This is a genomic window from Enterobacter sp. E14S (assembly GCF_055666685.1).
Map to the genome: position 1 here is coordinate 55,370 of NZ_JBVODQ010000014.1, position 43,831 is coordinate 99,200.

The following is a 43,831-nucleotide window of genomic DNA, read 5'->3' on the forward strand; positions in this document are numbered from 1 at the left end:
TTCGCAACGCAATCTTCTTATCATCGCTTTGTTGTTCGTGTCTTTCATGATCTGGCAGGCATGGGAGCAGGATAAAAATCCTCAACCCCAGCAGCAGACCACGCAGACTACGACCACCGCAGCGGGTAGCGCCGCCGACCAGGGCGTACCGGCCAGTGGCCAGGGGAAACAGATTACGGTTAAGACCGATGTGCTTGAGCTGACAATCAACACCCGTGGTGGTGATGTTGAGCAGGCGCTGCTGTTGACCTACCCGAAAGAGCTGAAGTCTAACGAACCGTTCCAGTTACTGGAAACCACGCCTGAGTTTATCTACCAGGCGCAGAGCGGCCTGACCGGTCGTGATGGCCCGGATAACCCGGCTAACGGTGCGCGTCCACTGTATACCGTCGATAGCGACACCTTTGTGCTGGCTGATGGCCAGAACGAACTCGCGATCCCGATGACGTACACCGACGCCGCAGGCAACACCTTCACTAAAACCTTCACCCTGAAGCGCGGTGAATATGCGGTGAACGTGGGCTACAGCGTACAGAACGCCAGTGCGAAACCGCTGGAGCTGTCGACCTTTGGCCAGCTGAAGCAGTCCATCAATCTGCCGTCTCACCGTGACACCGGAAGCAGCAACTTTGCGCTGCATACCTTCCGTGGCGCGGCATACTCCACGCCAGACGCGAAGTATGAGAAATACAAATTCGACACCATTGCGGATAACGAAAACCTGAACGTTAGTTCCAAAGGCGGTTGGGTTGCGATGCTGCAACAGTATTTCGCAACGGCCTGGATCCCAAACAACGACGGTACGAATAACTTCTATACCGCGAACCTGGGCAACGGTCTTGCAGCCATCGGCTACAAATCTCAGCCGGTTCTGGTTCAGCCGGGTCAAACCGGTAAGATGGCAAGCACCCTGTGGGTCGGCCCGGAAATTCAGGACAAAATGGCCGCTGTTGCGCCGCACCTGGATCTGACCGTCGATTACGGTTGGTTGTGGTTCATCTCTCAGCCGCTGTTTAAGCTGCTGAAGTTCATCCACAGCTTCCTGGGTAACTGGGGCTTCTCCATCATCGTTATCACCTTCATCGTTCGTGGCATCATGTACCCGCTGACTAAAGCGCAGTACACCTCCATGGCGAAGATGCGTATGCTGCAGCCGAAGATTGCGGCGATGCGTGAGCGTCTGGGCGATGACAAACAGCGTCAGAGCCAGGAAATGATGGCCCTGTATAAAGCAGAGAAAGTAAACCCACTGGGTGGCTGCTTCCCGCTGCTGATTCAGATGCCAATCTTCCTTGCGCTGTACTACATGCTGATGGGTTCCGTTGAGCTGCGCCACGCGCCGTTCGCCCTGTGGATCCATGACCTGTCCGCACAGGACCCGTACTACATCCTGCCGATCCTGATGGGCGTGACGATGTTCTTCATCCAGAAGATGTCGCCGACCACCGTGACCGACCCGATGCAGCAGAAGATCATGACCTTTATGCCGGTCATCTTCACCGTGTTCTTCCTGTGGTTCCCGTCAGGTCTGGTGCTGTACTATATCGTCAGCAACCTGGTGACCATCATCCAGCAGCAGCTGATTTACCGTGGTCTGGAAAAACGTGGCCTGCATAGCCGCGAAAAGAAAAAGTCCTGATTCGGTAAGTTAACGCTAAAATAAGGGCGGTCGATTGACCGCCTTTTTTATTTGTATTGAACGAGACCAACCATGAGCCATAACGACACTATCGTCGCCCAGGCAACCCCACCGGGACGCGGTGGTGTAGGCATTCTGCGCATCTCCGGCCTGAAGGCGCGCGAGGTGGCCGAAGCAGTGCTGGGTAAACTGCCAAAGCCGCGCTACGCTGATTACCTGCCGTTTAAAGATACCGACGGCACGCCGCTGGACCAGGGCATTGCGCTGTGGTTCCCCGGCCCGAACTCCTTTACCGGCGAAGATGTGCTGGAGCTGCAGGGCCACGGCGGCCCGGTTATCCTCGACCTGCTGTTAAAACGTATTCTGACCCTGCCTGGCCTGCGCATTGCGAAGCCGGGCGAGTTCTCCGAGCGTGCCTTCCTCAACGACAAGCTCGACCTGGCGCAGGCAGAAGCGATTGCAGACCTGATCGACGCCAGCTCGGAACAGGCGGCCCGCTCCGCCCTGAACTCGCTGCAGGGCGCATTCTCCGCGCGCGTAAATCACCTTGTGGAAGCACTCACTCACCTGCGAATCTACGTGGAAGCGGCTATCGACTTCCCGGACGAGGAGATTGACTTCCTCTCTGACGGTAAAATCGAAGCGCAGCTCAACCAGGTGATGGCCGATCTCGACGCCGTTCGCGCCGAAGCGCGTCAGGGCAGCCTGCTGCGCGAAGGGATGAAGGTTGTCATTGCTGGTCGCCCTAACGCCGGGAAATCGAGCCTGCTGAACGCCCTGGCGGGCCGTGAAGCGGCGATCGTCACCGATATTGCCGGCACCACCCGCGACGTGCTGCGCGAGCATATCCACATCGACGGCATGCCGCTGCATATCATTGATACCGCCGGCCTGCGCGATGCCAGCGACGAGGTTGAACGCATCGGTATCGAACGCGCCTGGCAGGAGATCGAGCAGGCTGACCGCGTGCTGTTTATGGTGGACGGCACCACCACCGACGCTGTTGACCCGGCTGAGATCTGGCCAGACTTTATCGCCCGTCTACCGGCGAAACTGCCCATCACCGTGGTGCGTAATAAAGCGGACGTCACCGGCGAAACGCTGGGAATCAGCGATGTGAACGGTCACTCACTGATTCGCCTGTCGGCGCGTACCGGTGAAGGCGTTGACGACCTGCGCAACCATCTCAAGCAGAGCATGGGCTTTGATACCAGCATGGAAGGCGGTTTCCTCGCGCGTCGTCGTCACCTGCAGGCGCTGGAAGAGGCGGCAAACCACCTTGTTCAGGGTAAAGCGCAGCTGATCGGCGCGTGGGCGGGCGAACTGCTGGCGGAAGAGCTGCGTCTGGCGCAGCAGAATCTGAGCGAGATCACCGGGGAGTTTACGTCGGACGATCTGCTGGGACGAATTTTCTCGAGCTTCTGTATCGGTAAGTAAGGCCCGCTCATTGATGGTGATTTCCTCCTGGGAAATCACCATTGTCCAAATGGCAACTCGCCTAATCCCTTTTCACCCCCTATCCTGCATGCCTGCATCTATGGGGGGTTTATGGCGCGTTATCTGTTTTGTAGTTTCGCATTAGTTCTGCTTTATCCGTCCGGCATTGATATGTATCTGGTGGGATTGCCGCACATCGCCCGCGATCTGGGCGCCAGCGAGGCGCAGCTGCACATCGCGTTTTCGGCCTACCTCGCGGGGATGGCGTCGTCGATGGTGTTTGCCGGGAAGATCGCGGATAAGGCAGGCCGTCAGCCCGTCGCGATAACCGGCGCCATCATTTTTGCCCTTGCCTCTCTGCTCTGCTCACAGGCGCAAAGCAGCACCGTGTTCCTGGCCGGACGATTTATCCAGGGCATTGGCGCCGGTGGCTGCTACGTCGTCGCTTTTGCCATTTTGCGCGACACCTTAAGCGCCCAGCGTCGCGCTAAGGTGCTTTCGATGCTGAACGGTATTACCTGCATCATCCCGGTGCTGGCCCCGGTCGTGGGATATCTGATTATGCTGAAATTCCCGTGGCAGAGCCTGTTCTGGACCATGGCGGCGATGGGCGCGCTGGTGTTTATCCTGTCCATCGCCGTGCTGAAAGAGACCCACCCGGGCTCGCAGAATACCGGTCATACCGCAACCATTCACCCAGCCGAGAAGCTGCTTAACCGCTTTTTCCTCAGTCGTCTGGCCGTGACCACGTTAAGCGTGGCGGTAATCCTGACCTATGTAAACGTTTCCCCGGTTTTACTGATGGAAACCATGGGCTTCGATCGGGGTGAGTATTCAACGGTGATGGCATTAACCGCCATGGTCAGTATGGCGGTCTCGTTCTCCACCCCGTTTGCGCTAAATGTTTTTAGCCAGCGCACGCTGATGCTGACCTCACAGGTTTTATTCCTCACTGCTGGCGCGATCCTGGCAACCACCAGCTCGCATGCGGTGATGCTGGCGGGTATTACCCTTATTTGTGCCGGGTTCTCGGTTGGCTTTGGCGTGGCGATGAGTCAGGCGCTTGGCCCCTTCTCGCTGCGGGCAGGCGTGGCAAGCTCGGTGCTGGGAATTGCGCAGGTCTGCGGATCGTCGCTGTGGATTTGGCTGGCGGCGGTCATCGGGCTTAACGCGCTGAATATGCTGATCGGGGTTCTGATTGGCTGTAGCATACTGTGCATCACCTTACTTATGGTCATCCAGCCCGCGGCGCATTATGAAGAAGCCCATCAGCAGTCTCGATCTTAATCTCCTGCTTTGCCTGCAGCTTTTGCTGCAGGAGCGCAGCGTCACCAAAGCGGCGAAGCGGATGAACGTGACGCCGTCTGCGGTGAGTAAATCGCTGGCCAAGCTGCGTGACTGGTTTGACGACCCGCTGTTTGTCAAAACGCCGTTGGGGCTGCTGCCGACCCCGCTGACGGTAAGCCTCGAGCAGGATTTGGCTGACTGGATGCAAATCGGCAACCAGATCCTCGATAAATTCCATCATGATTCCCCGGGCGGGCTAACGTTCGTGCTGGCCGCCGAAACGCCGTTGATGCTGATCCGCTTTAATGCCCTGCTGGAGCAGGTGAACCAGCGCTATCCGCAGGCTACGGTGAAGATGCGTCACTGGGATTATGACTCGCTGGACGCCATTACGCGTGGAGAGGTGGATCTGGGATTCACCGGACGCGAAACGCACCCGCGCTCGCGTGAATTGCTGAAGCTAATGCCGTGGTTCATCGACTATGAGATCCTGTTCAGCGACCGTCCGTGCGTGTATCTACGTGAGGATCACCCCGCGCTACAGGACGAATGGAACCTCGAAACCTTCCTGCGCTACCCGCACATCAGCATCTTCTGGGAACGCAGCGACACCTGGGCACTGGACGAAGTGCTAAAGGAGATGGGTCGGGAGAGAAACATTGCCATGAGCGTGCCGGGCTTTGAGCAGTCGATGTTTATGGCAGCGCAGCCCGGTCACAACTATATCGCCACGGCTCCGCACTACTGCCATCACTACAATCAACTCCACCAGCGGAAGCTGATCGCGCTTCCTATTCCCATTGACGAAGCGCAGGCTGAAAAGCTAACCGTTCCCTTCACGCTGATCTGGCATAAACGGAACAGCCATAATCCGAAAATCCTCTGGCTGCGGGAAACCATCAAGGCGCTGTACGGTGCCAGCGATCCAATTTTTGCCTAAGAAAATGTAAAGTTCGGTTCTGAGGCTTCTCTTACTCCCATTTACTGATTAAAACAGGAGTCAAGTTAAGCGATAATCATGTAACCGTTTAACCGATTACGACCATTATCAAGGAGCGAAAAATGGCTACGCACTTTGCAAGAGGGATACTTACGGAAGGACGTCTCGTATCGGCAAGAATTTCTTCAGCCTGTCACAGTGAAGCACTCACTCTCCCGGAACACCGCAGAACGCGGTTTTTAGCGTCCAGAGCGCTTCTCGCAGAACTGCTGTTTATGCTGTACGGCACCAGCGAGCTGCCGGACATCATTACCCAACCCGAAGGCCGCCCGGTCTTTGCCGACCCGGATCTCCCTCGTTTTTCGATTGCCTACGCGGGCAATATCATTGGCGTCGCGCTGACCACCGAAGGGGATTGTGGGCTGGATATGGAACTTCAGCGCGCGACGCGCAGCTTCCATGGCGGTAATGCGCATGAAGACTATCCGCTCTCCAGCAATGAGAAGCTGTGGGTACGCAACCAGAACGATCCTGTCGAAGCCAGAGCCCAGCTCATTACCTTGCGCCAGAGCATTCGCAAGCTCTGTGGATGCGCCTCAGACGACGCCAGCCTGCTGCAGCTGCTTCCAGGCTCCGGACGTCTGCGTGCCACTCAGGCCACGCTGGTAGAGGCGCTCAGCGACGCAGAGGATGTGCTCATTTGGTCCATTGCGGTTACCCCCGCCATCGAACGCATGAAAATCTGGGAATTTGACAGCCAACAGGGATGGCGTAGCCTTCCTGATGTGCCCGAGCGCGCCAACGAGCCCGCCGCACGCCTGATGCGTTTAACCAGTTTACCGGCAGAAAAAGCATTCACCCTTAGCTGATCCAATCAGGGTCATCATGATGAAACAGGAGTAATCATGTCTGATACGTTGAAAGTAGTTACGTTACTGGGAAGCCTGCGCAAAGGTTCATTTAACGGGATGGTTGCCCGCACGCTGCCACAGCTGGCACCGACAGGAATGGAAATTAACGCCCTGCCGTCTATTGGAGATATTCCGCTGTATGACGCTGACGTACAGCAGGAAGAGGGTTTCCCGCAAAGCGTTGAGGCGCTGGCAGAGCAGATCCGCCAGGCTGACGGCGTGGTCATCGTCACGCCGGAGTATAACTATTCGGTTCCGGGTGGCCTGAAGAATGCCATCGACTGGCTGTCCCGCTTACCTGAGCAGCCGCTGTCAGGCAAACCGGTGCTGATCCAGACCAGCTCAATGGGCGCGATTGGCGGCGCGCGCTGCCAGTATCATCTGCGCCAGATCCTGGTATTCCTGGATGCGATGGTCATGAACAAGCCGGAATTTATGGGTGGTGTGATTCAGAACAAGGTCGACCCGCAAACGGGTGAAGTGGTGGATCAGAGCACGCGCGATCATCTGTCTGGCCAGCTGACGGCGTTTGGGGATTATATTAAGCGGGTGAAGGCGTAAGCTTATTGCGGCCTGATGCCCTCACCCTAACCCTCTCCCACAGGGAGAGGGAACTTTGCCCGTAGGTCAGGTAAGCGAAGCGCCACCTGACACCACCAGCATCTTAGTGTGCATCAATAAACACAATCTTCAGCACAAACAGCAGCGCCACAACGATGACGCACGGGCTGAGGTCGCGGAAGCGGCCGGTACCGATCTTCATTACGCAGTAAGAGATAAAGCCCAGCGCGATACCTTCGGTAATCGAGAAGCTGAACGGCATCATCACGGCGGTAATAAACGCCGGCACCGCTTCGGTTAAATCATCCCACTTCACGCGTGACAGGCTGGAGGTCATCAGCACACCCACATAGATCAGCGCGCCGGCTGCCGCATACGGTGGAACCATACCCGCCAGCGGAGAGAGGAAGATCACCAGCAGGAACAGAATACCCACGACCACCGCCGTCAGGCCGGTACGGCCGCCCACGGACACGCCGGAAGACGATTCAATGTACGCGGTAACGGACGAGGTTCCGATAAAAGCACCGGTCACAGAGGATACACTGTCCACAAACAGCGCCTGCTTCATGCGCGGGAATTTGCCTTTTTCATCCGCCAGACCCGCTTTGTCGGTCACGCCAATCAGCGTGCCGGAGGAGTCAAACAGGTTGACCAGCATGAAGGAGAAAATCACGCCCGCCAGGCCCAGGTTCAGGGAACCCGCCAGATCGACGTGACCAATCACGGTAGAAACGCTCGGTGGCGCGGAGACGATACCGTTATAGTGAACGTCGCCCAGCATCCAGCCCAGCAGGGTGGTGACCACGATGGACACCAGCACCGCCGCGTGAATATTACGGGAAGCCAGGATAGCGATGATAAAGAAGCCCAGCACGCCCAGCAGCACGTTATGAGAGGTCAGGTGACCGATGCTCACCAGCGTATCCGGGTTCGCCACGATAACGCCGGCGTTTTTCAGCCCCATCATACCGATGAACAGACCGATACCGCTGGTGATGCCCACGCGCAGGCTCACGGGAATGTTCGCAATCATCCAGTAACGTACGCGGAAAATGGTCAGCAGCAGCAGGCCAACCGCGCCCCAGAAGATGGCGCCCATGCCAACCTGCCACGGCAGCCCCATCGCCTGAACAACCACGAACGCGAAGAACGCATTCAGGCCCATTGCCGGTGCCAGCGCAACCGGCAGGTTAGCGAATATACCCATCAGGATGCTGCCAAGGGCCGCAATCAGGCAGGTGGTCACGAAGACGGCGCTGGTATCCATGCCAGCGACGCCCAGAATTTGAGGGTTCACAAAAACGATATAGACCATCGTCAGGAAGGTGGTGAAACCAGCGATCACTTCGGTGCGTGCCGTTGTGCCGTGCTCGCGCAGTTTAAAAACGCGCTCAAGCAGACCCTGACCAGATGTCTGGGTAGTGTGTTGTTGACTCATCATCAATTCCGAACAAGGAGGGAAAATTCGTCGCTATCCTATACCAAAATGCGACAATAGTGGCGGTTACGTGATACTTTTTTCATTGATTTTGCTTATACGGCAACGATTGCGTGCCGGCGAACTGCCGTACGTAAACGTTAAACTTGTTAAAAGGGAAAGGCATGTCCGGAATTGAAGCGGTATTTTTCGACTGCGACGGTACGCTGGTCGACAGTGAGGTCATTTGTTCCCGCGCGTATGTCACCATGTTCCAGGAATTTGGCATTACGCTGGAACTCGAAGAGGTGTTTAAACGCTTTAAGGGCGTAAAGCTCTACGAGATCATCGACATCATTAACGAAGAACACGGTGTGGATCTGGCGAAAGCGGATCTGGAACCGGTGTACCGCGCCGAGGTCGCACGCCTGTTCGACTCCGAGCTGGAAGTTATCTCCGGGGCTAACGCGTTGCTGGATGCGATGACGGTGCCAGTCTGCGTCGTCTCTAATGGCCCGGTCAGCAAAATGCAGCACTCGCTGGGCAAGCTTGAGATGTTGCACCATTTCCCGGAAAAACTGTTCAGCGGCTACGATATCCAGCGCTGGAAGCCAGACCCGGCGCTGATGTTCCATGCGGCAAAAGCGATGAACGTCAACGTAGAGAACTGTATTCTGGTGGATGACTCGTCTGCGGGCGCGCAGTCGGGGATTGATGCGGGGATGGAGGTGTTTTACTTCTGCGCCGACCCGCACAACAAGCCGATCGATCATCCCAACGTGACGACCTTTACCGATCTGGCGCAGCTGCCAGCGCTGTGGAAGGCGCGCGGGTGGGATATTACTCGCTGAGTTTTCCCCTCACCCCGACCCTCTCCCCAGGGGAGAGGGAGAAAACCGAATTGTCCCCTCTCCCTGTGGGAGAGGGTTAGGGTGAGGGTAAATCACTCTTTCGGATCTTTACCCGCCAGCAGCTTGTCCAGCTCGTCGCCGCCCACGTGACGGAAGTCCTGACCTTTCACGAAGTAGAAAATGTATTCGCAAATGTTCTGGCAGCGGTCGCCAATACGCTCGATGGAGCGGGCGCAGAACAGGGCGGTCAGTACGCTTGGGATCGTACGTGAATCTTCCATCATGTAGGTCATCAGCTGACGCACGATGCCTTCATACTCCTGGTCGACCTTCTTGTCTTCACGGTAGATACGCACCGCTTCGTCCAGGTCCATACGCGCAAAGGCATCCAGCACGTCGTGCAGCATCTGCACGGTGTGGCGGCCCAGCGACTCCAGGCTCACCAGAAGGGGCTGGTGCTGCTGAGAAAACTTCTCCAGCGCGGTACGGCAGATTTTATCCGCAACGTCACCAATACGCTCCAGCTCGGCGATAGTTTTGATGATCGCCATCACCAGACGCAGGTCGCTCGCCGTCGGCTGACGTTTCGCGATAATGCGCACGCAGGCCTCGTCGATAGCGACTTCCATCATGTTGACGTTTTTGTCGCCTTCAATGACGCGCTTCGCCAGCTCGCTGTCCTGGTTGTGCATTGCCGTAATCGCATCAGAAAGCTGCTGCTCGACCATCCCGCCCATGGTCATTACCTGGGTGCGAATGCTTTCCAGCTCTGCGTTGAACTGGCCGGAAATGTGTTTATTAAGATTGAGGTTGTCCATGGTTTCTCCACATGCACTAAGGCAAATCAACCGTAGCGGCCAGTAATATAATCTTCGGTTTGTTTCTTCGCGGGCCTGGTGAACAGCGCGTCCGTATCGCTGAACTCAATCAACTCGCCCAGGTACATAAACGCCGTGTGATCGGAACAACGTGCAGCCTGCTGCATGTTATGGGTCACGATAACCACGGTGTAATCCTGCTTCAGCTCGGTGATCAGCTCTTCAATACGGCCGGTTGAGATCGGGTCCAGCGCTGAACACGGCTCATCCAGCAGCAACACTTCCGGGCGAATAGCAATACCGCGCGCAATGCACAGACGCTGCTGCTGACCACCGGAGAGAGAGTAACCGCTCTGGTGCAACTTATCTTTGGTTTCGTTCCATAATGCGGCCTTGGTCAAAGCCCACTGCACGCGCTCGTCCATATCGGCACGGGAGAGTTTTTCAAACAGACGCACGCCAAACGCGATGTTGTCATAAATCGACATCGGGAACGGCGTTGGTTTCTGGAACACCATCCCCACTTTGGCGCGCAGCAGGGCGATATCCTGCGCCTGGGTCAGAATGTTTTCACCGTCCAGGATGATTTCACCCTCAGCGCGCTGCTCCGGATAGAGCGAATACATTTTGTTAAAGGTACGCAGCAGCGTGGATTTCCCACAGCCGGACGGACCGATAAATGCCGTGACCTGGTTCTTCGCGATATCCAGGTTGATGTTCTTCAGGGCATGGAATTTGCCGTAGTAGAAGTTCAAATCACGAACCTGAATCTTACCCGGGGCAGTATCAACCATACTCATTGACTCATTTCCTCATTCGGCGCCGCGAGCTGCCGCGCCGTAAAAAATTAACCGTGTTTCTTCTTCGCGAAAATGACGCGCGCCAGAATGTTCAGCAACAGTACGCAAAGGGTAATGATCAGCACTCCGGCCCAGGCCAGCTGCTGCCATTCCGCGAATGGGCTCATCGCAAATTTAAAGATCGTCACCGGCAGGTTGGCTATCGGCTGCATCATGTCCGTGCTCCAGAACTGGTTGGAGAGAGACGTAAACAGCAGCGGCGCCGTTTCACCCGCGATACGCGCAACCGCCAGCAGGATACCGGTCATGATCCCGGAAACAGACGCCTTCAGCGTAATCGCAGAGATCATCTTCCATTTCGGCGTACCCAGCGCATAAGCCGCTTCACGCAGGCTGTCCGGCACCAGTTTCAGCATGTTCTCGGTGGTACGAATAACAATCGGCACCTGCAGCAGCGCCAGGGCAATCACACCCGCCCAGCCGGAGAAGTGTTCCATCTGCGCCACCACCACGGTGTAAACAAACAGACCCACAACGATAGAAGGTGCAGACAGCAGAATATCGTTGATGAAGCGAATGACTTCGGCCAGCCAGGATTTACGACCGTATTCAGCCAGGTAGATGCCCGCCATGATGCCCAGCGGCGTACCGAAGACCGTTGCCCAGAGGATCAGCAAGCCGCTGCCCGCCAGGGCATTGGCCAGGCCACCACCCGCAGTGTTCGGCGGTGGCGTCATTTCGGTGAAAAGCGACAGTGACATCCCGTCAATCCCGCGAACGACCGTCGAGAAGAGGATCCAAACCAGCCAGAACAGGCCGAACGCCATTGTCGCCATAGAGAGCGACAGGGCAATACGGTTTTTCATGCGGCGTCTGGCCTGCATTTTGCGGCGGGATTCCGCCAGTTCAGCGGTAGCTTGCATTTCGAGAGTTGCCATTAGCGTGCCCCCTCATTTTTAGCGAGGCGCATAATCATCAGCTTGGAAATCGCCAGAACAATAAAGGTGATAACGAACAGAATCAGACCCAGCTCCATCAGCGCCGCCACGTGCAGCCCGGATTCCGCTTCCGCAAATTCATTCGCCAACGCCGAGGTAATACTGTTACCCGGCATATAGAGCGACGCGCTGTCGAGCTGGTAGGTGTTACCGATGATAAAGGTGACCGCCATGGTTTCACCCAGCGCACGACCTAAGCCCAGCATCACGCCCCCAATCACCCCATTTTTGGTGAACGGAAGGACAATGCGCCAGATAACTTCCCAGGTGGTGCAGCCGATACCGTAGGCCGACTCTTTCATCATCACCGGCGTTTGTTCGAAGACATCGCGCATAACCGCCGCAATGTAAGGAATAATCATGATGGCGAGGATCACACCTGCCGCCAGAATGCCGATACCGAAAGCCGGGCCAGAGAACAGGGCACCCACAAACGGAATGGCGGAAAGCACGTTACCGACCGGTTCCTGGAAATACGTGGCGAACAGCGGAGCAAAGATGAACAAGCCCCACATGCCGTAAACGATACTTGGAATGGCAGCCAGCAGTTCGATGGCAATACCCAGCGGGCGTCGCAGCCAGCCCGGCGCCAGCTCCGTCAGGAACAGGGCAATACCAAAGCTCACCGGAACCGCAATCAGCAGGGCGATGAACGAGGTCACCAGCGTGCCGTAAATCGGCACCAGGGCACCGTAGATATCGTTCGGCGCGTCCCACTCTTTGGTCCACAGGAAGGAAAAACCGAATTTCTGGATGCTCGGCCATGAGGAGAAAATCAGAGACACGATAATGCCGCCCAGCAGCAATAGCACAATCAGCGCAGCCAGTTTCACCAGCGCGCTGAAAATCATGTCACCTTTTTTACCCGGAGGGTTAAATGCAGGCTTGGTTGCAGCCATAAATTACTCTTCTGTTTGAGACGTTTTTACGAATATGCCCGGTGGCGCTGACGCTTACCGGGCCTACAGCTTAAACCGTAGGGCGGGTAAGCATAGCGCCACCCGCCATCTTCGTTAAATATATCCTGTTAGTACAGCGCTTTACCGCTGCTGTCTTTCACGTTGGTTTTCCATGCAGCGCGAATCTGCTCAACCACGTTTTCCGGCAGGGTGGCGTAATCCAGGGCGTTAGCCTGTTTGCCGCCGTTTTTGTACGCCCAGTCGAAGAACTTCAGCACTTCGGCGCCCTGCTCAGGTTTCTTCTGCTCTTTGTGAACCAGGATGAAAGTGGTAGAGGTGATTGGCCATGCACCTTCGCCTTTCTGGTTAGTCAGATCCTGCGCGAAGGATTTGCTCCAGTCAGCGCCTTTCGCCGCGTTAGCAAAGTTCTCTTCGGTTGGGCTAACCGGTTTGCCGTCGGCTGAAACCAGTTTGGTGTAGGACAGGTTGTTCTGCTTAGCGTACGCATACTCTACGTAACCAATTGAGCCAGGCAGACGCTGTACGAACGCGGCGATACCGTCGTTACCCTTACCGCCCAGACCGGTTGGCCAGTTAACGGTAGAGCCGGAGCCGACTTTAGATTTCCACTCTTCGTTCACTTTTGCCAGGTAGCTGGTGAACACGAAAGAGGTACCGGAACCATCCGCACGGCGAACCACGGCGATGTTCTGAGAAGGCAGCTTCAGGCCTGGGTTGAGTTTAGCGATCGCTTCGTCATCCCATTTTTTGATTTTGCCCAGGTAGATGTCACCCAGCGTTTTGCCGTCCAGCACCAGCTCACCCGACTTCACGCCCGGCAGGTTGATGGCCAGAACCACACCGCCGATCACGGTAGGGAACTGGAACAGGCCTTCCTGAGCCAGTTTGTCATCAGACAGCGGAGCGTCTGATGCGCCGAAATCAACAGTGTTCGCGGTAATTTGTTTAACGCCACCGGAGGAGCCGATACCCTGATAGTTAACCTTGTTACCGGTTTCTTTCTGGTAGGTATCCGCCCATTTGGCATACACCGGCGCAGGGAAGGTTGCACCAGCGCCAGTCAGGCTTGCTTCTGCAAATACAGAGAACGCGCTCAGAGATAAGGTCGCGGCGACAACAGTTGCGACAGTGGTACGCATAACTTTCATAATGTCTCCTGCAAGATTTTCGTAAATCGTTGTTTAGTGGCTACGATGAGCAAAATAGGACAAACAGGTGACAGATAAATGTACGAATTATGACAGTTTTATGACAACGAAAATTTCACTTAAAAACAAGCAAAAGAAAGCTTATTTTTCATCGCGTTAGCCACTTTTATGACAAGACGTTTTCAGAAATATTTTCTTTATGTGACACTGAAAAAAGTAGCTGAAGATGACAAATTGTCATTATTAAAAACGAGAAAGGATTGATTAAAAACAAGCCGGGTGGGATAAAAAAGCTCCACCCGAAGGTGGAGCCTGAAGGGATTATTCTACGGTAACCGATTTCGCCAGGTTACGCGGCTGGTCAACGTCGGTGCCTTTGATCAGGGCAACGTGATAAGCCAGCAGCTGCAGCGGAACGGTGTAGAAGATGGGTGCAATCACCTCTTCCACATGCGGCATCTCGATGATGTGCATGTTGTCGTTGCTGACAAAACCGGCATCTTTGTCGGCGAAGACGTACAGAACACCGCCGCGGGCGCGCACTTCTTCGATGTTAGACTTCAGTTTTTCCAGCAGTTCGTTGTTTGGTGCCACAACGATGACCGGCATATCCGCGTCAATCAGCGCCAGCGGGCCGTGCTTCAACTCGCCAGCCGCATAGGCTTCAGCGTGAATGTAGGAGATCTCTTTCAGCTTCAGCGCGCCTTCCAGCGCAATCGGATACTGATCGCCACGACCCAGGAACAGGGCGTGATGTTTGTCGGAGAAATCTTCCGCCAGCGCTTCAATGCGTTTGTCCTGAGACAGCATCTGCTCAATACGGCTCGGCAGCGCCTGCAGGCCGTGAACGATGTCGTGCTCAACGGACGCATCTTCACCTTTCAGACGCGCAAGCTTCGCCACCAGCATCAGCAGAACGGTTAGCTGAGTGGTAAACGCTTTGGTGGAGGCCACACCGATTTCTGTGCCCGCTTTGGTCATCAGCGCCAGATCGGACTCACGCACCAGCGATGAGCCAGGAACGTTACAGATAGCCAGCGAGCCCAGGTAACCCAGCTCTTTAGACAGACGCAGCGCTGCCAGCGTATCCGCCGTTTCGCCGGACTGGGAAAGGGTGATCATCAGGCTGTTACGACGCACCGCGGATTTGCGATAGCGGAATTCAGACGCGATTTCCACATCGCACGGCACGCCCGCCAGGGATTCAAACCAGTAGCGAGAAACCATACCGGAGTTGTAAGAGGTGCCGCAGGCGACGATCTGAATATGCTCGACCTTGCCGAGCAGTTCGTTCGCGTTTGCGCCCAGCTCGCTCAGATCCACTTCACCGTGGCTGATGCGCCCGGTCAGGGTGTTTTTGATGGCGTTTGGCTGCTCGTAAATCTCTTTCTGCATGTAGTGACGGTAAGCGCCTTTATCACCCGCGTCGTACTGCAGATTCGATTCGATCTCCTGACGTTTCACCTGCTCGCCTTTGGTATCGAAGACGGTCACGCTGCGACGGGTCACTTCCGCGATATCACCCTCTTCGAGGAAGATAAAGCGACGGGTAACCGGCAGGAGCGCCAGCTGGTCAGAAGCGATGAAGTTTTCGCCCATGCCCAGACCGATAACCATCGGGCTACCGGAACGCGCGGCCAGCAATGTGGACGGATCGCGGGAATCCATGATCACCGTACCGTACGCACCGCGCAGCTGAGGGATAGCACGCAGCACCGCATCACGCAGCGTGCCGCCCTGCTCCAGCTCCCAGTGCACCAGGTGAGCAATCACTTCGGTGTCAGTTTCTGAGACGAAGGTGTAGCCGCGCGCTTTCAGTTCTTCGCGCAGCGGTTCGTGGTTTTCGATAATGCCGTTGTGCACGACCACGATGTGTTCAGACACATGCGGGTGCGCGTTACCTTCAGACGGTTCGCCGTGCGTCGCCCAGCGGGTGTGCGCAATACCGGTACCACCATGCAGCGGATGTTCTTCCGCGGCCTGGGCCAGCATCTGCACTTTACCGAGACGACGCAGACGGGTCATATGACCTTCTGCATCGACGACAGCCAGACCGGCTGAGTCGTAACCACGGTATTCCAGACGACGTAAACCTTCGAGAAGGATTTCAGCAATATCACGCTGCGCAACTGCGCCAACAATTCCACACATAATTTTAGATTCCGAATTTAGGCATTATGCCTGCGTTGTCGCTGACCTGTATTTTCCCTGCGTCTTTCACGCTGCGGCTGCGTTGGCTTCTCGTACTCGCCACGGTCACTTACTTAAGTAAGCTCCCATGGACTCATACGCTTGCCGCCTTGCCACAACGCGAAATCCTTTGGGTAACGCCCTTTCCGGGCACCCCGAGCCTTGTAGAGAGTGGGGTTATTTTTATGGGTACTGCTTGTGGGGGGAGATATATATTTATCCCCTCTCCCGGGTTTGCCTGATGACGGCTACGCCTTATCAGGCCTACTCAATCGTAGGGCGGGTAAGCGTAGCGCCACCCGCCTTGTTGTTACTTTTTCTTCACCGGGCGTTTCCAGCCCTGCTTGCTGACCTGCGGCACGCGGCTTAACACCAGCTCGTTCTCGGCCACATCGCGCGTAACGGTTGTTCCGGCGGCGATAGTCACTCCGTTACCCACGGTAACGGGCGCCACCAGCTGCGTATCGGAGCCAACGAACACGTCGTCACCGATGATGGTTTTAAACTTATTCGCGCCGTCATAGTTACAGGTAATAGTCCCTGCACCAATATTCACGTTATTGCCAATTTCCGCGTCGCCCAGATAGGTCAGATGACCGGCTTTCGAGCCTTTACCCAGACGCGCTTTTTTCATCTCCACGAAGTTACCCACGTGAGCGCCTTCCAGCAGCTCAGCGCCCGGGCGCAGACGCGCAAACGGGCCGATGGTACAGGCCGCATCCAGACGGGCATCTTCCACCACGCTGTACGGGCTGATTTCGCAGTCGTCGCCGATGACGCTGTTTTTAATCACGCAGCCGGCGCCAATTTTGACGCGATTGCCCAGCGTGACGTAACCTTCGAGGATAACGTTCGTATCAATTTCAACGTCACGCCCGTGAGATAACGAACCACGCAGATCGAAACGCGCCGGATCGCGCAGCATCACGCCCGCCAGCAGCAGTTTTTCGGCCTGCTCGGACTGATAAATACGCTCAAGACGGGAAAGCTGAAGGCGGTTGTTCACGCCGTCCGTTTCGCTGATGCGCGCCGGATGAACGGCGGCAATTTCACGCCCTTCGTGGTACGCCATCGCAATGATGTCGGTGATGTAGTATTCACCCTGCGCGTTGTTATTGTCGAGTCTGGACAGCCAGCGCTTCATATCCGCGCCGTTGGCAATCAGGATACCGGTGTTGATCTCCTGAATCTGGCGCTGTTCGTCGCTGGCATCTTTATGCTCAACAATACCCGTGACGTTGCCGTTTTCACGGGTGATGCGGCCATAACCGCTTGGATCGTCCAGCACGACGGTCAACAAACCGATACCGCCCTGCGGTTTGGCTTCACGCAGGCGAGTCAGGGTTTCAACGGAGATCAGCGGGACATCGCCGTAGAGCATCAAAATGTCTTCGTCATCCGCAAAGAAGGGCGCAGCCTGCTGCATCGCATGGCCTGTGCCCAGCTGTTCGGCCTGAAGCACCCAGTTAAGCTTGTCATCGCTCAGCGTCTTTTTAAGCAGATCGCCGCCGTGGCCGTAGACCAGGTGGACCTGACTGGCACCCAGCTCGTTCGCTGCATCAATGACATGCTGCACCATTGGCTTTCCTGCAAGCGTGTGGAGCACCTTAGGCAGATCGGAATACATGCGGGTCCCTTTGCCAGCGGCAAGGATCACCACGCTCATCGCACTGTTTGACATACGCATCCTGACGGTAGTTTGAGTGTGAAGTAAAAACGTTTGATGCTTAAAATTCTACATCTTTTTCATCATGAATTAAGGCCGAAAAAAAAAGCCAGCCTGGTATCCAGACTGGCTTTTGTGCTTTTCAAGCCGGTGTTACATCGCTTTTTTGGTCAACTCGATAACGCGCAGTTTCGCGATCGCTTTGGCCAGCTCCGCAGACGCCTGAGCGTAATCCACGTCACCATGAGAGCTGCTAATGTGCTCTTCAGCCTTACGCTTCGATTCCAGGGCTCGCGCTTCGTCGAGATCCTGGCCACGGATAGCGGTATCGGCCAGAACGGTCACACTGCCAGGCTGCACTTCAAGAATGCCGCCGGACAGATAGATAAACTCTTCGTGACCGAACTGTTTAACGATGCGGATCATACCAGGCTTAATGGCGGTGAGCAGCGGTGCGTGACCCGGGAAAATACCCAGTTCACCTTCACTACCCGTTACCTGGATTTTCTCGACCAGACCAGAGAACATTTGTTGCTCTGCGCTGACGACGTCCAGGTGGTAAGTCATTGCCATATCACCCTCCGATTAAGGCGTTAAAGTTTTTTGGCTTTTTCCACGGCTTCGTCGATGGAACCAACCATGTAGAACGCCTGCTCCGGCAGGTGATCGTATTCGCCTTCCATGATGCCTTTAAAGCCACGGATGGTGTCTTTCAGGGAAACGTATTTACCCGGAGAACCGGTGAATACTTCCGCAACGAAGAACGGCTGGGACAGGAAGCGCTGGATCTTACGCGCACGTGCTACCACCAGTTTGTCTTCTTCAGACAGTTCATCCATACCCAGGATGGCGATGATGTCTTTCAGTTCCTGGTAACGCTGCAGCAGGGACTGTACGCCACGCGCGGTGTCGTAGTGTTCCTGACCAACAACCAGTGGATCCAGCTGACGGCTGGTGGAGTCCAGCGGGTCAACGGCCGGGTAGATACCCAGAGACGCGATCTGACGGCTCAGTACCACGGTTGCATCTAAGTGCGCAAAGGTGGTTGCTGGAGATGGGTCAGTCAAGTCATCCGCAGGTACGTATACCGCCTGAACGGAGGTAATAGAACCGGTTTTGGTAGAGGTGATACGTTCCTGAAGAACACCCATCTCTTCCGCCAGCGTAGGCTGATAACCTACCGCTGAAGGCATACGACCCAGCAGTGCAGATACTTCAGTACCGGCCAGGGTGTAACGATAGATGTTATCAACGAACAGCAGAACGTCACGGCCTTCGTCACGGAACTTCTCAGCCATCGTCAGACCAGTCAGCGCAACGCGCAGACGGTTTCCTGGTGGCTCGTTCATCTGGCCGTAAACCAGGGATACTTTGTCCAGAACGTTGGAGTCGGTCATTTCGTGGTAGAAGTCGTTACCCTCACGAGTACGTTCACCTACGCCCGCAAACACGGAATAACCGGAGTGCTCGATCGCGATGTTACGGATCAGCTCCATCATGTTTACGGTTTTACCTACACCCGCACCACCGAACAGACCGACTTTACCGCCCTTCGCGAACGGACACATCAGGTCGATAACTTTGATACCGGTTTCCAGCAGTTCCTGAGAGCTGGACAGCTCTTCGTAGGAAGGTGCCGCGCGGTGGATAGCCCAACGCTCTTCTTCACCGATGTCGCCTTTCATGTCGATTGGCTGACCCAATACGTTCATGATACGACCCAGTGTTGCTTTACCTACCGGGACTTCGATCGGGTGCTCAAGGTCTTTTACTTCCAGACCACGACGCAGACCGTCAGAAGAACCCATCGCGATGGTACGCACGATACCGCCGCCGAGCTGCTGCTGAACTTCCAGCACCAGGCTCTCGTTACCATTCTGTACCTCAAGCGCGTCGTACACGCGTGGTACGGCGTCCTGAGGGAACTCGACGTCCACCACGGCGCCGATTACCTGGACAATCTTTCCAGTAGCCATCTTGAATCCTCTACGTAATTCGTAAACCTGGTTAAACCGCGGCGGCCCCCGAGACGATCTCGGTGAGTTCCTGAGTAATGCTGGCCTGACGAGCTTTGTTGTAAACCAACTGCAGCTCTTTAATCAGGCTGCCGCCATTATCGGTCGCGGCTTTCATCGCCACCATTCGTGCGGCCTGCTCGCTGGCCAGGTTTTCTACAACGCCCTGATAAACCTGAGATTCAACGTAACGACGCAGCAGGGTATCCAGCAGCGGTTTCGGATCGGGTTCATACAGGTAATCCCAGGCTTTTTGCTTCAGCTCGTCATCTTCTGATGCCGGTAACGGCAGCATCTGAGTGAGCGTTGGAACCTGAGACATGGTGTTAATGAATTTGTTGCTGACAACGTACAGTCTGTCCAGACGGCCTTCATCATAGGCCTGCAACATCACTTTAACCGGGCCGATCAGTTCGGACAGGGACGGGTTATCACCCATACCGGTCACCTGAGCGACAATGTTGCCACCAACGGAGTTAAAGAAAGAGACGCCTTTAGAGCCGATCATTGCGATATCGCACTGAACGCCTTTTTCAGACCATGCTTTCATATCCGCCAGCAGTTTTTTGAACAGGTTAATGTTCAAGCCGCCACACAGACCACGGTCGGTCGACACCACCAGGTAGCCCACGCGCTTAACGTCGCGTTCTTCCAGGTAAGGGTGCTTATATTCCAGATTACCGTTTGCAAGGTGACCAATCACTTTGCGCATGGTTTCTGCATAAGGACGGCTGGCCGCCATGCGATCCTGCGATTTACGCATTTTGGAAGCGGCGACCATCTCCATCGCTTTAGTGATCTTTTGCGTGTTCTGGACGCTTGCGATCTTACTACGTATCTCTTTTGCGCCGGCCATGAGCTTCTCCTCAATGCCAGGCGGCTTGTCCTGAGACAAGCCGCCGGACGATTACCAGGATTGGGTTGCTTTGAAGGAATCGAGGATAGCTTTCAGCTTGCCTTCGATTTCGTCGTTATAGCCACCGGTCTGGTTGATCTCTTGCATCAGCGGAGCGTGATCACGGTCGACGTAAGCCAGCAGAGCGGCTTCGAAGCTACCGATTTTCGCCAGTTCCACATCTTCGAGGTAACCGCGTTCAGCCGCGAACAGTACCAGGCCCTGCTGAGCAACAGACATTGGTGCGTACTGTTTCTGCTTCAGCAGCTCGGTCACTTTCTGACCGTGGCTCAGCTGTTTACGGGTTGCTTCGTCCAGATCGGATGCGAACTGAGAGAACGCAGCCAGTTCACGATACTGTGCCAGCGCGGTACGGATACCACCGGACAGTTTCTTGATGATCTTGGTCTGAGCAGCACCACCAACACGGGATACGGAGATACCCGGGTTAACTGCCGGACGAATACCGGAGTTAAACAGATTGGTTTCCAGGAAGATCTGACCATCGGTAATGGAGATTACGTTGGTCGGAACGAACGCAGAAACGTCACCCGCCTGGGTTTCAATGATCGGCAGAGCGGTCAGAGAGCCCGTTTTACCCTTCACTTCACCTTTGGTGAAGTTCTCGACGTATTCCGCGTTAACGCGAGAAGCACGCTCCAGCAGACGAGAGTGGAGGTAGAATACGTCGCCAGGGAACGCTTCACGTCCAGGTGGACGACGGAGCAGCAGGGAAACCTGACGATAAGCAACAGCCTGTTTAGACAGGTCATCGTATACGATCAGTGCATCTTCACCGCGGTCACGGAAGTATTCGCCCATTGCGCAACCGGCGTATGGCGCCAGGTATTGCAGTGCAGCGGATTCAGACGCGGTTGCTACCACAACGATGGTGTTAGACAGTGCGCCGTGCTCTTCCAGTTTACGAACCACGTTAGAGATGGTGGACGCTTTCTGGCCGATGGCCACGTACACACATTTGATGCCGGAGTCACGCTGGTTGATGATGGCGTCGATAGCCATCGCGGTTTTACCGGTCTGACGGTCACCGATGATCAGTTCACGCTGACCACGACCGATTGGGATCATGGCATCAACGGACTTATAACCTGTCTGAACAGGCTGATCTACGGACTGACGGTCGATAACGCCTGGTGCGATAACTTCGATTGGGGAGAAGCCATCGTGCTCAACCGGACCTTTACCGTCGATTGGCGCACCCAGGGTGTTAACAACGCGACCCAGCAGGCCACGGCCAACCGGCACTTCCAGAATACGGCCAGTACACTTAACCTTCATGCCTTCGGCGAGGTCAGCGTATGGACCCATCACAACTGCACCTACGGAGTCGCGCTCCAGGTTCAGTGCGATAGCGTAACGGTTACCCGGCAGGGAAATCATCTCACCCTGCATACAATCGGCCAGGCCGTGGATGCGGATAACACCGTCACTTACAGAAACAATAGTACCTTCGTTGTGAGCTTCACTCACAACACTGAACTGAGCAATGCGCTGCTTGATCAGTTCGCTGATTTCGGTGGAATTCAGTTGCATGCTCCAGTCCCCTTAAGACTGCAAGACGTCTGCAAGGCGTTCAAGACGGCCGCGTACGCTGCCATCAATGACCATATCACCCGAACGGATGATTACGCCTGCCATTACAGACTTATCGATTTTGCAATTCAGCTTAACTTTGCGTGACAGACGTTTTTCCATCGCGGCGGTGATTTTCGCAAGCTGTTCATTACTCAGTTCAGTCGCAGAAGTCACTTCGACTTCAGCGGTTGCTTCACTAAGGGCACGTAAGTGCTCAAACTGCTCGAGAACATCCGGGAGCACACGGAGACGACCATTTTCTGCCATCACCTTAATCAGGTTCTGGCCGTTGGCATCCAGTTGCTCTCCGCACACGGCGATAAACGACGCGGCGAGAGTTTCAGGTGCTAACGCACCGGAAAGCAACTCAGCCATTTGTTCGTTTTTCGTCACCTCAGCGGCAAACGCCAGCATATCCTGCCAGCGATCGACATTTTGGTGTTCGACAGCAAAGTCAAAAGCTGCTTTGGCGTAGGGGCGAGCTACCGTAACAAATTCAGACATCAGCCCCTCCCTCCTTACAGTTCAGCGACAAGTTTGTCCACGATGTCGCTGTTAGCAGCTTCATCCACGGAACGTTCGATGATCTTCTCGGCGCCAGCAACAGCCAGAATCGCAACCTGCTTACGCAGTTCTTCACGAGCACGTTTACGCTCAGCATCAATTTCTGCCTGAGCCTGTGTCACGATCTTAGTACGTTCCTGTTCTGCTTCAGCTTTGGCTTCGTCCAGGATCTGAGAACGGCGTTTGTTAGCCTGTTCAATGATTACCTGAGCTTCAGCTTTCGCTTTTTTCAGCTGGTCTGTCGCGTTGGCCTGTGCAAGGTCCAAATCTTTCTTAGCGCGTTCTGCGGAAGCCAGACCGTCAGCAATTTCTTTCTGACGTTTTTCGATGGCAGCCATTAAAGGCGGCCATACATACTTCATGCAGAACCAGACAAAGAGAATAAACGCGATGGCCTGGCCGAGGATTGTTGCGTTCATGTTCACAGCACAATACCTCTTTAATTTCTGTGGCTTAGGGTTTTAAAACTACTACTACGCGACAGCAAACATCACGTACAGACCCAGACCTACAGCGATCATTGGGATAGCATCCACCAGACCCATAACGATAAAGAACTGAGTACGCAGCAGAGGAATCAGATCAGGTTGACGCGCTGCGCCTTCCAGGAATTTGCCCCCGAGGATGCCGATACCGATCGCAGCACCGATAGCCGCCAGACCCATCATCACAGCGGCAGCCATGTACAGCAGATCCATATTCAGGTTTTCCATGACAGTCTCCAGTTTGTTTCAATTAAAACGTAGTAGTGTTGGTAAAAAATCAGTGCTCTTCAGACGCCATCGACAGATAGACGATCGTCAGAACCATGAAGATAAAGGCTTGCAGCGTAATGATCAGGATGTGGAAAATGGCCCATGGCACATTAAGAATCCACTGTGACCACCACGGCAGAAGACCCGCGATCAGAATGAAAATCAGCTCACCCGCATACATGTTGCCGAACAGTCGCAGACCCAGTGAAACAGGTTTGGACAGCAGGCTAACGCCTTCCAGGATCAGGTTGACCGGAATAAACGCCCAGTGGTTGAACGGCTGCAAGGTAAGCTCTTTCACAAAGCCGCTTACGCCTTTCATTTTGATGCTGTAGAAAAGAATCAGGATAAATACGCCCAGCGCCATCGACAGGGTGATGTTCACGTCCGCAGACGGTACAACACGCAGCGCTGGCAGGCCGAAGATGTGCTCACCGATGAACGGCAGCAGATCGATTGGCAGCAGGTCCATCAGGTTCATCAGGAAGACCCAAACGAACACGGTCAGGGCCAGCGGAGCAATCAGCTTGCTCTTACCATGGTACATGTCTTTGACGCTGCCATGGACGAAGCCGATGATCATTTCGATGAAGGTCTGGAATTTCCCTGGTACACCGCTGGTCGCTCGTTTAGCAACACCGCGGAACATGGCCAGGAACAGAAGACCCAAAACCACCGAGAAGAACATGGAGTCGATGTTGATCGTCCAGAAGGTGGCCGGGGGGTTATGTGGATCCACCAGCGAGAATGTACGCAGGTCCAGCTGAAGGTTATTCAGATGGTGACCTATGTAATCCTGCGGCGTCATATTTTCTGAAGCCATGATGCCTTTTACCCTTTGTTATTGATTACAGCTGGAGCCAGAACTTGTACCACCAGCACCAAAACCCACGTTGCTATCAGCGGCATGAAGACCACTTTCAAAACCGCCAGCGCCATCACCAGTAGAGCAAAGGTCAGCAACACCTTACACACTTCGCCGAGGGCGAAGGACCAGGCCACGCGGCCTTTGGCAGGTGTATGCGCCTGATGACGCCAGGCAAAAATCATAAACAACACGTTTGGCAGCACAACCGCCAAACCCCCGCACACGGCGGAGATGCCCCAGAAGGGGTCTTTGAGGCTAAACAGCAGTCCACTTGCTATCACAGCCAGAAACTGAATGAACAGAAGCTTACGAGCAACGTTTCTACTCAAGAGCGACACAGACATCACGTTTTTACTCCTGCTCCCTTCGAGGTATGCCGCGTGTCGTATAAAACGTCCTTTAAGGCTCAGAGTCAAGCATCAAAAAGCGGTCAAATTATACGGTGCGCACCCGTGATTTCAAACATTAAGTAGCGAAAAGGTGAATAAATGTTTAAATATTTTTCCCCACCGCTATTTTTTAACTTTCGCTGAAAGCGTCAACCTTCGACCAAAACTGCAAACAGCGCGAAAACGTTGGCGATAAAGCGTGCACGAGATCACAAAACACACATTTGCGATAAGGTTGTATTAATCAAAGGCGCAAATCGCGCAAATTTATCTTTATGAAATTAAACGCAAAATGTCATAACTATTTTCAAAACAGCCCAGTACACAATAAAAACGTTTTATTGACATTCTTAATAAATAATTAACATTGCGTTCTGGTTACTGCCTTCCACTTTTAGCAGACTTATATTTTCACAGATGACTATCTTCTCGGTGAATAAAAGTCGCCAGGTTAACCATAAGAAAAACCTTAGTGAAAAAGAGGTTAAAAGCCCGCCGGTAAATCCTCTGCATTTGTGCTGTTTTTTAACATGCGAAGAACAGCACAAATTCCACATTTTTTATTAATTTTTTAAAAATTGTTTGGCTTAATTATCACCAGATGACGCTCCCCATCGAGCTGAGGAATATGTAATTTCTCGATGGATTCAACAGCAAAACCGCCCGGAAGCTGTTCAATCTCATCGCCTGGCAACTGCCCTTTCAGCGCATAAAAGCGGCCGTTCTCCGCAGGTAAGTGTTTGCACCAGCTCACCATGTCATTGAGTGAAGCAAACGCGCGGCTGATAACCCCGTCAAACGGCGGCTCTGCCGGGAACTCCTCTACCCTGCTCTGCACGGGCGTGATGTTCTCAAGCTTCAGCTCATGCTGTACCTGACGTAAAAAGCGCACGCGCTTGCCAAGGCTGTCCAGCAGCGTGAAGTGGCTATCAGGGCGAACAATCGACAGCGGAACGCCCGGTAAACCCGGCCCCGTACCCACGTCGATAAAACGCTCACCTTTCAGCCACGGGGCAACCACGATGCTATCGAGAATATGGCGTACCAGCATCTCGTTGGGGTCACGTACTGAGGTCAGGTTGTACGCTTTGTTCCATTTGTTCAGCATATCGACATAGGCCACCAGCTGATTTTTCTGGTGATCGGTGAGCGAAATACCTGCCTGATCCAGCAGACGAGAGAGTTTGTTGAGCACGGTGAATACCTGTTGGAAAACTTAGGTGGCGGGTGGCGCTTCGCTTACCCGCCCTACGGGTTCATCAGGCCCGGTAAGCGCAGCGCCACCGGGCAATGTTCTGGGCATTACGCGCTGCGGCGCAGCATGCCCTGCTTTTTCAGCCAGACCAGCAGGATCGAAATCGCTGCAGGCGTAACGCCGGAGATACGGGATGCCTGGCCGATCGATACCGGTTTGTGATCGTTCAGCTTGGCGATCACTTCGTTGGAAAGGCCCGTCACCTGGCGGTAGTCCAGCATTTCCGGCAGCAGCGTGTTTTCGTTACGCTGCTGTTTTTCGATCTCATCCTGCTGACGCGCGATGTAACCTTCGTACTTCACCTGGATCTCAACCTGCTCTGCCGCTTCAGCGTCTTCCAGCCCCGGCGCGAACGCGGTCAGTTTGACCAGGTTCTCGTAGGTGACTTCAGGACGGCGCAGCAGATCTTCCCCGCTGGCTTCACGCGACAGCGGCGCGGTTAAGTGAGCGTTTACTTCGGCAGCGGTTTCCGCCTGCGGATTCACCCAGGTAGTTTTCAGGCGCTGACGTTCCTGTTCAATGCGTTCCAGCTTCTCGTTAAACCGCGCCCAGCGCTCGTCATCGACAAGACCCAGTTCGCGGCCCATTTCGGTCAGACGCAGGTCGGCGTTATCTTCGCGCAGCATCAGGCGATATTCCGCGCGAGAGGTAAACATACGGTACGGCTCTTTGGTACCCAGCGTGCAGAGATCGTCAACCAGCACGCCCAGATACGCCTGAGAACGGCCTGGTGCCCAGCCCTCTTTCTCAGCGGAGAAGCGCGCGGCGTTCAAACCGGCAAGCAGGCCCTGCGCAGCCGCTTCTTCGTAGCCGGTGGTGCCGTTAATCTGCCCCGCGAAGAACAGACCGTGGATGAATTTGCTTTCCAGGGTTGGCTTCAGGTCGCGCGGATCGAAGAAATCGTACTCAATAGCGTAGCCGGGACGAACGATTTTCGCATTCTCCATCCCCTGCATTGAGCGAACAATTTGCATCTGTACATCGAACGGCAGGCTGGTGGAGATGCCGTTCGGATAAATTTCATTTGAGGTCAGCCCTTCCGGCTCCAGGAAGATCTGGTGCTGGTTACGATCGGCGAAGCGCATCACTTTGTCTTCGATCGACGGGCAGTAGCGTGGGCCGATCCCCTCGATCACGCCGGCATACATGGGGCTGCGATCGAGGTTATTGCGGATCACGTCATGGGTTTTCTCGTTGGTATGCGTGATGTAGCACGGTACCTGCTGCGGATGCTGAGCCGCATTGCCCATGAACGAGAACACCGGCAACGGATTATCACCGTGCTGTTGCGCCAGCACGCTGAAATCAATGGTGCGCGCATCAATACGCGGCGGCGTACCGGTTTTCAGGCGGCTAACGCGCAGCGGCAGTTCACGCAGACGGCGAGACAGGGGAATAGACGGCGGATCGCCAGCACGGCCACCGCTGTAGTTATCCAGACCGATATGAATTTTACCGTCAAGGAATGTGCCCACGGTCAGCACCACGGCTTTCGCACGGAATTTGAGACCCATCTGGGTCACGGCACCTACGACGCGATCGTTCTCAACGATAAGATCTTCAACCGCCTGCTGGAAGATCATCAGGTTAGGCTGGTTCTCCAGGGCGGTACGCACCGCCTGGCGGTAAAGCACGCGGTCTGCCTGAGCTCGGGTCGCACGCACGGCGGGACCTTTACTCGCGTTTAGTATCCTAAACTGGATGCCTGCATGATCGATCGCTTTCGCCATCAAGCCGCCAAGTGCATCCACTTCTTTTACCAGGTGTCCTTTCCCAATGCCGCCAATCGCCGGATTACAGGACATTTGTCCCAGCGTGTCGATATTGTGTGTCAAAAGCAGGGTCTGCTGACCCATACGCGCTGCGGCCATTGCGGCCTCAGTGCCTGCATGACCCCCGCCAATGATGATGACGTCAAAAGGATCCTGATAAAACATGGTGGTCTGCCTCGCGTAAAGCGGTATGAAAATGGATTGAAGCCCGGGCCGTGGATTCTACTCAACTTTAGTCTTTCGAGAAAGCATTGGGATCCTGGGCTATTAAAAAGAAGATCTTTTTATTAAGAGATCTGTTCTATTGTGATCTCTTATTAGGATCGCGAACCTGTGTGGATAAGTCCGATCTCACAAAGAAGATCATGCAGTTAGAAAGGATCGTTTGCTGTGAATGATCGGTGATCCTGGACAGTATAAGCTGGGATCAGATCGCGACTTTATGCACAGGTCAAAAACGATACAACAGTTGTTCTTTGGATAACTACGGGTTAATACGAGCTTTTAACCAGACTTATCCACATCTGTTCGCGCGATCTTTAATCGTTTTTGAGTAAATTTTTCCATTCCGCGAGCCAGATCTCGGCTGGATCCTCCGGAATGTCATGATCGAGGATGTTGATCTTGAGCGTTTCACCCACCTGTTTTGCTCCACAAGAGGTAACAGCGGCTTCAACTTTCTCTATTGCCCCGCAAAAGGTGTCATATTCACGACTGCCGATCCCCACCGCGCCAAAACGGACGTTTGACAGGTCGGGCTGCTGTTCCAGCAGTTCGTCATATAAAGGTTGCAGGTTATCCGGCAGATCGCCCGCGCCGTGCGTGGAGGTGATCAGCAGCCAGACCCCGTCAGTCGGGAGATCTTCAAGCAACGGACCGTGCAGGGTTTCTGTAGAAAAGCCCGCATCTTCCAGCTTTTCAGCCAGGTGTTCCGCTACGTATTCCGCACCACCAAGGGTGCTGCCGCTGATAAGGGTAATGTCCGCCATTGATCGCTCGCCCAGATAAAGAGACGGCCATTGTACGCTGTGAACGAGCTGGGATCTACCTGTGGAAAATGTGGGAATGAATTTGCCCGATCACGGGCGGATGGTACGCATGATCGGGTTTTGCAGGGAGATCAGCGTCTCGGTGGACTGAATTTCATCGATTGTTTGGATCTTGTTGATAAGTACCTGCTGGAGGGCGTCGATGGATCGGCACATGACTTTAATAAAGATGCTGTAATGCCCGGTGGTGTAATACGCCTCGGTGACTTCATCCAGCGCGTTCAGCTTCGCCAGAGCGGAAGGGTAGTCTTTGGCGCTTTTAAGAATGATGCCAATGAAGCAGCAGACGTCGTAACCCAGATGTTTAGGACTGACGTCAATGCGTGCGCCGGTAATGATCCCCGCCTGCTTCATCTTCTCTACGCGGACGTGAATGGTTCCCGGGCTGACGCCAAACTGTTTTGCCAGTTCGGCGTAGGCGGTACGGGCATTGGCCATTAACGCCTCCAGGATGCCGCGGTCGAGATTGTCGATCTGATAATTTTCCATAGCTTTTTCTTATGAAGATTAATGAATCACTCTATTCTAGCGTTTAATTTTATCGAATCAAAAGTGAAGGTGGCTTTTTGTTGATGAGTTATTGAATCTGATGCCATTTCTGTTGCTTAATCAATATCAACAGGACGCAGGAGTATAAATAATGAAAACCGCTTACATCGCAAAACAACGCCAGATCAGTTTCGTAAAATCCCATTTTTCCCGCCAGCTGGAAGAGAAGCTTGGCCTTATTGAAGTTCAGGCGCCGATTCTGAGCCGCGTGGGTGACGGGACGCAGGATAACCTCTCTGGATGCGAAAAAGCGGTACAGGTGAAAGTGAAAACACTGCCAGACGCTCAGTTCGAAGTGGTTCATTCACTGGCGAAGTGGAAGCGTCAAACCCTGGGACAACACGACTTCAGCGCGGGCGAAGGGCTTTACACGCACATGAAAGCCCTTCGTCCCGACGAAGACCGCCTTTCTCCGATTCATTCCGTTTACGTTGACCAGTGGGACTGGGAGCGCGTAATGGGTGACGGCGAGCGCCACGTCGGTACGCTGAAATCCACCGTTGAGGCGATCTACGCCGGGATCAAAGCGACCGAAGCGGCCGTGAGCAAAGAGTTTGGTCTGGTACCGTTCCTGCCGGATACGATCCACTTTGTCCACAGCCAGGCGCTGCTGAGCCGCTTCCCGGATCTCGATGCTAAAGGCCGCGAGCGTGCGATCGCTAAAGAATTAGGTGCAGTATTCCTGATCGGTATCGGCGGCAAGCTGTCTGATGGCAAACGCCACGACGTTCGCGCGCCGGATTATGATGACTGGAGCACTGCGGGTGAGGGCGAATTTGCCGGGCTGAACGGCGATATTCTGGTGTGGAACCCGGTACTGGAAGACGCCTTCGAGCTCTCTTCTATGGGGATCCGCGTGGATGCTGACGCGCTGAAGCGCCAGCTGGCGGTCACCGGCGATGAAGATCGTCTCAAACTCGAGTGGCACCAGGCGCTACTGCGCGGTGAAATGCCTCAAACGATCGGCGGCGGTATCGGCCAGTCCCGTCTGACCATGCTGCTGCTGCAATTACCCCATATCGGTCAGGTTCAGTGTGGCGTCTGGCCGCAGCAGGTACGTGAAAGCATCGGTTCTCTTCTGTAATTAACGCTGCCAGCGTCTGAGCAGGCGGCTACGCAACCCGGTATCAAAGCGCCAGATATGATCGAAGATGCGCATGATGCCGGGTTTTCCATGGGCTGACATCGCCACCGCATGAAATCGGTGCTGGTGCACCCGCTGTAACTCCTTCACCTTATTCACCACGTCATCCGGCAGCCGCTGGGCAATAAAATCGGAAATCACCACCGCGTCAGCGTCGTACCAGTCGCCGCCCTGCATACGCTCCACAATGCTGCGGAAGCAGCTGGCCAGATCCGTGCCGCCGCGAAAGCGCTGGCTCAGGAAGCGGATTGCCTGCTCGATCCCCTGCTGGTTCGTCAGCTCATAGCCCACCACCTCGCTGGAGAAGAGCATGATGAAGCAGCGACGGCGATCGGCGAGCGCCACGCGCATCAGTGCCAGACAGAAGGCCTTCGCGCACTGCTCGTTAAACCCGCCCATCGAACCGGACGTATCCACGCAAACAATGAATGGCCCGCGCGGCTGTTCATCAAAATCCTGATGGACGACCGGCCGTTGGCTGACTTTCTCGCGCCAGGCTTCGCCGTGCAGTCGGTAGGTGAGAAGCTGTTTTTCCACCAGCCGACGATAGAACTCATACTCCAGCTCGGTCATCCCCAGCGTGCTTAGCTCGGTCGGCAGCAGGCGTAAGATGTCGTCGCTCTGCTGGAGCCCGTCGACCTGCTCCGGCACGGTCGACGGTTCGCGCACCAGGGTGCGGAAGGTTTCCATCGGGGCATCTTTCTTTGGGACCGATTTTGCCTCCCTTGAGCGACCCAGCTGTTCTGCAAGCTTCATCAGCTCGGGCTGCTGCGCCAGAAAATCGCCGTATTTGACGATCAGCTGATAATCCCCGCGCCGGAGCTGGCCGGCGCTCATATCCCACAGACGCCCTGCTGCGTTTTCATTCTCCACCAGCACCTGTTCTAGCTGGCCGCTCAGCGTCATCCGTTCCTGAACTTCACTGAGCAGCTGTTCACGCTCTTCGTCCAGCAGCTGCTGGTTCAGCGTTGTGGCCTGAACCACCAGGCTGAGGCGCCAGCGCTGTAGGAACAGGGTATGCAGCGCCGGGGTAAAAGTGGCGTTATCCGTAACCAGCGCCCGCGCCTGGCTGGCAAACGGAGAGTGGACTTTATCAAGCAGCGTAAGGGTTTGCGGCAGCTGGACGATAAACTGCGGTGTCGACAGCCGTTGGCACTGCTGATAGCTGGCGACCTCCTCCGTCAATTCAGGCGGGACTTCCGTCTCCTTAAACCGCTGGCGAAGGTTATCGCGCCAGCGCGGAAGATCGTCCGTCATCGCCTTTTTAAGCTTTGGAAATTTTTCAAAAAACGCCGCCAGCTGCGGCGACGCCAGAAGGGTAATGACCACTTCTTCGATCAACCCCTCCTCGCTGACGGCCAGCATGACGTTAAGCGTATCCAGCGTTAGCATTGACGCGCCTGTTTGATCTGCGCGCTGACGTCCTGCAGGCTGGCTTCGATGCGGCCTAACCAGTCGCTATGAATAAAGAGGCATTTTTGCTGCTCGCTAAAGCGGGTGTGCTGCTGATGCCATTCGGTATCCAGCGCTTCCAGCTGCTGCTTAATCTCTTCGGGGACGCTGTCAGAGGCGGTTCCCGGCAGCGCAAGACGCGATCCCTGGAGGCTGACGTCGCGGATCACCAGGTGCTGGCTGCTGTCCACTTCCATATTCAGCGGCTGCGCGAAACCAATGCCGTTGAGTTTTCCTCGGATCTCTCCGCCCTTATCCAGCCACTGCGCCAGCGCCTCGCGCTCAATCGTAATGTGTACCACCTGCATGTCATGCAGTTTGAGCGGCTGCTGGAGCAGCAGCGTTAGCGTCGTACCAGTCAGATCGGCAGGAAGCTCGTAGTGCGGTTTGCGGGCGAACATGCCGCCAAGGCGATTCACTTTCAGCGCGGTTTTATCACTTTGCTGCTGCTGAAGCTGGATGCGCCGCTGGGCAATCGCCCCCAGCTGGTTGAGCATTGCCTGCTGCCCCCAGGCGTGCCCGGTCATCAAAACGTCAAGCTGCTGCTGCATCAGGTTCATGCCTTCTGCATCGTGCCAGAGGCAGTCTTTGAGCAGGATCAGGTCAATTGGCGCAACGGCGTCACGCCCGCTGAACAGGGCGCTGGCCTGCAGCAGGCGGATCGCTTTTTTCCAGCGGCGATCGGAGACATAGGGCGCTGAAGGGATGAGATCAAGCTGCTGGCGCAGGAGATAGATCAGCTCGAAGACGGCGTCTGGCAGTTTGATTTTGCCGATATCCTGCTGCCACTGGTGATACTCCTCATCCGTTACCTGCAGCGAAGCGGATACCGGGTTTTCACTTTCATCCTGCTGGCTGACCAGCATGGAGCGGAAGTTGGATTTATCCTGCACTTTGTCCAGCCACAGGCGGATAAGCATACGGTCATATAGCGCTTCCAGACTGCTGTCGGCTTCAGGCAGTTCGTTAGAGGCGGCCACCAGCAGGCGCATCGGGATTTTCTCTTCACTGGCGCCGTTACGGAACCGACGTTCGTTTATCGCCGTGAGCAGCGTGTTCAGAATAGCCGGCCCCGCTTTCCAGATCTCATCGAGAAAACAATCTCAGCCTCCGGAAGATACCCTTCTGTCAGACGCTGATAGCGCCCCTCATCTTTCAATGCCTGAATGGAGAGCGGACCAAAAACTTCTTCTGGGGTGGAAAACCGGGTCATGAGATATTCGAAGGCGCGGGCGTTCTGAAAAGCAAATTTCAGCCTGCGGGCAATCAGGCTTTTGGCAATGCCCGGCGGTCCCAGCAAAAACACGCTCTCACCGCTCAACGCCGCCAGTAAGCAGAGGCGGATGGCGTGGCTACGCTCGAAAAGGCCTTTTTCCAGCGCGCTGCTGAGGCGGGAAATTCTTTCTGCTAATAAATGTGAGTGAGCCATAATAGTTTTGCATCCTTTCGCCGTCGTGGCGGCCAATTGAAGCGAGTATAGACGTTTCAGTCAGGGCTGGTAATAGACTGAAGTGCGGCGCAATTTTCTTTGCGCTACATTAATGCGGTTGCATTTAGGGGTACGATTTTGCAATGAATCGTGCATACTGTGCGCTTTTTGTGGGCCAAGGGACCGGGAACACATTTGTTATTTAAACGAAAAGACTAGTCTATGAGCACTGATAATAAGCAATCATTACCCGCAATAACGCTTGCGGCGATCGGGGTTGTCTACGGTGATATCGGCACCAGCCCGCTTTATACGCTTCGTGAATGTCTGTCCGGCCAGTTTGGTTTTGGTGTTGAACGCGATGCCGTGTTTGGCTTCTTGTCCCTCATTTTCTGGCTGCTGATCCTGGTGGTTTCCGTTAAATATCTCTCCTTCGTTATGCGTGCTGATAACGCCGGTGAAGGTGGGATCCTGACCCTGATGTCTCTTGCCGGGCGTAATACCTCGGCCAGGATGACCTCTGTGCTGGTCATTATCGGCCTGATTGGCGGCAGTTTCTTCTACGGGGAAGTGGTGATAACGCCGGCTATCTCGGTGCTGTCGGCGATTGAGGGGCTGGAGATTATCGCTCCGCAGCTCGATTCATGGGTGGTTCCGCTGGCCATTATTGTCCTGACGCTGCTGTTCATGATCCAGAAGCACGGTACAGGGCTGGTGGGCAAACTGTTTGCGCCGATTATGCTGGCCTGGTTCCTGATCCTGGCGGCGCTTGGCTTGCGCAGCATTATCGCGAACCCTGAAGTGCTGCATGCGCTGAACCCTTACTGGGCGGTGCATTTCTTCCTCGAATACAAAGTGGTTTCCTTCGTGGCGCTGGGGGCCGTCGTGCTCTCCATCACCGGTGTGGAAGCGCTGTATGCTGACATGGGCCACTTCGGGAAACTGCCTATCCGCGTGGCATGGTTTATTGTGGTGCTGCCGTCGCTGGTGCTGAACTACTTTGGTCAGGGCGCGCTGTTGCTTAAAAACCCGGAAGCGATCAAGAACCCGTTCTTCCTGCTGGCGCCCGACTGGGCGCTGGTGCCGATGCTGATCCTGGCGACGCTGGCGACAGTCATTGCCTCCCAGGCGGTGATTTCCGGCGTGTTTTCTCTGACGCGCCAGGCCGTGCGTCTGGGGTATCTGTCACCGATGCGCATCATCCATACCTCGGAGATGGAGTCGGGCCAGATCTACATCCCGTTCGTTAACTGGCTCCTCTATTTCGCTGTTGTTATTGTTATCGTCAGCTTCGAGCACTCCAGTAACCTGGCTGCGGCGTACGGTATTGCCGTAACCGGTACGATGGTGCTGACATCGCTGCTCTCCACCACGGTGGCGTACCGAAACTGGCACTGGAATAAATTCCTCGTGGCGATGATTCTGGTGGGCTTCCTGTGTATCGACGTGCCGCTGTTCTCTGCGAACCTCGATAAAATTGTCTCCGGTGGCTGGCTGCCGCTGACGCTGGGTCTGGTGATGTTCATCGTCATGACCACCTGGAAAAGCGAGCGTTTCCGCCTGCTGCGCCGCATGCACGAGCACGGGAACTCTCTTGAGGCGATGATCGCTTCTCTGGAGAAATCCCCGCCGGTCCGCGTGCCGGGTACTGCGGTATATATGTCTCGCGCGCTGAACGTCATTCCGTTCGCGCTGATGCATAACCTCAAGCACAACAAAGTGCTGCACGAGCGGGTGATCCTGCTGACGCTGCGCACCGAGGATGCGCCGTATGTTCATAACGTGCGTCGCGTGCAGATCGAGCAGCTGTCGCCGACCTTCTGGCGCGTGGTGGCAAGCTACGGCTGGCGCGAAACGCCAAACGTGGAAGAGGTGTTCCACCGCTGTGGCCTGGAAGGGCTGAGCTGCCGGATGATGGAGACGTCGTTCTTTATGTCGCACGAGTCGCTGATCATCGGCAAGCGCCCGTGGTATCTGCGCCTGCGCGGCAAGCTATACCTCATCCTGCAGCGTAACGCCCTGCGCGCGCCTGACCAGTTTGAGATCCCGCCTAACCGCGTGATTGAGCTGGGAACACAAGTCGAGATCTAATCCCTTCTGAAAATGCCGGGTGGCGCTTCGCTTACCCGGCCTACCAACCCCCTCGCCAACCCACAATAATTGTCTCTACATTTCACTTAGCGAAACGTTTCGACGTCGATCACAAATCTGTTACGTCATGATGGTTTTCTGAACATTCTTGAGATTAAACTGATGTCAGCGAAACGTTTCGCTAGTGGAGCAAGAAAATGAAGAAAGGCACGGTACTCAACTCAGAAATCTCATCGGTTATTTCCCGTCTTGGGCATACCGATACGCTGGTGGTTTGCGATGCAGGCTTACCGGTTCCGCGCAGCACAACCCGTATCGATATGGCGTTAACGCAGGGTGTACCCTCGTTTATGCAGGTACTGGATGTGGTGACCGCGGAGATGCAGGTTGAGGCAGCCATTCTCGCGGCGGAAATCAAACAACATAATCCGCAACTCCATGAAACGTTGCTCAGCCATATTGAGCAACTGCAACAACACCAGGGAAACACCATAGAAATTCGTTACACGACGCACGAACAGTTCAAACAACAAACCGCAGACAGTCAGGCGGTGATTCGCAGCGGGGAGTGTTCCCCGTATGCGAATATCATTCTCTGTGCTGGCGTCACCTTCTGAGGCCATCATGGACGCATTACTGCAACTCAAAGGGATCGATAAGTCGTTCCCGGGCGTAAAAGCCCTCTCCGGCGCGGCGCTGAACGTCTACCCCGGGCGCGTGATGGCGCTGGTTGGCGAAAACGGTGCCGGCAAATCCACCATGATGAAAGTGCTGACCGGTATCTATCAACGCGATGCCGGTTCACTCGTCTGGCTGGGGAAAGAGACCACCTTCACCGGCCCGAAATCCTCTCAGGAAGCGGGTATCGGCATTATTCACCAGGAGCTGAACCTGATCCCGCAGCTCACCATTGCGGAAAACATCTTCCTCGGCCGCGAGTTTGTTAACCGGTTCGGCAAAATCGACTGGAAAACTATGTATGCCGAAGCGGACAAGCTGCTGGCGAAGCTGAACCTGCGCTTTAAGAGCGATCGCCTGGTAGGCGATCTGTCCATTGGCGATCAGCAGATGGTGGAAATCGCGAAGGTGCTGAGCTTTGAGTCGAAGGTCATCATTATGGATGAACCGACCGACGCCCTGACCGATACCGAAACCGAATCCCTGTTCCGCGTGATCCGCGAGCTGAAGTCGCAGGGGCGCGGGATTGTCTATATCTCTCACCGCATGAAAGAGATCTTCGAAATCTGCGATGACGTGACCGTCTTCCGCGACGGGCAGTTTATTGCCGAGCGCGAAGTCGCCACGCTGACCGAAGATACGCTCATCGAAATGATGGTGGGACGCAAGCTTGAAGATCAGTATCCGCATCTGGATAAAGCGCCGGGTGAGATCCGCCTGAAGGTGGACAACCTCTGCGGTCCTGGCGTGAACGACGTGACCTTTACCCTGCGCCAGGGCGAGATCCTGGGCGTGGCGGGCCTGATGGGTGCCGGACGTACCGAGCTGATGAAAGTGTTGTACGGCGCACTGCCGCGCACCAGCGGTTATGTCACCCTCGACGGTCATGAAGTGGTCACCCGTTCTCCGCAGGATGGTCTGGCGAACGGCATCGTTTATATCTCCGAAGACCGCAAACGCGACGGCCTGGTGCTGGGGATGTCGGTTAAAGAGAACATGTCCCTGACCGCGCTGCGCTATTTCAGCCATAGCGGCGGTAGCCTGAAGCATAAAGATGAGCAGCAGGCGGTCAGCGATTTTATCCGCCTCTTTAACGTCAAAACCCCGTCGATGGAGCAGGCGATTGGCCTGTTGTCCGGCGGTAATCAGCAGAAAGTGGCGATTGCGCGCGGGCTGATGACGCGTCCGAAAGTGCTGATCCTCGACGAGCCAACCCGCGGCGTAGACGTGGGCGCGAAGAAAGAGATCTATCAGCTGATTAACCAGTTCAAGGCCGACGGTCTGAGCATCATTCTGGTCTCTTCCGAGATGCCAGAAGTATTAGGCATGAGCGATCGCATTATCGTCATGCATGAAGGGCATCTCGGCGGTGAATTCACTCGCGAGCAGGCCACCCAGGAAGTTCTGATGGCTGCCGCTGTGGGCAAGCTTAATCGCGTGAATCAGGAGTAAGAAGATGACTACCCAGGCTGTTTCTGGTCGCCGCTATTTCACAAAGGCATGGCTGATGGAACAAAAATCGCTGATTGCCCTGCTGGTGCTGATCGCGATTGTATCGACCATGAGCCCGAACTTTTTCACCGTTAATAACCTGTTCAACATTCTGCAGCAAACATCGGTGAACGCCATTATGGCGGTCGGCATGACGCTGGTGATTTTGACCTCAGGTATCGATCTGTCCGTCGGTTCCCTGCTGGCGCTCACCGGCGCGATCGCCGCTTCGATTGTCGGCATTGAAGTCAACGCGCTGGTGGCCGTGGCCGCTGCCCTGGCGGCAGGCGCGGCGATTGGCGCCGTAACCGGCGTGATTGTGGCAAAAGGCCGCGTTCAGGCGTTCATCGCCACGCTGGTGATGATGCTGCTGCTGCGCGGTGTGACCATGGTATACACCAACGGTAGCCCGGTTAATACCGGCTTTACCGACAATGCCGATCTGTTTGGCTGGTTCGGTATCGGTCGCCCGCTGGGTGTTCCGACTCCGGTCTGGATCATGGCTATCGTCTTCCTGGCGGCGTGGTACATGCTGCACCACACCCGTCTGGGCCGTTATATTTACGCGCTGGGCGGTAACGAAGCGGCAACGCGCCTGTCCGGGATCAGCGTTAATAAAGTCAAAATTATCGTTTACTCCCTGTGCGGTCTGCTGGCATCGCTGGCAGGTATCATCGAAGTGGCGCGCCTCTCCTCCGCGCAGCCGACGGCGGGTACGGGGTATGAGCTGGATGCTATCGCAGCAGTGGTTCTGGGCGGTACGAGTCTTGCGGGCGGTAAAGGTCGCATTGTTGGGACATTGATCGGCGCACTGATTCTCGGTTTCCTGAATAATGGTTTGAATTTGTTAGGTGTTTCCTCCTATTACCAGATGATCGTTAAGGCAGTGGTGATTTTGCTGGCGGTACTGGTAGACAACAAAAAACAGTAACTGACGACACTACAGGACATCTTAGATATGAACATGAAAAAACTGGCTACCCTGGTTTCTGCTGTCGCGCTGAGCGCAACCGTAAGTGCTAACGCCATGGCGAAAGATACCATCGCGCTGGTTGTCTCTACTCTGAACAACCCGTTCTTCGTCTCCCTGAAGGACGGTGCGCAGAAAGAAGCGGACAAACTGGGCTACAACCTGGTGGTGCTGGATTCACAGAACAACCCGGCGAAAGAGCTGGCTAACGTTCAGGACTTAACCGTTCGTGGCACCAAAATTCTGCTGATCAACCCAACCGATTCTGACGCCGTCGGTAACGCCGTTAAAATGGCAAACCAGGCGAAAATTCCGGTGATCACTCTGGACCGCCAGGCAACGAAAGGCGAAGTTGTTAGCCACATTGCGTCTGATAACGTGCTGGGCGGCAAAATCGCGGGTGATTACATCGCGAAGAAAGCCGGCGAAGGCGCGAAAGTTATCGAACTGCAGGGGATTGCCGGTACGTCTGCAGCTCGCGAGCGTGGTGAAGGCTTCCAGCAGGCTGTGGCTGCGCACAAATTCAACGTGCTGGCCAGCCAGCCGGCAGACTTCGACCGTACTAAAGGTCTGAACGTTATGCAGAACCTGCTGACCGCACACCCTGACGTGCAGGCGGTATTCGCGCAGAACGACGAAATGGCGCTCGGCGCGCTGCGTGCCCTGCAGACCGCAGGTAAATCTGATGTGATGGTTGTCGGATTTGACGGCACGCCGGATGGTGAAAAAGCAGTAAACGATGGCAAACTGGCTGCGACCATCGCTCAGCTGCCTGAGCAGATTGGCGCCACTGGCGTTGAAACTGCCGACAAAGTGCTGAAGGGCGAAAAAGTTCAGGCTAAATACCCAGTTGACCTGAAGCTGGTCATCAAGCAGTAAAAGGCGAATCAGGCAGTCGCTGGCTGCCTGAGGGACACCAATAAAGAAAAGTGTGGCATACGCCACCGGGTAACACCGGTGGCGCTCTCAGATGGACAACCCAACCATGAAAACCGCAGGCAACCTCGTCGTCCTTGGCAGTATCAATGCCGATCACATTCTTAACCTTGAATCGTTCCCTGCACCGGGCGAAACCGTCACGGGTAACCAGTATCAGGTGGCATTTGGCGGTAAAGGCGCCAACCAGGCCGTCGCTGCCGGTCGCAGCGGGGCGAATATTGCGTTTATCGCCTGCACGGGTGATGACGATACCGGTGAGCGCGTACGCAAACAGCTGGCGAGCGACAACATTGATATCGCACCGGTCAGCGTGGTTGCAGGGGAATCGACCGGCGTGGCGCTGATTTTCGTCAACGCTGAAGGTGAGAATGTCATCGGTATTCATGCGGGTGCTAACGCTGCGCTGACGACGGAGCGCGTAGAAGCGCAACGTGCCATCATCGCCGGAGCGGAAGCCCTGCTCATGCAACTGGAGTCACCGGTTGAAAGCGTGCTGGCTGCCGCGAAAATTGCGCATGAAAATCATACCACTGTCGTACTTAACCCGGCCCCGGCCCGTGTATTATCAGACGAGCTGCTGGCGCTGGTGGACATCATTACGCCGAACGAAACCGAAGCCGAAAAACTGACGGGCATTCGCGTAGAAAATGATGACGATGCCGCGCGAGCCGCGCGTGCACTGCATGATAAGGGCATCGGTACCGTGATTATCACCCTTGGTAGCCGTGGGGTGTGGGCAAGCGTCAATGGCGAAGGCCGTCGCGTGCCGGGCTTTAAGGTCAAAGCGATTGATACCATCGCAGCGGGAGATACCTTCAACGGTGCACTGGTCACCGCGCTGCTGGAGGGCAAGAGAATGGATGACGCTATTCGCTTCGCACACGCTGCTGCCGCGATTGCGGTGACGCGCAAAGGCGCCCAGCCTTCCGTTCCGTGGCGTAAAGAGATCGATGAATTCTTAAGTCAGCAGGGGTAACGCTTGGCCACAATGAAAGATGTCGCCCGCATGGCGGGCGTTTCTACCTCGACGGTCTCCCACGTTATAAACAACGATCGCTTCGTCAGCGAGGCGATTCGTGAGAAAGTCGAAGCTGCGGTAAAAGAACTCAACTATGCGCCGTCTGCGCTGGCGCGCAGCCTTAAGCTCAACCAGACGCGCACCATCGGTATGCTGATCACCGCGAGTACCAACCCCTTTTATTCAGAACTGGTTCGCGGCGTGGAGCGCAGCTGCTTCGAGCGTGGCTACAGCCTGGTGCTGTGCAATACCGAGGGTGACGAGCAGCGCATGAATCGTAACCTGGAAACGCTGATGCAAAAACGCGTCGACGGGCTACTGCTGCTCTGCACCGAAACGCACCAGCCCTCGAAAGAGATCATCCAGCGTTATCCTTCGATTCCCACCGTGATGATGGACTGGGCGCCGTTCGACGGAACCAGCGATCTCATTCAGGATAACTCCCTGCTGGGCGGTGATATGGCGACTCAGTACCTGATTGATAAAGGACACACTCGCATTGCCTGTATTACGGGGCCGCTGGATAAAACCCCGGCGCGTTTGCGTCTGGAAGGGTATCTCTCCGCCATGGAACGAGCGGGGCTTGCCATTCCTGATGGCTACCGGATCACAGGCGACTTTGAGTTTAACGGCGGTTTCGAGGCAATGCAGAAACTGCTGGCGCAAAAGCCGCGTCCGCAGGCGGTGTTTATTGGTAACGACGCGATGGCGTTTGGTGCCTATCAGGCGTTGTATCAGGCGGGGCTACGCGTGCCGGACGATATGGCGGTGATTGGCTATGACGATATCGAACTGGCCAGCTACATGACGCCGCCGCTGACCACGATCCATCAGCCAAAAGATGAACTGGGCGAGCTGGCCATCGATGTGTTGATCCACCGTATGGCGCAGCCCACGCTGCAACAGCAACGCCTGCAGCTTACTCCTGTTCTGATGGAACGCGGTTCGGTTTAGCTTTCTCTTTGTGACGCTCTTTAATCAGGTTTCGGCCGTCTTTCGGTTTTAACAGCATAAAGACCAGCGCCGATACCACGGTAAGTGCGCCCATGGTGATAAAGGTATAGTGGAACTGCTCAACGGTATTCGCGCTGTCAAAACCCTCATAAAACCTCAGCACCGCTGCACTCACGGCAACCCCTAAACTGATCGACAGCTGTTGCGTTACCGCCAGCACGCTGTTGCCGCTGCTGGCGTTCTCGTCAGTCAGGTCGGCGAGGGTGATGGTGTTCATCGACGTGAACTGTGTCGACATCGCCATGCCCAACACAAACAGCGGCAGGATCAGCATCCAGACGGGTAACGCGGCGGATTGCAGCGAGAACTGCGCAATCATCAGACCGATAAAGACCGTCACGCCAACCAGCGTCTTACGATAGCCAAACCAGCGCAGCACCTGTGTCACGGTTGATTTTGCCAGAATCGAGCCCATCGCCGTGGGCGCCATCATGCAGCCAGCAATCAGGGCCGGGTAGCCAAAACCAACCTGCAGCATCAATGGCATCAGGAACGGCACACAGCCCGTCCCCAGACGAGACGCAATGTTCCCTGCAATCCCAACGGAAAACGTTCGGGTATTAAAGAGCCCCAGGGAGATTAACGGCGTCGGGTGACGGCGCGCGTGACGTATATAAAGAAGGAATAACAGAATACCGCCGAGGATAACGGAGAGCGCTAACCACGTCGCGACGATCTTCTCGCCAAACAGCTCCATCCCGCTGGAGAATAACACCAGGCTCAGGCCAAACAGGAAAAAGCCGCCCATGTCGAAGCTGCGCCTTGGCGTGGTGAAGTTCGGCATATATTTGCGGGCATACAGCAGCCCCGCAACGCCAATTGGAATATTAATCAGGAAGATCCAGTGCCAGCTTGCCCAGGTGACAAACACGCCACCGAGTACCGGGCCAAGAATCGGGCCAACCAGGCCCGGCATGGTGACGAAGTTGAGCACGGGAAGCAGTTCGCTCCTGGGGTAGGCCCGCAGCAAAGCAAGGCGCGCCACCGGCATCATCATCGCGCCGCCAATGCCCTGCAATACGCGGAAGATAACCAGCTCCGTTAAGGATGAGGAGAGCGCACAGGCCAGCGAACCGAGCGTAAAGAGCGTTACGGCCAGCATGAAAACTCTGCGGGTGCCAAAGCGGTCGGCCAGCCAGCCGCTGACCGGAATTAACATTGCGACCGTCAGGGTATAGCTGATGATGGCGGACTGCATCGCCAGCGGGGAGCGGTTAAGGCTTTGCGCTATAGCGGGAAGCGCTGTGTTGAGGATGGTGGCATCCAGTGCCTGCATAAAAAACGCCATGGCTGCAATCCACGGCAATCCGGCCATGCTGCGCGCTTTTTTCGTTGTCATTTATTTACCTGCTGGTGGGTTGGTGCGGCCAGCAATGCCTGGCACGCACTCAGGGCTCGCTGCCCGTCGCTTTCCTGGATGGCATCAACTATCGCCTGGTGCAAATCCAGTTTTACCACTTCGTTTTGTGTAATAGAGGTAAAGTAGGTGTGATACACCGAATGAAATAAAGAGGCAAAAGAGGTGAGAAACGGATTGGCGCTCATCATATAGATGTGTTCATGCCAGGCCATATCGACCTCAACCCAGCGTTCGCGGTTGAAGTGTTTTTTCAGGAACACCATCTCTTCCATCAATGCGTTAAGCTGCGCTTTCTGCTCTGCTGTTCCCAGCGTGGCGGCAAGCAGACATGCCTGAGGTTCAAGGCTGCTGCGCATCACCAGAAAGTGATCGACGACCTGATGAAAGTTATCTTCCGTCATCCACCAGGAGAGCAGCTCCTGATCGAGAAAATTCCAGTTACTCTGTGGCATCACGCGTGTGCCAATGCGAGGGCGTGGAAGCACCATACCTTTTGCCGTTAGGGTTTTCACCGCTTCGCGCACGGCGGTACGGCTCACCCCAAACTGCTCACCCAGCTCCATCTCACCCGGCAGAATGCTGCCCGGGGCATATTTACCCGCTAAAATCCGCTGAGCCAGCTTTTCTGCCAGCACGTACGACAGGTTTTTTTGGGCGGCCAGCTGTTGTGCGCTTAATGGCATCGCTTTTATTCCTTAAAGATTCATGCTGATAATTATGCCACCTCGAATGTGATTGTGGTTGCAGATACATCAAATAGAACAATTTGTAGCTTGATTTCACCTCTGTTGGTGAAAAAAAACGCGGATGGAAACTTTTTTTAAATTTCCTCTTGTCACGTCGGAATAACTCCCTATAATGCGCCTCCACTGACACGGAACAACGGCACACACGCCGCCGGGTCAGCAGAGAAAAGCGAAATTAATCACTTGACTCTGAAGCGGGAAAGCGT

General features: G+C 55.1%; 39 protein-coding genes and 1 pseudogene (1 of these 40 only partly in view). 15 read left to right on the forward strand and 25 right to left on the reverse strand.

Annotated features, from left to right (window positions below):
- The 6 genes from yidC to ACZ6J2_RS20520 form a co-directional block, all read left to right on the forward strand.
- Positions 1-1,639: the 3' portion of a membrane protein insertase YidC gene (yidC, locus tag ACZ6J2_RS20495; RefSeq protein ID WP_048976508.1), read on the forward strand. Its footprint begins 5 nt before the window's first position; 1,639 of the gene's 1,644 nt are visible here — the last part of the coding sequence; the start codon falls outside the window, past its left edge; the stop codon is at positions 1,637-1,639.
- A 72-nt stretch (positions 1,640-1,711) separates the two neighbouring features.
- Positions 1,712-3,076, forward strand: coding sequence for a tRNA uridine-5-carboxymethylaminomethyl(34) synthesis GTPase MnmE (mnmE, locus tag ACZ6J2_RS20500; protein ID WP_021242672.1), 1,365 nt, complete (start codon positions 1,712-1,714; stop codon positions 3,074-3,076).
- A gap of 111 nt (positions 3,077-3,187) precedes the next feature.
- Positions 3,188-4,363, forward strand: a complete 1,176-nt coding sequence (locus tag ACZ6J2_RS20505; protein WP_471726552.1) for an MdtL family multidrug efflux MFS transporter — start codon at positions 3,188-3,190, stop codon at positions 4,361-4,363.
- Positions 4,332-5,303, forward strand: a complete 972-nt coding sequence (yidZ, locus tag ACZ6J2_RS20510) for an HTH-type transcriptional regulator YidZ (RefSeq protein ID WP_029741480.1) — start codon at positions 4,332-4,334, stop codon at positions 5,301-5,303. Before ACZ6J2_RS20505 ends, yidZ begins: the two co-directional genes overlap by 32 nt.
- A gap of 122 nt (positions 5,304-5,425) precedes the next feature.
- On the forward strand, positions 5,426-6,172 hold the full coding sequence (locus ACZ6J2_RS20515; protein ID WP_063145549.1) for a 4'-phosphopantetheinyl transferase family protein: 747 nt from the start codon (positions 5,426-5,428) through the stop codon (positions 6,170-6,172).
- 36 nt (positions 6,173-6,208) lie between these two features.
- Positions 6,209-6,775, forward strand: coding sequence for an NADPH-dependent FMN reductase (locus tag ACZ6J2_RS20520; RefSeq protein ID WP_224979761.1), 567 nt, complete (start codon positions 6,209-6,211; stop codon positions 6,773-6,775).
- A 103-nt stretch (positions 6,776-6,878) separates the two neighbouring features.
- On the opposite strand, the gene adeP is transcribed toward ACZ6J2_RS20520, so the two are convergent.
- Positions 6,879-8,216 carry an adenine permease AdeP gene (gene adeP, locus ACZ6J2_RS20525; protein WP_471726559.1) on the reverse strand — a complete coding sequence of 446 codons (1,338 nt, stop codon included), beginning with the start codon at positions 8,214-8,216 and terminating at the stop codon, positions 6,879-6,881.
- 164 nt (positions 8,217-8,380) lie between these two features.
- Between adeP and yieH the strand changes: the two genes are divergently transcribed.
- Positions 8,381-9,046 (forward strand): 6-phosphogluconate phosphatase, encoded by a 666-nt coding sequence (yieH, locus tag ACZ6J2_RS20530; protein ID WP_045888256.1) that lies wholly within the window; start codon positions 8,381-8,383, stop codon positions 9,044-9,046.
- 92 nt (positions 9,047-9,138) lie between these two features.
- Here the strand turns inward: yieH and phoU are convergent, their stop codons facing one another.
- The 20 genes from phoU to asnC all read right to left on the reverse strand — a co-directional run bounded on the left by phoU (position 9,139) and on the right by asnC (position 29,233).
- Positions 9,139-9,864, reverse strand: a complete 726-nt coding sequence (phoU, locus tag ACZ6J2_RS20535; protein ID WP_008500182.1) for a phosphate signaling complex protein PhoU — start codon at positions 9,862-9,864, stop codon at positions 9,139-9,141.
- Positions 9,865-9,890: 26 nt separating this feature from the next.
- Positions 9,891-10,664, reverse strand: coding sequence for a phosphate ABC transporter ATP-binding protein PstB (gene pstB / locus ACZ6J2_RS20540; protein ID WP_010426574.1), 774 nt, complete (start codon positions 10,662-10,664; stop codon positions 9,891-9,893).
- Positions 10,665-10,711: 47 nt separating this feature from the next.
- Positions 10,712-11,602, reverse strand: coding sequence for a phosphate ABC transporter permease PstA (gene pstA / locus ACZ6J2_RS20545; protein ID WP_023309794.1), 891 nt, complete (start codon positions 11,600-11,602; stop codon positions 10,712-10,714).
- Complete coding sequence (gene pstC, locus ACZ6J2_RS20550) at positions 11,602-12,561, reverse strand: phosphate ABC transporter permease PstC (protein WP_023309793.1); 960 nt, start codon at positions 12,559-12,561, stop codon at positions 11,602-11,604. The genes pstA and pstC overlap by 1 nt, the downstream gene beginning before the upstream one ends.
- A 128-nt stretch (positions 12,562-12,689) precedes the next feature.
- Entirely contained in the window at positions 12,690-13,730 is a 1,041-nt protein-coding gene (gene pstS, locus ACZ6J2_RS20555) for a phosphate ABC transporter substrate-binding protein PstS (protein WP_028017767.1), read from the reverse strand.
- A gap of 321 nt (positions 13,731-14,051) precedes the next feature.
- Entirely contained in the window at positions 14,052-15,881 is a 1,830-nt protein-coding gene (gene glmS, locus ACZ6J2_RS20560; protein ID WP_023309792.1) for a glutamine--fructose-6-phosphate transaminase (isomerizing), read from the reverse strand.
- Between the two features lie 349 nt (positions 15,882-16,230).
- Positions 16,231-17,601: a bifunctional UDP-N-acetylglucosamine diphosphorylase/glucosamine-1-phosphate N-acetyltransferase GlmU gene (gene glmU / locus ACZ6J2_RS20565; protein WP_471726553.1), complete on the reverse strand. Its 1,371-nt coding sequence runs from the start codon at positions 17,599-17,601 to the stop codon at positions 16,231-16,233.
- 138 nt (positions 17,602-17,739) lie between these two features.
- Positions 17,740-18,159: a F0F1 ATP synthase subunit epsilon gene (locus ACZ6J2_RS20570; protein WP_006177560.1), complete on the reverse strand. Its 420-nt coding sequence runs from the start codon at positions 18,157-18,159 to the stop codon at positions 17,740-17,742.
- A 20-nt stretch (positions 18,160-18,179) separates the two neighbouring features.
- Positions 18,180-19,562: a F0F1 ATP synthase subunit beta gene (atpD, locus tag ACZ6J2_RS20575; RefSeq protein WP_006177559.1), complete on the reverse strand. Its 1,383-nt coding sequence runs from the start codon at positions 19,560-19,562 to the stop codon at positions 18,180-18,182.
- A 31-nt stretch (positions 19,563-19,593) separates the two neighbouring features.
- Positions 19,594-20,457: a F0F1 ATP synthase subunit gamma gene (gene atpG / locus ACZ6J2_RS20580; protein WP_008500191.1), complete on the reverse strand. Its 864-nt coding sequence runs from the start codon at positions 20,455-20,457 to the stop codon at positions 19,594-19,596.
- 51 nt (positions 20,458-20,508) lie between these two features.
- Positions 20,509-22,050 carry a F0F1 ATP synthase subunit alpha gene (gene atpA / locus ACZ6J2_RS20585; RefSeq protein ID WP_006808751.1) on the reverse strand — a complete coding sequence of 514 codons (1,542 nt, stop codon included), beginning with the start codon at positions 22,048-22,050 and terminating at the stop codon, positions 20,509-20,511.
- Positions 22,051-22,062: 12 nt separating this feature from the next.
- The gene (gene atpH, locus ACZ6J2_RS20590) at positions 22,063-22,596 is read right to left on the reverse strand and encodes a F0F1 ATP synthase subunit delta (RefSeq protein ID WP_023309790.1); all 534 of its coding nucleotides are present in this window, start codon (positions 22,594-22,596) and stop codon (positions 22,063-22,065) included.
- A gap of 14 nt (positions 22,597-22,610) precedes the next feature.
- Positions 22,611-23,081, reverse strand: a complete 471-nt coding sequence (gene atpF, locus ACZ6J2_RS20595; protein ID WP_014072436.1) for a F0F1 ATP synthase subunit B — start codon at positions 23,079-23,081, stop codon at positions 22,611-22,613.
- A gap of 48 nt (positions 23,082-23,129) precedes the next feature.
- On the reverse strand, positions 23,130-23,369 hold the full coding sequence (gene atpE, locus ACZ6J2_RS20600; RefSeq protein WP_000429386.1) for a F0F1 ATP synthase subunit C: 240 nt from the start codon (positions 23,367-23,369) through the stop codon (positions 23,130-23,132).
- A 49-nt stretch (positions 23,370-23,418) separates the two neighbouring features.
- Complete coding sequence (gene atpB, locus ACZ6J2_RS20605) at positions 23,419-24,234, reverse strand: F0F1 ATP synthase subunit A (RefSeq protein WP_023309789.1); 816 nt, start codon at positions 24,232-24,234, stop codon at positions 23,419-23,421.
- Between the two features lie 8 nt (positions 24,235-24,242).
- On the reverse strand, positions 24,243-24,623 hold the full coding sequence (gene atpI / locus ACZ6J2_RS20610; RefSeq protein WP_008500194.1) for a F0F1 ATP synthase subunit I: 381 nt from the start codon (positions 24,621-24,623) through the stop codon (positions 24,243-24,245).
- A gap of 616 nt (positions 24,624-25,239) precedes the next feature.
- Positions 25,240-25,863, reverse strand: a complete 624-nt coding sequence (gene rsmG / locus ACZ6J2_RS20615; RefSeq protein WP_471726554.1) for a 16S rRNA (guanine(527)-N(7))-methyltransferase RsmG — start codon at positions 25,861-25,863, stop codon at positions 25,240-25,242.
- Positions 25,864-25,970: 107 nt separating this feature from the next.
- Positions 25,971-27,860, reverse strand: coding sequence for a tRNA uridine-5-carboxymethylaminomethyl(34) synthesis enzyme MnmG (gene mnmG, locus ACZ6J2_RS20620; RefSeq protein ID WP_471726555.1), 1,890 nt, complete (start codon positions 27,858-27,860; stop codon positions 25,971-25,973).
- Positions 27,861-28,234: 374 nt separating this feature from the next.
- On the reverse strand, positions 28,235-28,684 hold the full coding sequence (gene mioC / locus ACZ6J2_RS20625) for an FMN-binding protein MioC (protein WP_471726556.1): 450 nt from the start codon (positions 28,682-28,684) through the stop codon (positions 28,235-28,237).
- A gap of 90 nt (positions 28,685-28,774) precedes the next feature.
- Positions 28,775-29,233 (reverse strand): transcriptional regulator AsnC, encoded by a 459-nt coding sequence (gene asnC, locus ACZ6J2_RS20630; protein WP_023333916.1) that lies wholly within the window; start codon positions 29,231-29,233, stop codon positions 28,775-28,777.
- A gap of 151 nt (positions 29,234-29,384) precedes the next feature.
- Between asnC and asnA the strand changes: the two genes are divergently transcribed.
- A complete protein-coding gene (gene asnA / locus ACZ6J2_RS20635; protein ID WP_471726557.1) occupies positions 29,385-30,377 on the forward strand; it encodes an aspartate--ammonia ligase in 993 nt (330 codons plus the stop codon).
- Here the strand turns inward: asnA and viaA are convergent, their stop codons facing one another.
- Positions 30,378-31,829 (reverse strand): ATPase RavA stimulator ViaA, encoded by a 1,452-nt coding sequence (viaA, locus tag ACZ6J2_RS20640; RefSeq protein WP_471726558.1) that lies wholly within the window; start codon positions 31,827-31,829, stop codon positions 30,378-30,380.
- Positions 31,823-33,318 (reverse strand): annotated as a pseudogene (gene ravA, locus ACZ6J2_RS20645) (ATPase RavA). The gene viaA and the pseudogene ravA overlap by 7 nt, the downstream one beginning before the upstream one ends.
- A gap of 222 nt (positions 33,319-33,540) precedes the next feature.
- Between ravA and kup the strand changes: the two are divergent.
- The 7 genes from kup to rbsR all read left to right on the forward strand — a co-directional run bounded on the left by kup (position 33,541) and on the right by rbsR (position 41,459).
- Positions 33,541-35,409 carry a low affinity potassium transporter Kup gene (kup, locus tag ACZ6J2_RS20650; protein WP_023309781.1) on the forward strand — a complete coding sequence of 623 codons (1,869 nt, stop codon included), beginning with the start codon at positions 33,541-33,543 and terminating at the stop codon, positions 35,407-35,409.
- A 197-nt stretch (positions 35,410-35,606) separates the two neighbouring features.
- Complete coding sequence (rbsD, locus tag ACZ6J2_RS20655; RefSeq protein WP_032662094.1) at positions 35,607-36,026, forward strand: D-ribose pyranase; 420 nt, start codon at positions 35,607-35,609, stop codon at positions 36,024-36,026.
- A 7-nt stretch (positions 36,027-36,033) separates the two neighbouring features.
- Positions 36,034-37,539 carry a ribose ABC transporter ATP-binding protein RbsA gene (gene rbsA, locus ACZ6J2_RS20660; protein WP_032662095.1) on the forward strand — a complete coding sequence of 502 codons (1,506 nt, stop codon included), beginning with the start codon at positions 36,034-36,036 and terminating at the stop codon, positions 37,537-37,539.
- A gap of 4 nt (positions 37,540-37,543) precedes the next feature.
- Positions 37,544-38,509 carry a ribose ABC transporter permease gene (gene rbsC / locus ACZ6J2_RS20665; RefSeq protein WP_006808742.1) on the forward strand — a complete coding sequence of 322 codons (966 nt, stop codon included), beginning with the start codon at positions 37,544-37,546 and terminating at the stop codon, positions 38,507-38,509.
- Between the two features lie 27 nt (positions 38,510-38,536).
- Entirely contained in the window at positions 38,537-39,427 is an 891-nt protein-coding gene (gene rbsB, locus ACZ6J2_RS20670; protein ID WP_010426610.1) for a ribose ABC transporter substrate-binding protein RbsB, read from the forward strand.
- A gap of 106 nt (positions 39,428-39,533) precedes the next feature.
- Positions 39,534-40,463: a ribokinase gene (gene rbsK, locus ACZ6J2_RS20675; RefSeq protein ID WP_032662107.1), complete on the forward strand. Its 930-nt coding sequence runs from the start codon at positions 39,534-39,536 to the stop codon at positions 40,461-40,463.
- 3 nt (positions 40,464-40,466) lie between these two features.
- The gene (rbsR, locus tag ACZ6J2_RS20680) at positions 40,467-41,459 is read left to right on the forward strand and encodes a ribose operon transcriptional repressor RbsR (RefSeq protein WP_072210880.1); all 993 of its coding nucleotides are present in this window, start codon (positions 40,467-40,469) and stop codon (positions 41,457-41,459) included.
- On the opposite strand, the gene mdtD is transcribed toward rbsR, so the two are convergent.
- The gene (mdtD, locus tag ACZ6J2_RS20685) at positions 41,425-42,858 is read right to left on the reverse strand and encodes a multidrug transporter subunit MdtD (protein WP_033144368.1); all 1,434 of its coding nucleotides are present in this window, start codon (positions 42,856-42,858) and stop codon (positions 41,425-41,427) included. The two genes, rbsR and mdtD, sit on opposite strands and share 35 nt — an antisense overlap.
- The gene (locus ACZ6J2_RS20690; RefSeq protein WP_023309775.1) at positions 42,855-43,562 is read right to left on the reverse strand and encodes a FadR/GntR family transcriptional regulator; all 708 of its coding nucleotides are present in this window, start codon (positions 43,560-43,562) and stop codon (positions 42,855-42,857) included. The genes mdtD and ACZ6J2_RS20690 overlap by 4 nt, the downstream gene beginning before the upstream one ends.
- Positions 43,563-43,831: the final 269 nt, after the last annotated feature.

What these genes read in the sequence shown, in the direction of transcription:
- mnmE (WP_021242672.1), top strand. Translation starts at nt 1,712, where the DNA reads ATGAGCCATAACGACACTATCGTCGCCCAGGCAACCCCACCGGGACGC.
- ACZ6J2_RS20505 (WP_471726552.1), top strand. Translation starts at nt 3,188, where the DNA reads ATGGCGCGTTATCTGTTTTGTAGTTTCGCATTAGTTCTGCTTTATCCG.
- yidZ (WP_029741480.1), top strand. Translation starts at nt 4,332, where the DNA reads ATGAAGAAGCCCATCAGCAGTCTCGATCTTAATCTCCTGCTTTGCCTG.
- ACZ6J2_RS20515 (WP_063145549.1), top strand. Translation starts at nt 5,426, where the DNA reads ATGGCTACGCACTTTGCAAGAGGGATACTTACGGAAGGACGTCTCGTA.
- ACZ6J2_RS20520 (WP_224979761.1), top strand. Translation starts at nt 6,209, where the DNA reads ATGTCTGATACGTTGAAAGTAGTTACGTTACTGGGAAGCCTGCGCAAA.
- adeP (WP_471726559.1), bottom strand. Translation starts at nt 8,216, where the DNA reads ATGAGTCAACAACACACTACCCAGACATCTGGTCAGGGTCTGCTTGAG.
- yieH (WP_045888256.1), top strand. Translation starts at nt 8,381, where the DNA reads ATGTCCGGAATTGAAGCGGTATTTTTCGACTGCGACGGTACGCTGGTC.
- phoU (WP_008500182.1), bottom strand. Translation starts at nt 9,864, where the DNA reads ATGGACAACCTCAATCTTAATAAACACATTTCCGGCCAGTTCAACGCA.
- pstB (WP_010426574.1), bottom strand. Translation starts at nt 10,664, where the DNA reads ATGAGTATGGTTGATACTGCCCCGGGTAAGATTCAGGTTCGTGATTTG.
- pstA (WP_023309794.1), bottom strand. Translation starts at nt 11,602, where the DNA reads ATGGCAACTCTCGAAATGCAAGCTACCGCTGAACTGGCGGAATCCCGC.
- pstC (WP_023309793.1), bottom strand. Translation starts at nt 12,561, where the DNA reads ATGGCTGCAACCAAGCCTGCATTTAACCCTCCGGGTAAAAAAGGTGAC.
- pstS (WP_028017767.1), bottom strand. Translation starts at nt 13,730, where the DNA reads ATGAAAGTTATGCGTACCACTGTCGCAACTGTTGTCGCCGCGACCTTA.
- glmS (WP_023309792.1), bottom strand. Translation starts at nt 15,881, where the DNA reads ATGTGTGGAATTGTTGGCGCAGTTGCGCAGCGTGATATTGCTGAAATC.
- glmU (WP_471726553.1), bottom strand. Translation starts at nt 17,601, where the DNA reads ATGTCAAACAGTGCGATGAGCGTGGTGATCCTTGCCGCTGGCAAAGGG.
- ACZ6J2_RS20570 (WP_006177560.1), bottom strand. Translation starts at nt 18,159, where the DNA reads ATGGCAATGACTTACCACCTGGACGTCGTCAGCGCAGAGCAACAAATG.
- atpD (WP_006177559.1), bottom strand. Translation starts at nt 19,562, where the DNA reads ATGGCTACTGGAAAGATTGTCCAGGTAATCGGCGCCGTGGTGGACGTC.
- atpG (WP_008500191.1), bottom strand. Translation starts at nt 20,457, where the DNA reads ATGGCCGGCGCAAAAGAGATACGTAGTAAGATCGCAAGCGTCCAGAAC.
- atpA (WP_006808751.1), bottom strand. Translation starts at nt 22,050, where the DNA reads ATGCAACTGAATTCCACCGAAATCAGCGAACTGATCAAGCAGCGCATT.
- atpH (WP_023309790.1), bottom strand. Translation starts at nt 22,596, where the DNA reads ATGTCTGAATTTGTTACGGTAGCTCGCCCCTACGCCAAAGCAGCTTTT.
- atpE (WP_000429386.1), bottom strand. Translation starts at nt 23,369, where the DNA reads ATGGAAAACCTGAATATGGATCTGCTGTACATGGCTGCCGCTGTGATG.
- atpB (WP_023309789.1), bottom strand. Translation starts at nt 24,234, where the DNA reads ATGGCTTCAGAAAATATGACGCCGCAGGATTACATAGGTCACCATCTG.
- atpI (WP_008500194.1), bottom strand. Translation starts at nt 24,623, where the DNA reads ATGTCTGTGTCGCTCTTGAGTAGAAACGTTGCTCGTAAGCTTCTGTTC.
- mnmG (WP_471726555.1), bottom strand. Translation starts at nt 27,860, where the DNA reads ATGTTTTATCAGGATCCTTTTGACGTCATCATCATTGGCGGGGGTCAT.
- mioC (WP_471726556.1), bottom strand. Translation starts at nt 28,684, where the DNA reads ATGGCGGACATTACCCTTATCAGCGGCAGCACCCTTGGTGGTGCGGAA.
- asnC (WP_023333916.1), bottom strand. Translation starts at nt 29,233, where the DNA reads ATGGAAAATTATCAGATCGACAATCTCGACCGCGGCATCCTGGAGGCG.
- asnA (WP_471726557.1), top strand. Translation starts at nt 29,385, where the DNA reads ATGAAAACCGCTTACATCGCAAAACAACGCCAGATCAGTTTCGTAAAA.
- viaA (WP_471726558.1), bottom strand. Translation starts at nt 31,829, where the DNA reads ATGCTAACGCTGGATACGCTTAACGTCATGCTGGCCGTCAGCGAGGAG.
- kup (WP_023309781.1), top strand. Translation starts at nt 33,541, where the DNA reads ATGAGCACTGATAATAAGCAATCATTACCCGCAATAACGCTTGCGGCG.
- rbsD (WP_032662094.1), top strand. Translation starts at nt 35,607, where the DNA reads ATGAAGAAAGGCACGGTACTCAACTCAGAAATCTCATCGGTTATTTCC.
- rbsA (WP_032662095.1), top strand. Translation starts at nt 36,034, where the DNA reads ATGGACGCATTACTGCAACTCAAAGGGATCGATAAGTCGTTCCCGGGC.
- rbsC (WP_006808742.1), top strand. Translation starts at nt 37,544, where the DNA reads ATGACTACCCAGGCTGTTTCTGGTCGCCGCTATTTCACAAAGGCATGG.
- rbsB (WP_010426610.1), top strand. Translation starts at nt 38,537, where the DNA reads ATGAACATGAAAAAACTGGCTACCCTGGTTTCTGCTGTCGCGCTGAGC.
- rbsK (WP_032662107.1), top strand. Translation starts at nt 39,534, where the DNA reads ATGAAAACCGCAGGCAACCTCGTCGTCCTTGGCAGTATCAATGCCGAT.
- mdtD (WP_033144368.1), bottom strand. Translation starts at nt 42,858, where the DNA reads ATGACAACGAAAAAAGCGCGCAGCATGGCCGGATTGCCGTGGATTGCA.
- ACZ6J2_RS20690 (WP_023309775.1), bottom strand. Translation starts at nt 43,562, where the DNA reads ATGCCATTAAGCGCACAACAGCTGGCCGCCCAAAAAAACCTGTCGTAC.